The sequence below is a fragment of the Pedobacter yulinensis genome (genome assembly GCF_003029735.1).
GTDB lineage: Bacteria > Bacteroidota > Bacteroidia > Sphingobacteriales > Sphingobacteriaceae > Pedobacter > Pedobacter yulinensis.
On record NZ_KZ686273.1, the window covers coordinates 57,672 to 114,894 of the forward strand.

General features: G+C 50.5%; 52 protein-coding genes and 1 tRNA gene (2 of these 53 only partly in view). 32 read left to right on the plus strand and 21 right to left on the minus strand.

Annotated features, from left to right (window positions below):
* The 7 genes from C7T94_RS18670 to C7T94_RS18700 all read left to right on the plus strand — a co-directional run.
* On the plus strand, window positions 1–68 hold the 3' end of the coding sequence (locus tag C7T94_RS18670) for a RagB/SusD family nutrient uptake outer membrane protein (protein ID WP_239495074.1). The gene continues 1,324 nt to the left of window position 1, outside the view; 68 of the gene's 1,392 nt are visible here — the last part of the coding sequence; its start codon lies off the left edge, out of view; its stop codon occupies window positions 66–68.
* A complete protein-coding gene (locus C7T94_RS18675) occupies window positions 69–1,136 on the plus strand; it encodes a cyanophycinase (protein WP_107217534.1) in 1,068 nt (355 codons plus the stop codon).
* Between the two features lie 7 nt (window positions 1,137–1,143).
* Window positions 1,144–2,160, plus strand: coding sequence for an isoaspartyl peptidase/L-asparaginase family protein (locus C7T94_RS18680; protein ID WP_107217535.1), 1,017 nt, complete (start codon window positions 1,144–1,146; stop codon window positions 2,158–2,160).
* Window positions 2,144–3,016 carry a cyanophycinase gene (locus C7T94_RS18685; RefSeq protein ID WP_239495075.1) on the plus strand — a complete coding sequence of 291 codons (873 nt, stop codon included), beginning with the start codon at window positions 2,144–2,146 and terminating at the stop codon, window positions 3,014–3,016. Before C7T94_RS18680 ends, C7T94_RS18685 begins: the two co-directional genes overlap by 17 nt.
* 113 nt (window positions 3,017–3,129) lie before the next feature.
* Window positions 3,130–4,395: a C4-dicarboxylate transporter DctA gene (gene dctA, locus C7T94_RS18690; protein ID WP_107217539.1), complete on the plus strand. Its 1,266-nt coding sequence runs from the start codon at window positions 3,130–3,132 to the stop codon at window positions 4,393–4,395.
* A gap of 96 nt (window positions 4,396–4,491) precedes the next feature.
* Window positions 4,492–5,364, plus strand: a complete 873-nt coding sequence (sucD, locus tag C7T94_RS18695) for a succinate--CoA ligase subunit alpha (protein WP_107217541.1) — start codon at window positions 4,492–4,494, stop codon at window positions 5,362–5,364.
* Between the two features lie 283 nt (window positions 5,365–5,647).
* On the plus strand, window positions 5,648–6,124 hold the full coding sequence (locus tag C7T94_RS18700; protein WP_394341010.1) for a methionine-R-sulfoxide reductase: 477 nt from the start codon (window positions 5,648–5,650) through the stop codon (window positions 6,122–6,124).
* 30 nt (window positions 6,125–6,154) lie between these two features.
* On the opposite strand, the gene C7T94_RS18705 is transcribed toward C7T94_RS18700, so the two are convergent.
* The 7 genes from C7T94_RS18705 to C7T94_RS18735 form a co-directional block, all read right to left on the minus strand.
* Window positions 6,155–8,368, minus strand: a complete 2,214-nt coding sequence (locus tag C7T94_RS18705; protein ID WP_107217543.1) for a monovalent cation:proton antiporter family protein — start codon at window positions 8,366–8,368, stop codon at window positions 6,155–6,157.
* Window positions 8,369–8,592: 224 nt separating this feature from the next.
* A complete protein-coding gene (locus C7T94_RS18710; protein WP_107217545.1) occupies window positions 8,593–9,612 on the minus strand; it encodes a bifunctional riboflavin kinase/FAD synthetase in 1,020 nt (339 codons plus the stop codon).
* 29 nt (window positions 9,613–9,641) lie between these two features.
* Entirely contained in the window at window positions 9,642–10,505 is an 864-nt protein-coding gene (locus tag C7T94_RS18715) for a YitT family protein (RefSeq protein ID WP_107217547.1), read from the minus strand.
* Between the two features lie 24 nt (window positions 10,506–10,529).
* Window positions 10,530–11,213 carry a tRNA pseudouridine(55) synthase TruB gene (truB, locus tag C7T94_RS18720; protein WP_107217657.1) on the minus strand — a complete coding sequence of 228 codons (684 nt, stop codon included), beginning with the start codon at window positions 11,211–11,213 and terminating at the stop codon, window positions 10,530–10,532.
* A gap of 82 nt (window positions 11,214–11,295) precedes the next feature.
* Window positions 11,296–12,090 (minus strand): undecaprenyl-diphosphate phosphatase, encoded by a 795-nt coding sequence (locus tag C7T94_RS18725; RefSeq protein ID WP_107217549.1) that lies wholly within the window; start codon window positions 12,088–12,090, stop codon window positions 11,296–11,298.
* Window positions 12,091–12,098: 8 nt separating this feature from the next.
* Window positions 12,099–12,323: a DUF3098 domain-containing protein gene (locus tag C7T94_RS18730; protein WP_107217550.1), complete on the minus strand. Its 225-nt coding sequence runs from the start codon at window positions 12,321–12,323 to the stop codon at window positions 12,099–12,101.
* Window positions 12,323–13,201 (minus strand): cell division protein FtsX, encoded by an 879-nt coding sequence (locus tag C7T94_RS18735; RefSeq protein WP_107217552.1) that lies wholly within the window; start codon window positions 13,199–13,201, stop codon window positions 12,323–12,325. Before C7T94_RS18735 ends, C7T94_RS18730 begins: the two co-directional genes overlap by 1 nt.
* Before the next feature lie 166 nt (window positions 13,202–13,367).
* Here C7T94_RS18735 and C7T94_RS18740 point away from each other — a divergent pair, with 166 nt between their 5' ends.
* From C7T94_RS18740 to C7T94_RS18750, 3 genes are all read left to right on the plus strand, one after another.
* On the plus strand, window positions 13,368–13,787 hold the full coding sequence (locus C7T94_RS18740; protein WP_162618763.1) for a hypothetical protein: 420 nt from the start codon (window positions 13,368–13,370) through the stop codon (window positions 13,785–13,787).
* 131 nt (window positions 13,788–13,918) lie between these two features.
* Complete coding sequence (gene leuS, locus C7T94_RS18745) at window positions 13,919–16,714, plus strand: leucine--tRNA ligase (RefSeq protein WP_107217556.1); 2,796 nt, start codon at window positions 13,919–13,921, stop codon at window positions 16,712–16,714.
* Window positions 16,715–16,903: 189 nt separating this feature from the next.
* On the plus strand, window positions 16,904–19,342 hold the full coding sequence (locus C7T94_RS18750; protein ID WP_107217558.1) for a TonB-dependent receptor: 2,439 nt from the start codon (window positions 16,904–16,906) through the stop codon (window positions 19,340–19,342).
* A gap of 67 nt (window positions 19,343–19,409) precedes the next feature.
* Here the strand turns inward: C7T94_RS18750 and C7T94_RS18755 are convergent, their stop codons facing one another.
* Window positions 19,410–21,044: an ABC transporter substrate-binding protein gene (locus C7T94_RS18755; RefSeq protein ID WP_107217560.1), complete on the minus strand. Its 1,635-nt coding sequence runs from the start codon at window positions 21,042–21,044 to the stop codon at window positions 19,410–19,412.
* Between the two features lie 45 nt (window positions 21,045–21,089).
* Between C7T94_RS18755 and C7T94_RS18760 the strand changes: the two genes are divergently transcribed.
* Together C7T94_RS18760 and C7T94_RS18765 are read left to right on the plus strand one after the other, a co-directional pair.
* Window positions 21,090–21,545, plus strand: coding sequence for a hypothetical protein (locus tag C7T94_RS18760; protein ID WP_107217561.1), 456 nt, complete (start codon window positions 21,090–21,092; stop codon window positions 21,543–21,545).
* Complete coding sequence (locus tag C7T94_RS18765) at window positions 21,545–22,627, plus strand: DUF2891 domain-containing protein (RefSeq protein WP_204353325.1); 1,083 nt, start codon at window positions 21,545–21,547, stop codon at window positions 22,625–22,627. Before C7T94_RS18760 ends, C7T94_RS18765 begins: the two co-directional genes overlap by 1 nt.
* 3 nt (window positions 22,628–22,630) lie before the next feature.
* Here C7T94_RS18765 and C7T94_RS18770 read toward each other — a convergent pair whose 3' ends face one another.
* Window positions 22,631–23,152 carry an NADPH-dependent FMN reductase gene (locus tag C7T94_RS18770; RefSeq protein WP_107217565.1) on the minus strand — a complete coding sequence of 174 codons (522 nt, stop codon included), beginning with the start codon at window positions 23,150–23,152 and terminating at the stop codon, window positions 22,631–22,633.
* 202 nt (window positions 23,153–23,354) lie between these two features.
* Between C7T94_RS18770 and C7T94_RS18775 the strand changes: the two genes are divergently transcribed.
* The 6 genes from C7T94_RS18775 to lepB (C7T94_RS18800) all read left to right on the plus strand — a co-directional run bounded on the left by C7T94_RS18775 (window position 23,355) and on the right by lepB (C7T94_RS18800) (window position 29,095).
* A complete protein-coding gene (locus tag C7T94_RS18775; RefSeq protein ID WP_107217567.1) occupies window positions 23,355–24,158 on the plus strand; it encodes a ParA family protein in 804 nt (267 codons plus the stop codon).
* Entirely contained in the window at window positions 24,158–25,066 is a 909-nt protein-coding gene (locus C7T94_RS18780; RefSeq protein WP_107217569.1) for a ParB/RepB/Spo0J family partition protein, read from the plus strand. Before C7T94_RS18775 ends, C7T94_RS18780 begins: the two co-directional genes overlap by 1 nt.
* Window positions 25,066–25,749 carry a DUF5683 domain-containing protein gene (locus C7T94_RS18785; RefSeq protein ID WP_107217571.1) on the plus strand — a complete coding sequence of 228 codons (684 nt, stop codon included), beginning with the start codon at window positions 25,066–25,068 and terminating at the stop codon, window positions 25,747–25,749. Before C7T94_RS18780 ends, C7T94_RS18785 begins: the two co-directional genes overlap by 1 nt.
* The gene (gene dapB / locus C7T94_RS18790; protein WP_107217573.1) at window positions 25,746–26,495 is read left to right on the plus strand and encodes a 4-hydroxy-tetrahydrodipicolinate reductase; all 750 of its coding nucleotides are present in this window, start codon (window positions 25,746–25,748) and stop codon (window positions 26,493–26,495) included. The genes C7T94_RS18785 and dapB overlap by 4 nt, the downstream gene beginning before the upstream one ends.
* Before the next feature lie 9 nt (window positions 26,496–26,504).
* Window positions 26,505–27,698, plus strand: a complete 1,194-nt coding sequence (gene lepB / locus C7T94_RS18795; RefSeq protein WP_107217575.1) for a signal peptidase I — start codon at window positions 26,505–26,507, stop codon at window positions 27,696–27,698.
* Between the two features lie 206 nt (window positions 27,699–27,904).
* On the plus strand, window positions 27,905–29,095 hold the full coding sequence (gene lepB, locus C7T94_RS18800) for a signal peptidase I (RefSeq protein WP_107217577.1): 1,191 nt from the start codon (window positions 27,905–27,907) through the stop codon (window positions 29,093–29,095).
* Between the two features lie 180 nt (window positions 29,096–29,275).
* On the opposite strand, the gene C7T94_RS18805 is transcribed toward lepB (C7T94_RS18800), so the two are convergent.
* The 3 genes from C7T94_RS18805 to C7T94_RS18815 form a co-directional block, all read right to left on the minus strand.
* The gene (locus C7T94_RS18805) at window positions 29,276–31,162 is read right to left on the minus strand and encodes a RagB/SusD family nutrient uptake outer membrane protein (RefSeq protein ID WP_107217579.1); all 1,887 of its coding nucleotides are present in this window, start codon (window positions 31,160–31,162) and stop codon (window positions 29,276–29,278) included.
* 27 nt (window positions 31,163–31,189) lie between these two features.
* Window positions 31,190–34,438: a SusC/RagA family TonB-linked outer membrane protein gene (locus C7T94_RS18810; protein ID WP_107217581.1), complete on the minus strand. Its 3,249-nt coding sequence runs from the start codon at window positions 34,436–34,438 to the stop codon at window positions 31,190–31,192.
* A 321-nt stretch (window positions 34,439–34,759) separates the two neighbouring features.
* Window positions 34,760–36,580 carry a DNA polymerase III subunit gamma/tau gene (locus tag C7T94_RS18815; RefSeq protein WP_107217583.1) on the minus strand — a complete coding sequence of 607 codons (1,821 nt, stop codon included), beginning with the start codon at window positions 36,578–36,580 and terminating at the stop codon, window positions 34,760–34,762.
* Window positions 36,581–37,022: 442 nt separating this feature from the next.
* On the opposite strand from C7T94_RS18815, the gene C7T94_RS18820 reads away from it, so the two are divergent.
* The gene (locus C7T94_RS18820) at window positions 37,023–37,595 is read left to right on the plus strand and encodes a GNAT family N-acetyltransferase (protein WP_162618764.1); all 573 of its coding nucleotides are present in this window, start codon (window positions 37,023–37,025) and stop codon (window positions 37,593–37,595) included.
* 93 nt (window positions 37,596–37,688) lie between these two features.
* Here the strand turns inward: C7T94_RS18820 and C7T94_RS18825 are convergent, their stop codons facing one another.
* Genes C7T94_RS18825 through C7T94_RS18835 form a run of 3 tightly spaced genes read right to left on the minus strand, consistent with a single transcriptional unit; the run spans window position 37,689 to window position 40,643 of the window.
* Entirely contained in the window at window positions 37,689–39,347 is a 1,659-nt protein-coding gene (locus C7T94_RS18825; RefSeq protein WP_107217587.1) for an IPT/TIG domain-containing protein, read from the minus strand.
* Window positions 39,348–39,356: 9 nt separating this feature from the next.
* Window positions 39,357–40,106 (minus strand): hypothetical protein, encoded by a 750-nt coding sequence (locus tag C7T94_RS18830; protein WP_107217589.1) that lies wholly within the window; start codon window positions 40,104–40,106, stop codon window positions 39,357–39,359.
* Between the two features lie 57 nt (window positions 40,107–40,163).
* Window positions 40,164–40,643 carry a hypothetical protein gene (locus C7T94_RS18835; protein ID WP_107217591.1) on the minus strand — a complete coding sequence of 160 codons (480 nt, stop codon included), beginning with the start codon at window positions 40,641–40,643 and terminating at the stop codon, window positions 40,164–40,166.
* Window positions 40,644–40,694: 51 nt separating this feature from the next.
* On the opposite strand from C7T94_RS18835, the gene C7T94_RS18840 reads away from it, so the two are divergent.
* On the plus strand, window positions 40,695–41,171 hold the full coding sequence (locus tag C7T94_RS18840) for an ABC transporter ATPase (RefSeq protein WP_107217593.1): 477 nt from the start codon (window positions 40,695–40,697) through the stop codon (window positions 41,169–41,171).
* A gap of 101 nt (window positions 41,172–41,272) precedes the next feature.
* The gene (locus tag C7T94_RS18845; protein ID WP_107217595.1) at window positions 41,273–43,705 is read left to right on the plus strand and encodes an AsmA family protein; all 2,433 of its coding nucleotides are present in this window, start codon (window positions 41,273–41,275) and stop codon (window positions 43,703–43,705) included.
* Window positions 43,706–43,713: 8 nt separating this feature from the next.
* Here the strand turns inward: C7T94_RS18845 and mtgA are convergent, their stop codons facing one another.
* Together mtgA and C7T94_RS18855 are read right to left on the minus strand one after the other, a co-directional pair.
* A complete protein-coding gene (gene mtgA, locus C7T94_RS18850) occupies window positions 43,714–44,442 on the minus strand; it encodes a monofunctional biosynthetic peptidoglycan transglycosylase (RefSeq protein WP_107217597.1) in 729 nt (242 codons plus the stop codon).
* Window positions 44,443–44,795: 353 nt separating this feature from the next.
* On the minus strand, window positions 44,796–46,289 hold the full coding sequence (locus C7T94_RS18855; RefSeq protein ID WP_239495076.1) for a hypothetical protein: 1,494 nt from the start codon (window positions 46,287–46,289) through the stop codon (window positions 44,796–44,798).
* Window positions 46,290–46,437: 148 nt separating this feature from the next.
* On the opposite strand from C7T94_RS18855, the gene yiaA reads away from it, so the two are divergent.
* Window positions 46,438–46,902, plus strand: a complete 465-nt coding sequence (yiaA, locus tag C7T94_RS18860) for an inner membrane protein YiaA (protein ID WP_107217600.1) — start codon at window positions 46,438–46,440, stop codon at window positions 46,900–46,902.
* A 192-nt stretch (window positions 46,903–47,094) separates the two neighbouring features.
* Here yiaA and C7T94_RS18865 read toward each other — a convergent pair.
* Window positions 47,095–47,167 (minus strand) — tRNA-Phe (locus C7T94_RS18865).
* A gap of 177 nt (window positions 47,168–47,344) precedes the next feature.
* Here C7T94_RS18865 and C7T94_RS18870 point away from each other — a divergent pair.
* The 7 genes from C7T94_RS18870 to rplI all read left to right on the plus strand — a co-directional run bounded on the left by C7T94_RS18870 (window position 47,345) and on the right by rplI (window position 52,387).
* The gene (locus C7T94_RS18870) at window positions 47,345–48,637 is read left to right on the plus strand and encodes a 4Fe-4S dicluster domain-containing protein (RefSeq protein WP_107217602.1); all 1,293 of its coding nucleotides are present in this window, start codon (window positions 47,345–47,347) and stop codon (window positions 48,635–48,637) included.
* A 21-nt stretch (window positions 48,638–48,658) separates the two neighbouring features.
* Window positions 48,659–49,447 (plus strand): (Fe-S)-binding protein, encoded by a 789-nt coding sequence (locus C7T94_RS18875; protein ID WP_107217604.1) that lies wholly within the window; start codon window positions 48,659–48,661, stop codon window positions 49,445–49,447.
* Window positions 49,448–49,628: 181 nt separating this feature from the next.
* Complete coding sequence (locus C7T94_RS18880) at window positions 49,629–50,351, plus strand: sensor histidine kinase (RefSeq protein WP_107217606.1); 723 nt, start codon at window positions 49,629–49,631, stop codon at window positions 50,349–50,351.
* Between the two features lie 19 nt (window positions 50,352–50,370).
* Window positions 50,371–51,210 (plus strand): aminoglycoside phosphotransferase family protein, encoded by an 840-nt coding sequence (locus C7T94_RS18885; protein WP_162618765.1) that lies wholly within the window; start codon window positions 50,371–50,373, stop codon window positions 51,208–51,210.
* A 105-nt stretch (window positions 51,211–51,315) separates the two neighbouring features.
* Entirely contained in the window at window positions 51,316–51,669 is a 354-nt protein-coding gene (rpsF, locus tag C7T94_RS18890) for a 30S ribosomal protein S6 (protein ID WP_107217610.1), read from the plus strand.
* Window positions 51,669–51,932: a 30S ribosomal protein S18 gene (gene rpsR / locus C7T94_RS18895; RefSeq protein ID WP_107217612.1), complete on the plus strand. Its 264-nt coding sequence runs from the start codon at window positions 51,669–51,671 to the stop codon at window positions 51,930–51,932. The genes rpsF and rpsR overlap by 1 nt, the downstream gene beginning before the upstream one ends.
* 11 nt (window positions 51,933–51,943) lie before the next feature.
* Complete coding sequence (gene rplI, locus C7T94_RS18900) at window positions 51,944–52,387, plus strand: 50S ribosomal protein L9 (protein WP_107217614.1); 444 nt, start codon at window positions 51,944–51,946, stop codon at window positions 52,385–52,387.
* 123 nt (window positions 52,388–52,510) lie between these two features.
* Here the strand turns inward: rplI and C7T94_RS18905 are convergent, their stop codons facing one another.
* Entirely contained in the window at window positions 52,511–52,933 is a 423-nt protein-coding gene (locus C7T94_RS18905) for a VOC family protein (RefSeq protein WP_107217616.1), read from the minus strand.
* Between the two features lie 242 nt (window positions 52,934–53,175).
* On the opposite strand from C7T94_RS18905, the gene C7T94_RS18910 reads away from it, so the two are divergent.
* A complete protein-coding gene (locus tag C7T94_RS18910) occupies window positions 53,176–54,693 on the plus strand; it encodes a glycoside hydrolase family 32 protein (protein WP_107217618.1) in 1,518 nt (505 codons plus the stop codon).
* Here C7T94_RS18910 and C7T94_RS18915 read toward each other — a convergent pair.
* Window positions 54,690–54,998, minus strand: coding sequence for a PadR family transcriptional regulator (locus C7T94_RS18915; RefSeq protein ID WP_107217620.1), 309 nt, complete (start codon window positions 54,996–54,998; stop codon window positions 54,690–54,692). The two genes, C7T94_RS18910 and C7T94_RS18915, sit on opposite strands and share 4 nt — an antisense overlap.
* Window positions 54,999–55,210: 212 nt before the next feature.
* On the opposite strand from C7T94_RS18915, the gene xth reads away from it, so the two are divergent.
* The gene (xth, locus tag C7T94_RS18920; RefSeq protein ID WP_107217622.1) at window positions 55,211–55,984 is read left to right on the plus strand and encodes an exodeoxyribonuclease III; all 774 of its coding nucleotides are present in this window, start codon (window positions 55,211–55,213) and stop codon (window positions 55,982–55,984) included.
* A gap of 70 nt (window positions 55,985–56,054) precedes the next feature.
* Window positions 56,055–56,258: a hypothetical protein gene (locus tag C7T94_RS18925; protein ID WP_107217624.1), complete on the plus strand. Its 204-nt coding sequence runs from the start codon at window positions 56,055–56,057 to the stop codon at window positions 56,256–56,258.
* On the opposite strand, the gene C7T94_RS18930 is transcribed toward C7T94_RS18925, so the two are convergent.
* Window positions 56,255–57,223 carry the 3' portion of a mechanosensitive ion channel family protein gene (locus C7T94_RS18930; RefSeq protein WP_107217626.1) on the minus strand. 150 nt of this gene lie beyond the right edge of the window, so the window shows 969 of its 1,119 coding nt (coding positions 151–1,119); the start codon falls outside the window, past its right edge; the stop codon is at window positions 56,255–56,257. The two genes, C7T94_RS18925 and C7T94_RS18930, sit on opposite strands and share 4 nt — an antisense overlap.

Below are 57,223 nucleotides of genomic sequence, written 5' to 3' on the forward strand. Positions count from 1 at the left end.
ATGCCTTGCCGATCCCCTTGCAGGAAACACAGATCAATAAAAACACCAAACAAAACCCAAACTATTAGATGAGAAAGCTCCTGACCTTTTTATGCTGTATCGCCTTCTCTGCATCGGTTTGCGGCTGCAGTAAGACGGCGACAAACGCGCCGGACGGGCCACCGCCGGGAGCCGGGCAGGTAAACAGACGGCCCGCATCTCTAGGTGTGGCCGGCGATACAGCTAATGTAAACGCGCCGGTACAGGGAGGCCTGGTACTCATGGGCGGGGGAGCCGATGTGGCAGCGGCATTTAAATGGATGATTGCACGGAGCGGGGGCGGAGATGTGGTCATAATCCGGGCAAGCGGCACCGACGCATACAACTCTTATGTAAACGACCTGGGTCAGGTAAACTCAGTGGAGACATTGAAAATAGACAGCCGGCAGCTTGCCGATAATGACAGTGTCGCCTACATCATCAGGAATGCGGAGATGTTGTTCATTGCCGGTGGAGACCAGTCCAATTACATGGATTACTGGAAGAACACCAAAACAGCTGCAGCCATCAATTACCTGCTGAATGTGAAAAAGGCACCTGTTGGTGGCACCAGTGCCGGATGCGCCATTCTCGGCGCCGCTTATTTCAGCGGTGAAAAAGGCAGCGCTGTCTCTGCCGATGTTTTGAAAAATCCGTATGATGAGACCGTTGCGCTTTGGCGCAACGACTTTCTTGAGGCGCCTTTTCTGCATCAGGTGATCACCGACCAGCATTTCCTGGCCCGCAGCAGGGAGGGCCGGCTGCTTACCTTCCTGGCACGCGCCAGTAAAGACTGGGCCATGCTGGCCAAAGGAATTGCCGCAGACGAACGGACGGCCGTATGCATCGACCAGGCCGGCCTCGCCCGGGTGTATGGCAGCAGCAAGGCTTACTTTGTGCTGCCGGAAGCATCGAAACTCCCCGAGCAGGTTGTGCCCGGATTGCCGCTGAAATGGGACCACAACGGAAAGGCAGTGCGGGTTTACGAGATCGCGGGCACGACCGAAGGAAATGGTATATTTGATGTAGCCACATTCAATATAGAAAAAGCCGCCGGCGGGGCCTGGTATTGGTGGAGCGTCTCAGACGCAGAACTTCATAAACAACAACAACAATAACCTTTCAATGAAAAAGATGAGTTTAATGTTCCTGCTGCTGGCCCTGGGCTCTGCAGCACTTGCGCAGGAAAAATACGCTATGGTTATTCACGGCGGTGCAGGAACAATTTTGAAAAAAAATATGACCGCCGAAAAGGAGGCTGCCTACAAGGCGGTCCTGACGCAGGCACTTCAGACGGGGTATAACCTGTTAAAGTCTGGTAGATCCAGCCTGGACGCCGTTGAGGCGACTATCCATGTCATGGAAGATTCGCCGTTGTTTAATGCCGGCAAAGGTGCCGTTTTTACGCATGACGGGCGCAATGAGATGGACGCGGCCATCATGGACGGCAAAACGCAGGCGGCCGGTTCGGTGGCCGGTGTTACCGTGATCCGCAACCCGATCAGTGCGGCCCGCGCAGTCATGGAGAAATCGGAACATGTCATGATGGTTGGGCCGGGAGCCGAAAAATTTGCTAAAGCAGCCGGCCTGCAGATCGTGAATCCAAAATATTTCTGGACAAAAGAGCGCTGGGAGGGCCTTCAAAAGGCGATCAGGGAAGATGCACAAAAAAGCGTGCTCGACCATGGCAGCAAAAAGTCGATGAAAATGGGTACCGTGAACAAAGACTACAAATTCGGAACCGTGGGGGCGGTGGCGCTTGATCTGGCCGGCAACCTGGCTGCAGGCACCTCTACCGGCGGCATGACCAATAAAAAATACGGCAGGGTAGGCGATGCGCCGATCATTGGCGCCGGTACGTATGCCAATAATGCCACTGTTGGCATTTCCTGCACGGGCTGGGGCGAGTTTTATATTCGTAATGTCGTTGCGCACGACATTTCGGCCATGATGGAGTACAAAGGCATGACGGTCGATGCGGCTGCCAAAGCAGCGATCGAAAAGGTTGGAAAAATGGGTGGCGACGGCGGTCTAATCGCACTGGACCGGGAAGGGAACGTGAGTATGCCTTTCAACACCGAAGGAATGTACCGTGGCACAGTTGCAAGAGATGGAAAGATACAAGTTGAAATTTATAAATAGGCTGCGGCCGGCGGCGCTATTGGTGGCGCTCCTACTGGTTGCTGCCTTGCCGGCAGCTTCCAGGCAAGGCAAAACGCCTTCGGGTAAGGGGAAGTTGTTTATTATTGGCGGGGGTGAGCGTTCAGACGCATTGATGGCGCGCATGGTCAAGGCTGCAAACCTCGGGCCAGCCGACTATGTCATCGTGCTGCCCATGGCGAGCGAACAGCCCGATACCGGCTTTAAGTATGTAGGGGCGCAGCTGGCCCGGCAAGTTAGCCAGAAGATCAGAATGTTTGATTTTTCCAAACATGATGTGAACGATTCCCGCTGGATCGATTCGCTTGCCGGGGCGCGGCTGATCTACATTCTCGGTGGCGACCAAAACCGCTTCATGAAGGTCGTTTCCGGAACACCGGTGTTCAAAGCCATTCATCGGGCATTTGCCAATGGCGCCATGGTAGCCGGCACGAGTGCCGGCGCTGCGGTGATGAGCCGGTACATGATTACAGGGCAACAACTGCTTGAAAAGAATTACAGGGAAACTTTTGATCGCCTTCACAAGGACAATGTGGCTTTTGCCGAAGGGCTTGGCCTCTTGCAGCACACGATTATCGACCAGCATTTTATCCGGCGCAGCCGCTACAACCGGCTCATCTCGGCCCTTGCCGAACATCCCGGCTACATTGCCGTGGGCATAGATGAAAGTACGGCCATCCTGGTACAGGGCGACCGGGCAGAGGTGGTTGGCGAGAGCCAGGTGCTGCGCTTTGCACGACCCGCTAACCTGAAAGTCCGGGCCGGGAAACTGTTATCATTCAGCGACCTGCAATTTGGTCTTTACACAGATGGTGATGTCTTCAAGTTAAAACCCTGAGGTCCTGTTCCAATACCTGAAATTCCTGAATACGCCTCAATAAACCCTGAAGCGGGACTGCACCTGAGGTGCGTCTCGCTTTAATTTTTCGGGTTATTTGTTTATCATCGCAGATGAAATCTATTTTGTCCAACCTTACCTTTCAGGTGCTGACGGCTATCGTGATAGGTATTGCTGTTGGCGCGTTTTTCCCGGGCTTCTCTGCGCATGCCCGGCTCATCAGCCAGAGTTTCATCAACATGATCACCATGCTGATCGCACCCATTATTTTCCTGACCATTGTGCTCGGTATTGCACACATGGGCGACATGAGAAAGGTGGGCAGGGTCGGGGGCAAGGCGCTGCTCTACTTCGAGATCGTGACTACGCTGGCCATTGCCATCGGACTTGTCGTAGCCAATCTGCTTCAGCCAGGCAAGGGCATAAAGGCCGCAGGCGGCGATGTGGGCAAGGTACGGGAATACGCCAAACAGGCAGCGGGAATAGATTGGGCCGAGTTTTTTGCACACATTATTCCGCATAATATCTTCGAATCGTTCACAAAGGGTGATATTCTGCAGATCCTGTTTTTTGCCATTCTTTTTGGCTACGGGCTGAACAAGGTGGGCGAGCCGGGGCAGTCGCTGATCTCGACCTTTGAAAAGATATCAAAGGTGCTGTTCAACATCATGAAAGTAGTGATGCGGTTTGCACCCATTGGCGCATTCGGCGGCATGGCTTACAGCGTGAGCACCTATGGTTTATCGACCCTGCTGCCTATGGCAAAACTGATGGGCGCGGTTTACCTGACCTGCCTGTTGTTTATTTTTGTGGTTCTGGGCCTGATCTGCCGCATGTACAAATTCAGTTTGTGGAAATACCTCCGGTATATTCGTCAGGAAATACTCATCGTGCTGGGTACCTCGTCTTCAGAATCAGTGTTGCCGAACATGATGCAGAAAATGGAACAGATCGGCTGCAGCAAATCGGTTGTTGGGCTGGTCATCCCGACAGGGTATTCATTCAACCTGGATGGCACGGCCATTTACCTGTCTATGGCAGTAATTTTCCTGACGCAGGTTTTTAACATTGAGCTGAGCACAGGGCAACAGCTTTCCATTATGGCGGTGCTGATGATCACCTCAAAGGGAGCTGCGGGTGTTACCGGAAGCGGTTTTATTGTCCTCACTTCGACCATTGTGGCACTGAAGATCATGCCGGTCGAGCACATCGCCATCCTGCTCGGCGTAGATCGCTTTATGTCTGAAGCCCGCGCCATTACCAACATGATCGGTAACGGAATTGCGACAATCGTTATTGCCAAGAGCGAAAAGGAGTTTGACCAGGAAAAGTACCTGGCGGCTACAGCAAAGGCGCAAATTGCGACCATAGACGGCTAAGCAGCAGCAGCCCCGCCCGACCCGGCTATTCAGCCTTTTTTAGTTTGACATTATTACCAATAATAGTAGCTTTGCAGCAAATAAAAAACAAGATACATGAGCGTTTTAGTAAATAAAGATTCTAAAGTCATAGTTCAGGGCTTTACCGGTAATGAAGGTACCTACCATGCTACCCAGATGATTGAATACGGAACCAATGTTGTAGGCGGTGTTACTCCGGGTAAAGGCGGACAAAGCCACCTCGATAAGCCGGTATTCAACACGGTGAAAGATGCTGTCTCGAAAACTGGCGCGAATGTGTCGATTATTTTTGTTCCGCCGGCTTTTGCTGCAGATGCCATCATGGAAGCTGCTGAAGGCGGGATCAAAGTGATTGTTTGTATTACCGAAGGGATCCCGACAAAAGATATGATCCTCGTTAAAGAATACCTTGCCGACAAGGATGTTCGCCTGATTGGTCCGAACTGTCCGGGTATCATCACTGCAGATGAAGCGAAAATCGGTATCATGCCGGGTTTCATCTTTAAAAAAGGCAATGTAGGTGTGGTTTCAAAATCAGGAACGCTGACCTACGAGGCGGTTGACCAGGTGGTTAAAGCCGGGCTTGGCATTACAACGGCCATTGGCATAGGCGGCGACCCGATTATCGGCACCACGACCAAACAGGCTGTAGAACTCCTGATGAACGATCCTGAAACAGAAGGCATCATCATGATCGGTGAAATTGGCGGCGGCATGGAAGCAGAAGCCGCGCACTGGATCAAGGCGCACGGTACCAAACCGGTTGTCGGGTTCATTGCCGGACAAACGGCGCCTCCGGGACGCCGTATGGGCCATGCGGGTGCGATTGTTGGCGGCGCGGACGATACGGCAGCGGCGAAGATGAAAATTATGGCGGAGTGCGGAATCCGTGTAGTGGAAAGCCCTGCAGAAATTGGCCAGGCCATGGCAGAGGAACTGAAAAAGTAATCTCAGATCACAATATTAAGAGCCGGTGCCAAAACACCGGCTTTTTTTGTGGCCCGCTGAGTTTTTCTGCCTGTAGCGATGCGGTGCCTTCTCCGCGAGGTATGTGTTGCCGCGAACATTACATTTGACTGATCATCTGCGGCGGCCGGTATTACGTATATCCTGATGCCGGCAAAAAAATGGCTTTCGCTTTACCTGCTAATCCGCAGGGCATGCGTAGATTTGACATAGTTGCCAGATGCTGGGCGAAACAGATTTGACACCAAAACGTTATCAAATGAAGATGAATTATTTTCTTGCCCTGCTCCTGGTCGGCTCGGCAAGTGTGTTCACAGCCTGCGCACAGAAAAAGCAGAAAGAAGAGACAACAAGAAAGGAAACCAATAAAATGGGATGGAACGAACTCAGCCCGGAAGAAGCCCGGGTCATTGTAAACAAAGGTACAGAATACCCGGGAACCGGTACATTACTGAACAACAAAGAAAAAGGTACCTACACCTGTAAGCGCTGTAATGCAGCATTGTACCGATCAGAATCAAAATTTGATTCCCATTGTGGCTGGCCAAGCTTTGATGATGAGATCAAAGGAGCAGTGAAACGCCTGCCCGATCCTGACGGCAGCCGTACAGAGATTGTCTGTGCAAATTGCGGCGGCCACCTGGGGCACGTATTTTTAGGCGAGGGCTTTACTTCTAAAGACACCAGGCACTGTGTCAATTCGATCTCAATGAACTTTGTGCCCGATAAAAAGCAACAATAAAACCAGGCCTCCTCTCAGGGAGGCCTTTTTTTACAGGGTTTCCCTGATTTTTTTCGAGTTCCCGACTACCCAGACGATATCGCCGTTGTCAAATACAAAATCAGACTGGGGGTTCAGGATGCGCTGGTCGCCGCGCTCGATACCCACAACCAGCGCATTTGCTTTTTCCCGGATACCGGCATTGCGAATGGACTGGCCGTAAACCGCCGACTGGCTGCTTATAACGATCTTTTGAAGTGTCATGTCTGACTTCGGATATTCCGCATCGCCGGTTGTTTCATTTTCAAGGTACTGCTGAAAAGCGGCCAGCTGTTCGTCTGTACCAATTACTGAAAGTTTATCTGCGGGAAAAAGCCGCTCGTCTTTACCTGGCGTCGGGATCATCGTATTGCCTCTTTCGATCAGCGCGATATTGATACCGAATTTTTCTCTGATTGACAGTTCGATCAGCGTTTTTCCCAGCATGGGGGAGGCAGAGGGAACGGTCATCTCGGCCAGGTGCATGTCCCAGGGTAAAATTTCCGGCTTGTTGCGCTGGTTATCCCGGGCATTCAGGTTGTGCAGAAAACGCGATTCAAGCTTGTCATAAAAAGCCTGTAGCCGGCGTTGAAACACCACGATGACCAGAACGGTAAGCAGCAGCGCGATCATGGCAGCAACCCAGGTGCTGAAAAATTCATACATCAGGAAGCCGACAAAAAACACTGCCAGCAGCACGCGGAAAACTTCGAGCGCCACGAGGGGCCCCCGTGTATATTTTTTGTTCAACCACAGGTGCGAATACGCATTTTTCTGAATGCGCCTGATGGCCAGAGCCCAGAGAAATGGTGCCAGGAGCATCAGCGCAAGCACCACGCTCAGGATATTTCCATTCAGTCCGTTTACAATATTTTTTGTTACGAAAGGCTGCAGGTACCGGGCTGAAGCCAGGATAATGGCGATAGACAGCACAGAGTGGATAACCGTGTTAAAGGCATACGCCCGGAGCAGCACCTTCCAGTCGCTCAGGCGTGTTATCCCTTCGGTTCCGGTGCTGTACCGGCTTATGGCGGCGGTCCAGCGGGTGGGCAGGATGCGGTTCAGAAAATGATAAAACGGCTCTGAAAGTTTGATCAGGTAGGGGGTGGTGAAAGTGGTAATGGCCGATGCAGCAACGGCTATGGGGTAAAGGAAGTCGCTTGTTACTTTCAGCGAAACTCCCAGCGTGGCAATAATAAAAGAAAATTCGCCAATCTGGGCCAGGCTCATGCCCGTTTGTATGGAGGTCTTAAGCGGCTGGCCAGACAAAAGGGCGCCAAGCGACGAACTGATAAATTTACCGGAAACGGTGACAAGCGTGACAACCAGGATAGGCATGGCGTAGTCGACCAGGATGCTGGGGTTGATCATCATGCCCACAGAAACGAAAAAAATGGCAGCAAAAAGGTCTTTAACCGATTTGGTCAGGTGTTCAATCTTCTCGGCCTGTGTGGTCTCGGCCAGGATCGAGCCCATAATGAAGGCGCCCAGCGCGGGCGAAAAGCCAACTTTTACGGCCAGTAACACCATGATCAGGCAAAGTGCAAGCGAAACCACGAGCATCGTCTCGTCGTTCATGAGTTTGCGTGTGGCACGCAGAAAAGTGGGCACAAGGAAGATGCCGCCTAAGAACCACAACACCAGGAAAAAACCCAGTTTTAAGATCGAAACCAGCATTTCAGTACCAGCGGCCTGCTGGCTTAAGGCAAGGGTAGAAAGCAAGACCAGCAGCAGGATTGCCACCAGGTCCTCGACAATGAGAACGCCGAAGACGAGTCCGGCGAACTTTTTATGCTTAACGCCCAGTTCCTCAAATGCCCTGATGATGATCGTCGTAGAAGAAACCGACAGGATTCCGCCCAGGAAAATGCTGTCCATGGTAGACCAGCCCATCGCCTGCCCTGCCAGGTAACCGGCAAGAAGCATAAAAACGACCTCGACAATGGCTGTTACAGAGGCTGTGCCACCAACTTTGACGAGTTTCTTAAAACTAAATTCGAGGCCCAGGCTGAACAGCAGAAAGATGACACCGATCTCGGCCCAGATGGTAATGCTTTTCTGATCGGTAACGGTCGGGATAAATTTGAAATGCGGGCCTACCAGCATTCCTGCCAGGATATAACCAAGTACCAGGGGTTGCCGGATGCGTTTAAAGACAAGTGTCGTGACACCCGCCGCGGCGAGAATCAGTCCAAGATCGGCAATCAGTTCTGGTAAGTGAATCATAGCGTAACAGGAAGTTTCGTGTGCAAAAAAGAACCGTGCAAGCGACGGCCGTGTGTCCCGACAGAACCGGGTTTTGCCGTAAATATAACGAAAATGACCGAACTGCCGCCGTGTCGCCGGTGTTTTAAGGGCTGGAACAGCCCACTCCGGCGCAGGTCTGACATTGAAATGAGCAAAACAACCGCAGGGAAAGCGGGTGGATTGATATCCTTCCTCGCGGCATTTTAGAGGTTTCCCGAGCGGAAAAAATCGAGCGTTGCGGCTTTGTCTGCATGCAGCTGCAGCGTTAGTGCTTCAAGGCCGGTGAATTTAACGTCGTGGCGCAGAAATTTGAGAAAGTTCATGCGGATGCGCTGTCCGTAGATCTCCCGCTCAAAATCGAAGATGTTTACTTCGATATTTCTGGTCATGCCGTTAATGGTGGGCCGCTGACCAATGTAGGCCATTCCCTTGTACACTGCCCCGGGTGTTTCGGCTTGTTCTGCCGCTGCACGCGGGATGTGGATCACAGCTTCCGGGTTGCCCGTATCGAACGGGCCGCTCACGTCCATCTCGACCGTCACGGCATAAATCCCGTCGGAAGGAATCAGTTTATAGGTTTCTTCGACGAAAATGTTGGCTGTGGGAAAACCAATGGTACGACCAATTTTGTCGCCTTTTACAACCGGGCCCTCGATCGAAAATGGGTATCCCAGATAGGTGGCCGCCAGCGAAACGTTTCCTTCCAGCACTGCGTTCCTGATCTTGGTAGAGCTGACAGCCACATCGTTAATGTCCTGTTCGCCGATCTCCTCGACCGTAAAGCCATAGGTCTGCGCACAAGCCTGCAATTCGGGCAGACTGCCTTGCCGGTCTTTACCAAACCGGTGGTCATAGCCGATAATGATGTGACGGGTACCGATGGTGTTGACCAGGATATGCTCGATGTATTGCTGTGGGCTCAGGTTCGAAAAATCGCGGGTAAAAGGGGTAATGATCAGGTGGTCTACGCCAAGTTCTGCAAGCATCCTGGCTTTTTCGGCCAGCGTGTTGATCATTTTCAGGTCCTGGTTTTCGGGATCAATGATCATCCGCGGATGCGGAAAAAAGGTAAGCAGTACGCTTTCCCCGCCTTGCGCGGCTGCCCGTTCGCAAAGCTGCCGGATGATCTTCTGGTGGCCGAAGTGTACGCCGTCAAAAGTGCCAATTGTGACTACCGCATGCGGGAGTTTCTGGAACTGGGAAAGCTGGTTATATATTTTCATGGTTAAAATGCTGAGGCAGGATGCCCGGTTTAATGGAACACATGGCGTTTGACCACACCGCCCTTCAGGTCGGCGATCTGCTGCTGTACCACAAAAGCTTCGGGATCGATCTGCCGGATCTCGGACTGAAGTTTACCCATTTCGAGTTTGGTGACCACAGTAAAAACAATATCGATCTCCTTCTGTTCGCCGTAACCGCCCTCACCCTTGTAAATCGTTACGCCGCGTTTCATATCGTTGATAATAAAAGATTTGATCTCTTCCTTATGCTCAGAAATGATGGTGACACCGGTATATTGCTCCAGGCCATTTACGATAAAGTCTACCGTGTTTGAAGCCGACAGGTATGTTAAAATGGCGTATAGCGCGGTCTCGATGTTGAGAAAGATGGCCGCAAATCCGAAGATAACGATGTTCAGCCCCAGGATGATATTGCCCACGGTGAGCATGCTGTTTTTGCTGATGTACAGCGCCAGCACCTCGGTACCGTCAATAACGCAGCCGCCACGCATGGCCAGGCCAATGCCGCCTCCCAAAAAAAAGCCACCAAAAAAGGCGATCAGCAAGGGATCATGCGTAATTGACCTGAAAGGCACAACCAGCAGCGAAACGGCAAGCGCAGCAATCGCAATGCTGGTCTTGATGGCAAAGCCTTTTCCAATTTGCCGGTAGCCCAGAATAACAAAAGGAATATTGATGATAATGATCAGGTAAGACAGCTTCATCTGCGTCAGGGTACTGATGAGCAGCGAAATGCCGGTAACGCCGCCGTCTATGAACTCATTGGGAATAAGAAAGCTTTTCAGGCCGAAGCTGGCCGATGCAATGCCGGCCATGATGAGCAGCAGCTCTTTCAGGTAGCGGGTCTTCTTGTTTTTTATATGGCTATGCATAAATTAATCGCATGTTTCATGGCCTTATTGAATTGCCGGAGGCTGTTCTGCAGCTTCGCGCTGCGCACGCAGGTGCTGAACCAGGTCCATCACCTCGATGGCGTTTTCCAGCAGAAAGTCGCCGCTCCGCGTACGGGTCAGGGCAGAAAGATAAGCCCCGTTGTTAAGTGCCCTGCCAAAATCAGAGACCAGCGACCGGATATAGGTGCCCTTGCTGCACACCACCCTGAAATCAACTTCAGGCAGGGCGGTTCTCGTAATTTCGAAGACGGAAACCGTTACATGGCGTGGCCGCAATTCGGTTTCTTCGCCGCGCCTGGCCCGCATGTAGAGCCGTTCGCCATTGACTTTTACGGCAGAATGGGCCGGCGGGTACTGGACAATGGCTCCGGTAAAAGGTGCCACCGCTGCACGGATGTCTGCTTCCGTGAGCCCCTCTAAAGAAAATTCCTGGTCTATGGCCGTTTCCAGATCAAAAGAAGGGGTTGTAGCGCCGAGCACCATTGTTCCGGTATATTCTTTTTCCTGGGCCTGGAAGGTATCGATCTGTTTGGTCAGTTTTCCTGTACAGATCAAAAGCAGGCCGGTAGCGAGCGGGTCGAGTGTGCCTGCATGGCCAACCTTAAGTTTTGCGGGCTTCATGGCCGCACGGATCTTGTTCACCACATCAAAAGAGGTCCACCGGTACGGTTTGTTGATCAGGAGCATTTCGCCCGCGGCAAAATCAAAGTCTGGAAAGGTAAGGGGTTTCTCTTCGCTCAAAATCCTTTTTTTTGCGCAAAGGTAGGTATTAATTTACATCTATCTTATAACCCGACAGAAACAGCGCCAGGATGACAATACCCAGGATGATGCGGTACCAGCCAAACACCCTGAAACCATGTTTCGTCAGAAAACTGATAAATGATTTGATGGCGATGATGGCAACGATGAATGCAACGACGTTCCCCACCAGCAAGAGTTTAACGTTTTCAGCATTGAGCAGGTGATAACCTTTAAGCAGTTTATAGCCCGTTGCCGCGCACATAGTGGGCACGGCAAGGAAAAACGAAAATTCGGCTGCTGCGGCTTTGCTGAGTTTCTGGCTCATGCCCCCAATAATGGTGGCGGCGCTGCGGCTCAGGCCCGGAAAAACAACGGCAAGTACCTGGAAAAAACCGATCTTTAAGGCCATGCCATTGCTGATGGCGCGCTCGTCCGTAATCTCGGGCTTTTTAAACCAGCGGTCTATAAACAAAAGCAGGACCCCGCCTGCAAACAATACACTTGCAATAAACACCGGGTTGCCAAGCGTGCTGTCAATAAAATCGTTCAGAAGAAAACCGAACACAAGTGCAGGGATCACAGCGATCAGGAGTTTCAGGTAAAATTTCCAGTCGCTGAAGTTGAAGAATTTTTTCCAGTAGATGACCACCACAGCCAGGATGGCGCCGAGTTGAATGGCTACCTCGAACAGTTTTACAAATTCATCGTTGCCGATACCCATCAGTGCCGAGGCGATGGCCATATGGCCAGTTGACGAAACAGGCAAAAACTCGGTCAGACCCTCGATAACAGCGAGGATGAACGCTTCAAAATAATTCATGCCGGTGCCTATTTTTTAAGCACTGCGTAAACGCCAAAACCAAAACCCAGCAGGACAACCAGCGGTGCAATCAACGTTTTCCGGGTGTCGTAAATATCGGTCGTGCCCATCATCAGCACAAAGCCGAGTGCAACGATAGCGATGCTGATCAGCAGCAGCTGGTAGTTTTTCTTTGTAAACACCAGTTCGTTGCCGGTTTCCTGGTTTGCGGATGGTTGTTTTTTATCTGCCATTATCTGTAAAGGTCATAGATTTTTAAGCGCAGGTATCTGCTCACTGCAAAATACGTACTGATGCCGGTTATAAAAATTCCGATGCAGATCAGTGCAAGGAAAACGATGCCGAACTCAGTATAATTGCGCAGGATAACAATTTCAGGTATTTCTTTCTGGGCGTAAAACAGCACGGCCATCAGGATAATGATGGCAATGAAGGCCGACAGCAAGCCATGCAGCGATGCATAAAGCATGAATGGTTTGCGGATGAAATTTTTTGTCGCACCGACCAGCTGCATGCTTTTGATCAGGAAACGCTGTGAATAGATGGCAAGCCGGATCGTGTTGTTGATCAGCGCCACGGCTATGACAAGCAGGATGACAGCAAAGCCAAGTATGACCAGCCCGATCGCATTGACGTTTTTGTTGACCATATCGATCAGTGAACTCTGGTAAATGACCTCTTTAACGATCGGGTTGTTGGCAATGTTTTTCTTTAGCTTTTCAATGCCCTGGGTATTGGCATATTCGGCTTTCATGTAAACATCTACGGTTGAAAGCAGGGGGTTATAGCCCAGGAAATTCACGAAATCTTCGCCAAGATCCTGTGTCAGGTTCCGGGCAGCGAGCTCTTTATTTACGTATTGCGTTTGCTTGACCGCGGGGTTGGCATTCAGCTCTTTTTGAAACTGCAGCACGTCGGCTTCTTTGGCACCCTCGTCTACGATGATGTTGAGCACAATATTCTCTTTCACATAATTTGAAAGATTTTTAGCATGCACCAGGATCAGTCCCAGCGCGCCAAGCATCAACAGGACTAGTGCTATACTGAAAATGGTGGAAATGTAGATCGTCTTCGTTTTCTTCGATGCGTCACTTACTTCAAATTCTTCCATTTACGTGTCTTCTTTTTGCGAAATTATAAATTATAACCATTAAAGCGCAAAATTAGCGGGTTTATTTGCCCATTGCCGGCACCCGCCCTGGCAGACAGCCCCTATGGGCGCAAGGCTGTACGATTTTGGTATTAAATTCGTTTTAGTAGGAAAAAACTCACCTACCATGAAACAAAAACTTACGCTGATCGCATTTTTTGCACTTTTTCTAACTGGTTTTTCTGCTTGCAAAAAAGAAGAATTTTCAGAAAAACCGCTTAAATACAAAATGTTCGGAAAGTGGCAGGTCGAAAAAATTACGCGGGCTGTAACCGGGCAAGCGCCTGTCACAGAAAACTATAACGCCCCCGGCGACTACATCGACTTTCGTGAAAATGACGATGACGATTTCGAACAGAGCCTGGACGGTGACCGCGCCATCGGCACCTGGACGGTTAATATAGATGATAGTTTTGTGTTGCGTTATTCATTCGGGTCGCTGTCTGCAAAGCTGGACAACATTTCAGAAAGCCGGTTCCAGTTTACCGGCACCACCAGAAACGCACAGGGCCAGACCGAAACGCATACCTATTACTTAAAACGCTAACTTCTAATTCCCTCTATTTGCAGGCGCTGCCGGTGGTTTTCCGGCAGCGCTTTTTTTATTGAACAGCGCCGCGTTTCCCAAAGCAGCGTAATTTCGTTATTTTCGCCACCTGAAAAACGAAAAAATTGTACATGGATTACCAATTTAAAGATATCGAACAAAGGTGGCAGCAATTCTGGGCAGAGAAACAGACCTTCCGCGTAACTGAAGATGCTTCAAAACCCAAGTATTATGTACTCGACATGTTTCCTTACCCTTCAGGTGCAGGCCTGCATGTCGGCCACCCGCTGGGGTACATTGCCTCTGATATCTTTTCCAGGTACAAGCGGTTAAAGGGCTTTAATGTTCTGCACCCGATGGGATACGATTCTTTTGGCCTTCCGGCAGAGCAGTATGCCATACAAACCGGCCAGCACCCTGCCATTACAACAGAGTCAAACATAGCAACCTACAGGCGACAGCTGGACCGGCTCGGCTTTTCCTTTGACTGGAGCCGTGAGGTGCGCACAAGTGATCCGGGTTATTATAAATGGACGCAATGGATTTTCATGCAGCTGTTCAACTCCTGGTACAACCTGGAAACAGACCGGGCAGAGGATATCACTACACTGATTGAGAAATTCAATGCAGCCGGCTCTGCCGGCGTGAAGGCCGTCTGCGATGATGATGTCAGGAATTTCCTGCCCACAGACTGGGCAGCTTTTAGCCAGGATGAGAAACAGGAAGAGCTGCTTAAATACCGGCTTACTTATCTTCGCGAGAGCACGGTGAACTGGTGCGCGGCGCTGGGAACGGTTCTGGCCAATGATGAAGTGAAAGACGGTTTTTCTGAGCGCGGCGGCTACCCGGTCGAACAGAAGAAAATGATGCAATGGAGCATGCGGATCACCGCTTATGCCGAGCGTTTGCTGAAGGGGCTCGACATGATCGACTGGCCGGAACCTGTAAAGGAAATGCAGCGCAATTGGATCGGAAAAAGTACCGGCGCCAGTGTGCGCTTCATGCTTGAAATTCCTGTTGGCGGGCAGTCTTTTATAGAGGTGTTTACCACACGCGTAGATACGATCTATGGCGTGTCTTACCTGGTGCTTGCACCCGAACATGAGCTGGTACCTGCGCTCACGACCGTTGCACAGCGGGAAGAAGTGGAAGCTTATATCGCGCGCACCAGGAAAAAATCAGAACTTGACCGCATGGCCGATACGAAAACCGTATCAGGAGCTTTTACCGGAAGTTATGTGGTAAACCCGGTTAACGGCGAAAAGGTGCCGGTCTGGATTGCAGATTACGTACTGGCAGGTTACGGCACCGGCGCAGTTATGGGCGTGCCAAGCGGCGATCAGCGCGACTGGCTGTTTGCTACGCATTTTAACCTGCCGATTGTGCAGGTCCTGGACGCCCAGGTAAATATCAGGGAACAGGCAGATGCAACAAAAGAGGGGACCTACATCAACTCGGGTATGATCAACGGCATGGTTTACAAAGATGCGGTTTCGTACCTGAACAGCTGGCTTGAGGAAAAAGGACTCGGCAAGGCTAAAATCAATTACCGCATGCGCGACGCTATTTTCGGGCGCCAGCGGTATTGGGGTGAGCCCATTCCTGTCTATTTTAAAGAAGGCCTTCCTTACCTCCTGGCCGAACCAGAGCTCCCGCTTGTATTGCCGGAGATCGATAAATATTTGCCTACCGAAACGGGCGAACCGCCCCTGGGCCGGGCTACCGGGTGGAAACATCAGGGCGGGCATGAATACGAGTTGAGTACCATGCCCGGCTGGGCAGGCTCAAGCTGGTACTGGTACCGCTATATGGACGCCCGCAACCCGGATGCCTTTGCCTCGAAAGCCGCGATAGAGTACTGGCAGGCAGTAGACCTGTACATTGGCGGGTCGGAACACGCCACCGGGCACCTGCTTTACAGCCGGTTCTGGAACAAGTTTCTGAAAGACCTTGGTTATGTGCAGGAAGAGGAGCCGTTCAAAAAACTGATTAACCAGGGTATGATCCAGGGACGCAGCAATTTCGTGTACCGCGTGGTCGATGCCGATGGGCGGGGCACCAATACTTTCGTTTCTGCCGGACTGAGAAACGGGTACCAGACATCGGCCATTCATGTCGATGTAAACATTGTAAACAACGATGTGCTCGACCTGGAGCGTTTTAAAGCCTGGCGGGAAGATTTCCGCGATGCGGAATTTGTTCTCGAAGAGGGTAAATACGTTTGCGGCGTCGAGATCGAAAAGATGTCGAAGTCAAAATACAATGTTGTTAACCCCGACGATCTTATCGAACGTTACGGTGCAGACACGCTGCGCATGTATGAGATGTTCCTCGGTCCGCTCGAGCAAAGCAAACCCTGGAACACCAATGGCATTGAAGGCGTGTTTAAATTTTTGCGGAAATTCTGGCGGTTGTTCCACGACGAAAACTGGAATTTCCAGGTTTCAGACGCACAGCCATCGCCGGCCGAGCTAAAGTCGCTGCACAAGATCATTAAAAAGGTACAGGATGACATTGACCGTTTTTCTTTCAATACGTCGGTTTCCAGTTTTATGATCGCGGTCAATGAGCTGACTGAACTTAAATGCAACAAACGCGCCGTACTGCAGGAGCTTGTGGTCATCCTGTCTCCTTATGCTCCGCATATCTGCGAAGAACTCTGGAGCCTGCTTGGCCATGAAGAAGGCAGCCTGACCCAGGTCAGTTATCCAGAATTCAATCCCGCCTATTTACAGGAGGCCTCGTTCAGTTACCCGATCTCGGTAAACGGCAAGATGAAAATGAACCTGGATATTGCACTTGACCTGAGCCAGCAACAGGTGGAAGAAACCGTTCTGGCAAATGAACAGGTGCAAAAATACCTCGAAGGCCGGCCACACAAGAAGATCATTTTTGTAAAAGGCAAGATCGTTAACATCGTTGTCTGACTGCGGAACAGCTGATAAATAGCGAGGCTGCCTGTTCACCGGGCAGCCTCTGTTGTTCTGAAAGATTTCGCCGGTTAAATTCCGCCTTTCACCGCCCGGGGAGCAAGCTCACTGTAAAACCATTCCCGGAACCTGTAACAAAACGCAATTTGCGCAGACTAATACACCAAAAACTAATTTACTTTTATAATGAAACAATTTTTACTCTCGGTCTTTCTGTTAACCGCATGCTTTTCTGCCAGCGCACAATTCCCCGTTGGCGGCACACTGGGGGGAGGGGCCAGGAAATCTACCGTAACGGGCCGGATTGTTGCTACCATCCTGGATTCCGTTAGCCGGAAGCCGATTGATTACGCAACTGTTACCCTGCTGAAAACCTCAGACAACAAGTCTGTAAACGGCGGAGTAACCGACGACAAAGGCCGCATCGTGCTGCAAAATATTGCACCAGACAGCTACAAGCTGGCCATCGGCTTTATGGGTTACAACACCAAAACCGTGCTCGTTAAAACCACACCCGAGAAACCAGACAACAACCTGGGTACCATTTACATTGCACCATCGGCAAACAGCCTGAAAGACGTTACCGTAGTTGGGCAGCGTGCCATGATCGAAAATAAGGTAGACCGCCTGGTTTACAATGCCGAAGCCGACATCACCAATGCCGGCGGCGATGCAACTGATGTGATGCGCAAAGTGCCGATGCTGTCTGTCGATGCCAGCGGCAATGTGCAGCTGCGGGGTGGTGCTGTGCGCGTGCTGATTAACGGCAAACCATCAGGCACCATGGCCAACAGCGTGGCCGATGCATTAAAAATGATCCCTGCAGAACAAATTAAAAGCGTGGAAGTGATTACAAGCCCTTCAGCTAAATACGATGCAGAGGGCTCTGGAGGCATCATCAATATCATTACCAAAAAGAACAACGCGCAGGGCATCAGCGGCAGCGTTAACGCCAGCGCCGGCACCCGTCAGAACAATGGCAACGTAAGCCTGAACGCGAAAAGCGGCCGTCTTGGTTTTACAAGCAACGTTGGCGGCATTTATGCTTACCCCCAGGAGTCGAAAGTCTTATCTCTTACCCAAACGCAGACACCTGACGGTTTCTACACCATTCAGTCTACTGGCTTGTCAAACTGGACGCGCAAAGGTCTGAATGGTACTGCTGGTCTTGATTACGACATCAACAGTTACCACAACGTGAGCACGAATGTCAAGCTCAGCACATTCAGCAATGGCGGCCCGGGTAGTTCAGACGTTTTACTGAACCAGGTGCTGTCACGCAACACGAGCAATATGGACATGGGCTTTAACAACGTGGACTGGACGGCTGACTACCGCAAGACCAGCAAAAAAGAAGGTGAAGAGCTTGTCGTTTCTGGCCAGGCAACGTACGGCCGCAATCCAACAAATTTCGCCAACACGCTCGTTGTTCCAAATGCACCTGTGGTCATCACGACCGGCAGCAACCGCGGAAAAAACAACGAATATACGGGCCAGGTCGATTATACGTATCCGTTCAGCAAAAAAGTGATCCTTGAAACCGGCCTAAAAGGGATTTTCAGAACCATTATCAGTGATATCCTGGACGACCCAAGCAGAAACTTTGATTACAGCCAGGATGTAGCTTCGGCATACGGCGTAATGACATTCCCGATCGGCAAAAAACTAACGGCTAAGGCCGGGCTCCGCGCAGAGTATACACAGATCGGAGCAACCTCTGGTACCAGTGCTACCTTCGAGAACGATTACTTTAATCTGTTTCCAAGCGTTGTCCTTTCTCAGACACTGAAAGGAATGAGCACGGTGAAGGTCAGTTACAACCGCAGGCTGCAGCGCCCAAGCCTGTTTTATCTGAATCCCTTCGAAAACAGGAGCGATCAGTTTAACATTATGCGTGGTAACCCTATGCTGAGCCCCGAGCTCAGCGATAACTTCGAAATCGGCTACAGCACCTTTATCAAGGGTTCGGTAATCAATGCCTCCCTGTTTTATCGCACTACCGGCGACATCATCGAGAGCATCATTGCGCCGATCACTGAAAACGGAATCACCAGGAACCTCACAACTTACCAGAACATTGGCCGCAGTCCATCTTACGGGCTTAACTTATTCGGCTCCTACAACCCGAAGCCAAAATGGACGTTAATGTCAAATCTTTCGTTTAATACTTATGAAGTGAACAACCAGACCACAGGCGTTAATACCGGGACATTTCTGAATTACAGCGTCTTTGGCCGTTCGGCTTATGCCTTGAACAAAGGTTGGAGCACAGAAGTCTGGGGAGTGATCAATTCGCCGCGCCGGACGTTCCAGGGTAAAACAGACGCGATGTATTTCTATGGGGCGGCAGTGAAAAAAGAGATCTTCAACAAAAAGGCATCTATCGGTGTGAACGTACTTAATCCGTTCAACCGGGACCTGAACATCAAGACCGTGAACACGACTCCGGTTTCTGTTCAGAGCCAGGATATTTATTACCCGCTTCGTTCATTCGGCATCAACTTCAGCTACAGTTTTGGTAAACTGAAATTTACGCAAAAGAAAACGATCAAAAATGACGACCTGAAGCAGGGCGACCAGGGCGCCGGTCAGGTTGGCGGCATGGGCGGCGGCACAAACCGGTAAACGGGCTGCCCAGTAAGTAAAAAGACCACAGGCCTCCGGGTTTGTGGTCTTTTTTTTAACTGAAAATCTATTGCTTCTTTTTTACGGTTTTAAGTGTCATCAGGCTCAGGCCATTCATGGGGTAACCGCTGATGTTGTTCTGCAGCATGACAACGCTTTCCTCGTAAAATACAGGTACGACCGGTGCGTGTTCAATGATCATGCGGTCCATTTTGCGGTAAAGCGCATATCTCCTTTCGTTGTCGGTCTCGTAATAACTTTGCTCAAAAAGCCGGTCAAAGTCCTTGTTGTAAAAAGCCGTATAGTTCGGGCCGTTCGGTACTTTATTTTTCGAATAGAACATGGACAGGTAGTTTTCGCCATCCGGATAGTCACAGATCCAGGATGCGCGGAAGAATGCAACGCCGTTTTTTGACATCAGGTCGCGCAGGCTGGTCGGCGGACTTACATCTACACGCGCTTTGATGCCGACCGCAGCCAGCTCCCCCTGTACAAACTCACTCACGTCTTTGTAACTGGTAGCCGTACTCAACGTAATTTCAGGAAGGTTTTTACCATTGGGAAAACCGGCCTCGGCCAGCAGCTGCGCTGCAAGTTCGGGGTTATATGAATAGCCTTTTACGCTGAGGCTGTCAAAACCGGGCATGCCTTTGGGAATAAAGCCAGACGTAGCCGGGATACCCACACTGTTGCGCAGGTATTTGATCAGTTTGCGCCGGTCAATGGCATAATTAATAGCCTGCCTGATTTTTTTTAACCTGAGGGGCGAATTTTTGACAAGCGGCAGATTTTCATCGACCAGGATGCCCATGTATTCGGTGCAGAGGTAGGGACCTTTTCTAAGACTAAACTTGCCTGTGTATTTGCTGGTCATTTCGCCGTTTTTTGTGAGGATGTCGTCACGATAGCTCCCGTCTACACTGTAAAAAAAGTCAAGGTTCTTTTTCAGGAAATTCATGAAGGCGCTTTGTTTGTCGCTGATAAAGGTTGCTTTTACTGCATCCAGGTAAGGAAGCCGATCCCTGCCTTTTTTCTCCCAGTAATGCTCGTTCTTCAGCAGGACCAGGATCTCATCTTCTTTCCAATATTTGAATTTGAACGGGCCGGTACCAATGGGGTGGCTGCGGAAATTTTTGCCGTAATGTTCCACCACCTCGTGTGGAACGACCGAACAGTATTGGGCCGTGAGCAAGCTCATGAAGGGCGGAAAGGGTTTCTGGAGCCGGATCTGAAACGTACTGTCGTTAACGGCAATAAAGCCTGAACGGTCCTTGACCTTGTCGTTAAAGATCCAGCCGCCAGATGAAGCCACTTTCGGATCGATCAGCCTGTAAAAACTGTACACAAAATCTGATGCCACCACCCGGCGGCCTTTGCCGCCACTGAACAGCGGATCGTCATGAAAGTAGACGTCATTGCGCAGGTGAAAAGTATAAAGCAGGCCATCGGGCGATATTTCCCAGCTCCTGGCAATGCAGGGAACGGTCTGCAGCGCACTGTCTACCTGTACCAGGCCGTTAAACACCTGGTTGGTCATCCAGATGGCATTTTGGTTTCGGGCAAAAGCGGGGTCGAGCGAAGTTAGATTTTGGTCAAGATTGATGCTGAATACGGTACGTTTATCTGTTTCATCCCGTTTTGTACAGGAAAGAAAGGTAAGAACCGCAAAAAGCCAAAATATATTCAGGAGAAAACTGCGCATGATGGTGGGGAATACTAATTTTGCACAAAATAACGAAAATTTGGTATGTCTTTTTTAGCAACGGCGCTCAGCGGGGTAAAAGACCCGCAATTACAGGAAGAACTGCAGGAACGTGCCGACCTGGTTGCCCATAAAATTAAGTTTATGGACCTGGTCCCGGTTTGTTTGCTTGACACGTCAAATTCGCCGGCCTATCAATTGTCTGAAGTGCTGCAGTTCTCAGGCGCGTTCCTGGAGCCGAATCCTGATGGCGCTGTTTTCCTGATCTACCACCAGGAGAACCGTGACCTGACAGCGCTGATGCGCGAGGTACCGGCCATGCTGCTGCCCGGCTGGGGGGCTGTACAGAATAATCGCGTTATTCTGATGGATATTGACGCATACCGCTGGGATAATGCCGAGGGAATGCTGGAGCTGATTGAAGACCTGGCTGAAATGACACACCCAGGCCATTTTATTTTTGGAAAAGAAGGAGATAAATGGATCAGGTTCGAATTGTAATGCAACGCTTTGTAAAAATATGGCTGCTGCTTCTGCTGCCAGCAGGAGGCGTTCTGGCACAATCGCCTGCGCTTACACCAGACGTAGCCATGCAGCTTACACGCAAACCTTTGGAATGCCTGGCACGGGAATATCCGAACAAAACTTCGCATGTTGCTTCTGCCGAGGCCGATGCACGGTTGTCGCCCAGTCAGCTTCATCCCGTTTTCTACGGTTGCTTTGACTGGCACAGCTCTGTTCATGGTCATTGGATGCTTGTCAGGCTGCTCAAAACGGTCCCTGAACTGGTTAACCGCGAAGAGGTAATCCAGGCACTGAACAGAAGTTTTGACCTGGAAAAAATGAAGGCCGAGGCCGAGTACTTCGGTAAATATGAAGCCTCGGGCACCTTTGAGCGCACTTACGGCTGGGCCTGGCTGCTGAAGCTGGATGAAGAGCTCTATACCTGGAACAATCCGCAAGCCAGGCGCTGGCGCGCTGCCCTGCTACCGCTTACGGCGAAAATCGTGTCGCTGTGGAAAGCCTACCTGCCAAAACAAACCTACCCGAACCGCAGTGGCGTACACCCCAATACGGCATTCGGCCTGGTGTTTGCGCTCGACTGGGCCCGCGCCACCGGCGACGCAGGGTTCGAGCAGGCTATCCTGTCAAAAGCCAGGGAATTTTATGCCGATAATACCTTAATTCCTGCGCACCTTGAGCCCGATGGCTCAGATTTTTTTTCGCCCAGTCTGCAGGTAGCCGACCTGATGAGGCGGGTGCTCCCGGGCCAGGCGTTTGTCAGCTGGCTGGACAAATACTATGACCAGAAGGCCCTTGCGCGCATTACAAGTATGCCGGTGATCAGCGATATAAACGATTACCAGATCGTTCACCTTGTTGGCCTGTCTTTTACCCGGGCCTGGTGCATGAAAGGCATTGCCACCAGGTTACCGGCTGGCCACCCTTTGAAGGCCCGGTTCAACCGCGCGGCTACTGTTTTTTTGCAAAATGCCCTGCCGCTGGTATTTAAAGGCAATTATGGTGGCGACCACTGGCTGGCCTCTTTTGCCGTATATGCCCTTGATCAGGTCAGGAACTGAGGCTTAAAAAACGATAAAGCGCGCGATCTGCTGCGCCGTGAATTTCAGCGTATCTTCCTTGAAGAAAGCGCCGTCCTCATTCATTTCTTCGCGGATATAGGGAATATGGATGCGCAGTGGAAGGGTATGAAGGTGCAGGTAACTGCAGATACCTGCGAAATGTTCAATGCCGCGTATGTTTCCGTATTTTCCAGACGAAAGCCCGACAAGTGCGGCCTTTTTGTCAAAAAAGCTTGCCGGAAAGGAGCAGGCATCGATGAAGGTTTTCAGCACGCCCGGAAAACTGCCATTGTATTCAGGAATAACAAACAGGAATTTTGACGATGCAGACACCAGGTCCTGGATAGGCTGAAAGGCGGCTGACCGGTTTCCGTAGAGGTCTGCGGCAATGAGGTCGGCCGGCAGCGACTCCAGGCTGAGCAGCGTGGTCTCGGTGTCTGAAAGGGCCAGTTGTTGCTGGTAATACTGGGCAACTTTTAGGCTGTTGCTGCCTGGCCGGTTTGTGCCCGATATGATGGTGATCATGCTTCGATTGTTAGTAACATGTTCAAAAGACTGGGGTGTTGAGTAGGGTTATTGTCCATAAGTTCGTATCTTAGCTGATTGAAAAAAGGACCAAAAAAACGCTCTCGAAAGCCTTTAAACGGTGTAAAAATAGAACTTTTTAACGAGTTTGAGGTCGGTGGGCCCGGCGCCCGGTAATTGTAAAGTAAATTTAAGGAGATAGATGAGTAAAATCATTGCACTGGCAAACCAGAAAGGCGGCGTGGGAAAGACCACTTCGTCCATCAATTTAGCTGCGAGCCTTGCCGTACTGGAATATAAAACCCTGCTGGTTGATGCTGATCCGCAGGCCAACTCCACTTCCGGAATTGGTTTTGATCCGAGGAGCATCAAAAACAGCATATATGAGTGCATCATCAATGACATCGATCCGCGCGAGGCCATTCAGAAGACGGATACGCCGAACCTGGACTTGTTGCCTGCGCACATTGACCTGGTTGGTGCCGAAATAGAGATGATCAACCTGAGCGGCCGGGAGTATAAAATGAAAGCGGTGCTGGAAAAGGTGAAGGGTGACTATGATTTCATCATCATCGATTGTTCACCCTCATTGGGTCTGATCACGATCAACGCGTTGACTGCCGCCGATTCGGTCATTATCCCGGTACAGTGCGAATATTTTGCGCTTGAAGGCCTGGGCAAGCTGCTTAACACGATTAAAATTGTCCAAAACCGGCTTAACCCGGAACTGCAGATCGAAGGGATCTTGTTAACGATGTACGACGTGCGGCTGCGGCTGTCAAACCAGGTGGTGGAAGAAGTGAGAACGCATTTCCAGGATCTCGTTTTTGAAACCATTATTCAGCGCAATACGCGGTTGAGCGAGGCGCCGAGTTATGGCGTGTCGGTCATCATGCACGATGCCAATTGCAAGGGTGCCATTAACTACCTGAACCTGGCGCGTGAAATCGTGAAAAAGAATGGATTAATTGCCGAAACGCAGGACGCTAAAACCGCAACTATATAATGACATCTTTCCAGCGAAAAACAGGACTAGGGAAGGGGCTGAGTGCGCTTCTGGATGATTCTGAAAGTGTGCATCCGCAGAAACAGCAGATGAACCCGGTAAGTGAGACTGCCCAGGCCGGCAGCATCAGCCAGGTTAAACTGACCGATATTGAAACGAACCCGTTTCAGCCGCGTACCGAATTTGACCAGGTTGCGTTGAACGAACTCGCAGACTCTATACGCGTACAGGGACTGATTCAGCCCATCACGGTACGAAAGGGCGCATCAGGCAAATACCAGCTCATTTCTGGCGAAAGGCGTTTTCGCGCCTCAAAGATGGCTGGCTTTACCGAGATCCCGGCTTATATACGCGGGGCCAACGACCAGCAGATGCTGGAAATGGCGTTGATTGAAAATATTCAGCGCGAAAACCTGAACGCCATCGAGGTTGCACTCAGCTTTCAGCGCATGATCGATGAATGTAACCTGAAACAAGAGCAGCTGGGCGACCGGGTGGGCAAAAACCGCAGTACGGTGACCAATTACCTCCGCCTGCTGAAGCTGCCGCCGGCAATCCAGGCTTCCATTCGCGATCAGCGCATTTCCATGGGGCACGCGCGGGCGCTTATCAATGTAAATGGCGTAGACAAACAGCTATACCTGCATCAGGAGATCCTGGATAAAGGACTTTCTGTAAGACGCGTGGAAGAGCTCGTCAGAGATATCAACCACATGCCAGTAAGGGCTGCTGAACAAAAAGGCAGACCGGCCCCTTCGTTTCAGTATCAGAAACTGCAGGATGATCTGGCCTCCAAGTTTGCGACCAAGGTTAAACTGAAGGTAACGGACAAAGGCAAAGGGTCAATTGAGATTCCGTTCATGTCTGACGACGACCTGAACCGCATCCTTGAATTATTAGATTGGTAATGTTTAAGACGCTGACCGCACTTGCGCTTTTTTTCTGCTGCTTTTCTGCCATTGCGCAGGAAACAACTGCCGACAGCAGTCGCCGGGCCGCTGTGCCCGAACGGCGAAGTACACGGAAAAGCGATACATTAAAGTCTACATACATTAATCCCGGCAAGGTTGCAGCCAGGCAGGCGGTTTTGCGGTCGGCCATTATACCGGGCTGGGGGCAATTGAGGAACTATAATTACCTGGTTAACAAGACCGATTCTAATGGACGTAAAACCGCTCAGTTCTGGGAGAAGAGTCTTACGCTTGGTAAAGCGGCCGGTATCTATGTGGCCGGAACCTTGTTAACCGTAGCCCTGGTAGATAATACAAAAAAATACAGGGCAGTGGTCGAGGAATTGCGATATCGCGCAGCGAATAATGACCAGGCTAACCCCAATGGCCCATATTTCAGGTACACCAATGCAGGACTGATCGAGGGAAAGAATGTTTTTGAGCGGAACCGGGAAATTATATTTTTCTCTTACGTGATCGCTTACGCAGCCAACCTGATCGACACGTATGTTTCTGCCCGGATGAATTATTTTGACGTAGACCAAAACCTGAAAATCAGTTTCCGGCCTACGGTTATCCCTGCAAACCAACTGTACGGGTACAACTTTGCGCCCGGATTAAAAGTTACGCTTAAACTATGAAGATAGCGCTATTGGGCTACGGAAAAATGGGGCAGATCATTGAAAAGTTTGCCCTCGAAAGAGGCCATGAAGTGGTCCTGAAGATTCACGATCAGAATGGATCTGAACTGAACAAACGCAACCTGCAGCAGGCCGATGTAGCCATTGATTTTAGCACACCCGATGCGGTAATGCACAACATTTACCAGTGTTTTGAGGCAAATGTGCCGGTCGTGGTGGGTACCACCGGCTGGTATGGCAACCTGCAGGCTGTTAAAAACGACTGCATGTCGGGTAACCACACCTTGTTGTGGGGTTCCAATTTCAGCATCGGTGTCAACCTTTTTTTCCATGTCAATAAGGTGCTTGCCCGGCTCATGAATCGGTACCCGGTATATGACGTGCAGGTAGAAGAGATTCACCATACACAGAAACTGGATTCACCAAGCGGTACTGCCATTACCATCGCAGAAGGTATCATTGAAAACCTTGACCGAAAATCAGAATGGGTAAACATCCAGGCAGCGTCTGAGGATGAGCCGGTACCGCAGGCCGGTCAGCTCCTCATTGAGTCCCTGCGCATTGAGCAGGTCCCGGGTACGCATACCGTACTTTACAGTTCTGAGGTAGACGACATCGAATTCAAACACACGGCGCACAGCCGCGCAGGTTTTGCGCTCGGTGCCGTCATCGCAGCAGAATGGCTGCAGAATAAACAAGGTTTTTACAGCGTCTCGGACGTATTTGAGTTCAATAAAAACAGCTAAACAAATAAAATGAAGCTTACATTCTGGCAGAAAGATACGTCTGGCAAGCCTAAGAAAAAGAAAACCAAGACCCGGGAATGGGTCGACGCCATCATCTTCGCCGTTGTGGCCGCCACAATTATCCGGGTATTTTTCATTGAAGCGTATACCATTCCCACTGGCTCCATGGAGCGTTCGCTGCTGGTGGGCGATTTTCTTTTTGTAAGTAAGGTGAACTACGGGGCGCGAATCCCGATGACACCCGTGGCATTTCCTTTTGCGCATCATACCATGCCGCTTACAGGTACCAAGGCATACTGGGATGGGGTGCAGTGGAAATACCGGCGTCTACCCGGATTGTCTGAAATAAAAAATAACGATGTGGTGGTTTTCAACTTCCCGGAAGGTGATACGGTGCTAAAAGAGCAGCAGGATGCCGATTACTACCAGATGCTGTTGTTTTCTTCCCGCGAGGAGCTGCGCAGCCGGTATACCATTCTGGATCGGCCGGTTGACAAGCGGGAGAATTACATAAAACGCTGTATCGCCATTGCGGGCGACTCGATCAGCATGCGCAACGGGATTGCTTATGTAAACGGCAAGGCTGAACCGCTAAAGAACACCGGGCAGATGACCTATACGGTCACGTTTACCACACCCGATGTTAACTTCGAACTTATTCGTAAACTCGGTGTACGCACAGATGATATTACCCAGCAAACCGAGCTGGCCTTCCAGATCAAGACCAGTGCAGAGATCCTGGCCGAAATAAAAAAACTCGATTTTGTACGTTCAGCGGTGGTTTATACTGAAAAACCCGGGGTGTTTGACCGGGCCATTTTTCCGCACGACCCCAACCGCAAATGGAATCTAGATAATTTTGGGCCAATTGTGGTGCCGAAGAAAGGCTGGACCGTTCATCTTGATACGGCGTCCATGCCGCTGTACAGGCGAGCCATTGAGATTTACGAGGGTAACAAACTGGAGCAAAAAGGAAAGGACTGGTTTGTAAACGGGACAAAGACCGAGACCTACACTTTTAAAATGAATTATTACTGGATGATGGGTGATAACCGTCATGCATCACTCGATTCCCGCTACTGGGGTTTTGTGCCTGAAGACCATGTGGTTGGAAAAGCGCTGTTTATCTGGATGAGTTTTGACAGTGATGGCAGCTTCCTGAACAAGATCAGGTGGAACAGGCTTCTAAAAGGCATTCATTAATTTTAAGTTTGTTTTTTTAACTTAAAGTTGGTAACTTTACAAAAGTTACCAACTTTGCAGGACTCGTATTGGGTTGCGGGCATTGCACCACCATAAACAGGTTTCCGGCTCGGCAATCAGCCTGCCCTTTCGTAACAAATGTTTCCGGTCCAGGTCTAACCTGGCGGGACCTCTGCGGCAACCCCTTTTACGTTACGAGACCTCTTATGAACTTGAGATTCCGAAAACACAGCAATACGCCGAAGACAAAGAAAAAGAAGAGCAAGGCCAGAGAATGGACAGACGCGATTTTATTTGCTGTGGTGGCGGCTACATTGATCCGTATATTTTTTATAGAAGCCTACACCATTCCCAGTGGTTCGATGGAACGCTCCCTGCTCGTTGGTGATTTTCTTTTCGTAAGCAAGGTAAACTACGGAGCCAGATTGCCCATGACACCAGTTGCGTTTCCCTTTGCGCACCATACCATGCCGGTAACGGGAACAAAAGCCTATTGGGATGGCGTGCAATGGAAATACCGGCGCTTGCCGGGGTTTGGCAGGATTAAAAATAACGACGTTGTGGTGTTCAATCTCCCGGAAGGTGATACAGTGCTGAAGGAAGCAGAAGAACTGAACTATTATCAGCAACTTTTGTTCAGATCGCGCGAAGAACTGCGCCGTGAATATACCATCATTACCCGCCCGGTCGATAAGCGGGAGAACATCATCAAAAGATGTATCGCTATTCCTGGCGATACAGTCAGCATGCGTCTGGGTACAGTCTTCGTGAATGGTAAGTCAGTTCCTTTGGCCGGGACAGGGAAAGAACAATATGCCGTTCGGTTCAACACAGCCGAGATCAATTTTGGGTCATTCAAAAAATTTGGTATCAAGAGTGACGACATTGAGGGTCGCGACAGTACTTATTATATCAAGATGGGCGATGATCAGGTGGCCGGAATGCGGCGGCTTCCGTTTGTAAAATCCGTCAGGCGGTATATCGAGGCGCCCGGAAAATTTGACCTCACCATTTTTCCGCATGACATGCATCGCAGCTGGAACGTAGACAACTTCGGGCCAGTCGTTGTTCCCAGGCGTGGCTGGACCGTTAAACTGGACAGCACAACCATGCCACTTTACAAGCGTGCTATAGAAATTTATGAGGGTAATGAACTGAAGCAGCAGGGCGGATCCTGGCACATCAACGGTAAGATGGCAACGACCTATACATTCAAGATGGATTATTACTGGATGATGGGCGATAACCGGCACGCTTCGCTTGATTCCCGGTTCTGGGGTTTTGTCCCGGAAGACCACATTGTAGGCAAAGCCCTTTTTATCTGGCTAAGTGTCGATAAAAATGAAAGCTTTTTCAACAAAATCAGGTGGCGGCGCCTGTTCCATGGAATCAACTAATTTCTTTTTTGTTGTTTTTTTTAACTTAAAGTTGGTAACTTTACAAAAGTTACCAACTTTGCAGGACTCGAACTATATCCATACGTAACCGTTAAAATCGTTCATAATGGAAAGCCCGGCCGCTCTCTTTGAACAACCGGGCCATTCACTTTGGGTTTTACTGTAATTTGGTGCTGATAATTAGTAGCCGGGATTTTGCTTCAACTGGTTATTCCGGTTCAGCTCGTCACGTGTCATCGGGCGGAAGTACATTTTATCCAGCCAGGTACGGTTCTCATGCGTCATGTCGGTAATGGGTGTATACGTATAGTCATAAACCGTTTCATCATGCCGGTAAGGCGCAGACATGCTCTTTCCGGGTTTAAACTTGCCACGCACACTCACAAAGGTAAGCTTACGGCCCAGCGTTTCAGGAGCGATCATCCAGCGCCGCGTGTCGTGGTAGCGGTGTTCTTCATACACCAGTTCTATTCTGCGCTCCTGTCTGTAAGCTGCGCGCATCTGCGCCTGCGAAACAACGGCGATCGCCGGCATACCCGCTCTGAACCTGATGCGGTTCAGCCATAATGATGCACTGCTCAGGTCGTTCAGTTCAATGCTGGCTTCAATGTAATTCAAGACAACTTCCGTGTACCTGAAAAATGGCCAGGGTACAAATTGTTTCATTGTCGCATCGGCAAGGTCACTGTTCGGATCAATGAATTTGCGCATGTAATAACCTGTCCGGCTGCCATTCCAGTCTTCGATGCTGCTGCTGCGCGTGTCAAGGCCATTGAAGTTAACAAGGCTTCCGCCGCTTAACAGATCGTACTGGCCGGTCTGGATCTGGTTGGCGGGATCCACATTGCCCGATACTTTATCCCGGGGCTTCCACGGCGCTCCGTCATACAGAACTGTTGCATAAAACCGCGGGTCACGGTTGCTGTAAGGCGCAGCCTTGTGTGCCGGGTTGGCCCAGCTAAACGCTGTCCCGTCAGACATTTGGTAATCGTCTACCAGCAAGCCAATGGGTGTGTTGCCTGCCCAGTTGTGGTAGCCGTTCGGCCCGTTGTTGCGGCCTACAAAGTTGCCATCTTCCTGTTTCTGTGCGATAAAATACCGGCCAAAAATGATCTCGGAGCCGGCGGTGACATCCACGCCTGCTGCGGTGCTTCCGCCGCCCATCGACATGCTCAAATAGTTCCTGCGCCCGTCTTCCGCACTTGCCGGGCTGGCCAGATCCATTTTATAGCCGGTACCCAGGTCCATGATCGCTTTTGCCGCATCGCGCGCAGCGGTCCATCGGGCAACCCGGTCTCCGGCAGTGTAACCCAGGTATTCCGGATTGGCATAACCTGCAATCACCGCAGATCTGCCCGAAGCGGTAGGAATGTGGTGAAGATCACTGGCCGCATAAAGCAAAACGCGCGATTTCAGTGCCATGGCCGCGAGGCTGGAACTGCGACCCTTTACAGGCGCCATGTCTTTTAGCAGCGTTATCGCCTTTTCACAGTCTGCAATGATGAAGTTTACACATTCCTCGAAAGTGTTTCTTTTTACGGCATAATTGTCGTCAAGGTTGTAGGTTCTGGAAACCAGGGGCACGGCGCCGTAGTAGCGCAGCAGCTGCTGGTAAAAATAGGCGCGCAGGAAATAGGCCTGGCCCATCAGGCGGTCCTTTACAGTCTGGCTGGTAATGGGCGACGATGCACTGCCCAGCCGCTCGAGCGTCATGTTGCAGGAGCGAATGCGGTTATACATGTCGTTATATCCCCAGGTGCCGTCTACCCAGCCGCTCGAGGTCGCGCTCAAACTTCCTTCGTTTACGACATTGATGTTTCTGCCGGTATGCGTAAAGGTGGCTTCATCACTGACAGAGGCCAGCATCTGCTCTGAAAAGCCGCCGTTGTTGAGACCATTGTAGATTTCGTTTACAAATGCTTCGGCCAGGGCCGGATCTTTCCATACCTCTTCCGCATCGACCTGGTCTGGGGGTGAGACGTCGAGAATTTCTTTCCGGCAGGCTAGCTGGAGGCTGGTCATGATCAAAAAGAACAGACCAAGACTATAGTTTATCGTTGTTTTCATGTTATTCCTTTTACTGGTAGGGATTAGTTAAAAGCCAAGGCTCAGGCCTGTGTTGATGATTCTAGCCTGCGGGTAATACTGCCCATTGGAACTGGTCGACTCAGGGTCCCAGATCTTCATCTTGTCAAAGGTGATCAGGTTAAGGCCGCTAACGAAGATTCGCAGGTTGTTGATGCCGATTTTTTCACCAAATTTTCCCGGCAGCGTATAGCCGATCTCGACATTTTTTAGGCGCAGGTAGTTGTTGCTTCGTGCCCAATAGGTGTTGTTGCCGGCAATACTCATGTTTGTATAATAGGTATTGCCGCGGTTGGCCAGCCTGGGCTCTGTGGCGCTCGGATTGTCGATGGTCCACCGGTTGTCGTACGACCACCGCAGAAAATTGCCGATATCGCCAGATTCTGTAAGTCCCATATATTGCAGTCCGCCGGCTGCACCCTGCAGCAGAAGGGTTGCATCAAAACCTTTCCAGCCCAGGTTGATGTTCAGGCCGCCGGTTAAAGTGGGTATGTTCGATTTGTCAAGCCTGATCTGGTCATCGCCATTGATCTTGCCATCGCCATTTACGTCTCTGAACCGCATATCGCCGGGTCTGAGGGTGGCTGTGATGGCGCTGTAATCGAGTCTGTTTGCGTCCACATCGGCCTGCGAAACAAACACGCCATCGTAGTCATAGACCAGGAAAGTATTAATCGGCATGCCTGTAGATTGCTGCCACACCGGGGCGCCGGGTGTTTCATCCCAAAAAAGGATCTTATTGCGTGAATAACCTCCGTTCAGGCTCACGTTGAAGCTGAGTTCGCCGATCTTATCTGCGTAACTGACTTTAAAATCGAATCCTTTGTTGTTTACCCGGCCAAGGTTAACGGGAGGCAGTTTGTTGGTAATGCCTGAGCTGCCCGGTATGGAACCACTTCTGGGGATGAGGATATTGTCCCGCTGGTTGTAGAAGTAATCAAATTCCATGCTCAGTTTGTTGTCAAACAGGCCCGCGTCGAACCCAACGTTGGTATTGCTGGCCCGCTCCCAGGTAAATTCGCCGTTGGCCAAACGGCTTTCAAACAGGCTTTGTGTCTGCTGATCGCCGAAAATATAACTGCCAAAACCAAGCGTGCTCAGGAACTGGTATTCGGCAAGTGTTGTCCCTCCGGGGAGGTAGGCTTCCGCGCCCATCTGCCCGAAAGAGGCACGGATCTTCAGGTTGCTGACCCATTTGATGTTGTCTTTGAAGAAAGGTTCTTCTGAGATGCGCCAACCGGCCGATACGCCGGGAAAGAACCCGAACCGGCTCTTTGGCGGGAAAATATAGGAACCGTCTACCCGCCACAGAAACTCGGCCAGGTATTTTTCTTTGTAATTATAACCGGCGCGGCCATAATAACTCAGGCGGGCCCGCTTAAAAAGCAGTGCATTCGGATCGCCGTTGTTGTTGATCGTATTCAGGTCCACATTGCCGATGTTTTGTTCGAGCGGCCCGCCGGCAAGGAATTGGTCAATGGCCGAGGAAACGAAATAACGTCTGAAAGCGGCAAAGCCCGATCCGGTAACGCGTTCGCTTTGTACGCCGGCCATGAGGTTAAGTGTGTGGTCCTTGAATGTCCGATCATAATTGACCATTCCCGTCAGGTTAATGTCCAGCTGGTCTGAAGAACGTTCGGTAAGCCGCGAATCAACGAAAGGCGAGCGGACAGTTCCCGTTAATACAGGCGTTACGCCGTCTGCCTCAAAAGACTGTTTGTCCCAGCTGTAAAGTGTCCATGGAGTCTGCCAGGTCTTGTTCTTGCCAAAGAACTTATCCAGCGCGGCCATACCGGTAAACTTCAATCCTTCTACTCCGGGAATCCTCAACTCGACGGTGCCGTTGGTCTGCAGGTAATCGCGGGTGTCGCGGTCATACCCCGTTAGCCCGGTTGTAATGACATATGGATTTTGACCGTATTCAATATCGGGCCCGGGCCGGCCATCAGGCCAAACCTCAATTTCGGTTGGTTTGCCACGCATCAGCATGCGAAAGATATCGCTGGCGGCAACTGTAGGGAAATCCCGGCCTTCTTCCCGGCCGGTAAGTCCCAGCCTGGCGGTAATGTATTCGTTTACCTTCGCTTCCAGGTTTATGCGCAGGTCGTACTGTTTATAACCTGTTGCCGAGTTTCTGTAATAGCCGTCCTGGTCCAGGTAACCCAGCGATGCCAGGTACTTGACATTTTCACTGCCCCCGTTTACCTGCAGCACGTGGCGTTGCTGGGGGGACCAGTTTTTTAGCGTGGTGGCAAACCAGTCGGTGTTAGGATAGCGAAGGGGGTCAGACCCGTTACTGAATTTGTTTAGTGCCTCTGCATTGAAAACGGCGCTGACCGTACTGCCGTTGTCGGGCCGGGTGTAACTGCCGCTGGTTTTGAAAGCCTGGTTTGCTGCAGACCACAGGCTGGAAGGCAGGTTGTCGAAAATGGCCAGTTCATTGCGAATTTCGGCATACTGCCGGGCATCAGACATCTCAGGCGTACGGGTGGGTTGCTGCCAGCCATAATTGTAATCGTACGATACACGTGGCTTGCCTGTCTTACCTTGTCTGGTCGTGATCAGGATTACGCCGTTTGCCGCGCGCGAACCATAAATGGCCGCAGACGCATCTTTGAGTACAGACACACTTTCCACATCGGCAGGGTTCAGGCGCTGCAAGCCGCCGGCACGGTTCGGCACGCCGTCTATCACGATAAGCGCATCGCTGTTGCCCAGCGAATTCACCCCCCGTATGCGAATGGCCGAACCGTCATAACCCGGTTGGCCGCTCGATTGGACCGCTGTGATCCCGGCCATGCGGCCGCCGAGACTGTTTGACAGGTTCATGGTAGGCGATTTGGTCAGTTCTTCGCCCTTAACGGAGGCGATCGCGCCTGATACGACCGCTTTTTTTTGCGTGCCATACCCGACAACCACGACGTCCTGAAGGTTGCCTGTTTCTTCATCGAGTGTTACGGTTAATCCGCTTTCAGAACCTACAGGTACTTCTTTGGTTTTAAAGCCAACAAACGTAAAGACCAGCACTTCGCCCGGCGAAGCGTTGATCTTAAAATTACCGCCTGCGTCGGTAACAGTTCCGTTTTGTTTGTTCGATTTTGACAGGACAGTTACCCCGGGCAGGGCCTCGTTCCTGCCATTGGTTACTTTCCCGCTGATGCTCTTTTGCTGGCCGAAAACAGCCGGCTGTAAACCGACAAGGCAAAGCAGCAGCAGGAACAGGGGGATTCCCCATCCTGTAGCGTTGGTGTTTCTCATGTTGTATAGGTTTTAGGTGAAGGTGTTCTCGCTGGCGTGCCCGCTAATCAGAGACAGGGGCAGAAGGGGGGTGGAGTTCCGGAAAAATATAGGTCGACAAAAAAATGCGCAGGGCGCGCCGGTTGGCAGTTTGTTGTTTCATAGGTCAGATTAGTTGGTGCCGCTGTCTTCGGCCTGAGAGCTGACAGTTGTTGCGCCTTCGGATGAAGAAGGTATATGCGCCGGCCGGGCCGGTATTTATAATAGCAACTTTGCGAATAATTGTCAAAAAGACAAATATTTTACAATAAAAATTTTTAACGGTTGTTGAAAAGCAGCCTTTTAAGGAATAACGTCCAGGTTGAACCGGCGGCGCATTTCCTCCAGTTTTGGGTTTTTCGCGGCTAGATAAGCATATTTTTCGGTGTTGGTATACAGGCGTTTCACCTGCTTGCGCTCGGTCTGCTCGTGCGAGATCTCAATGCCGAAATTCTGAAGCCCGTTCCGGAGATAATTAAGCAATTCTACCGATTCGTCTTGCAAGAGGTGTTCCTGGATCTTATTCTCGGTAAGCACGACAATGTGTTCAGGCGTCTTCAGTACCGGCGCATTGGTCGTCATCAGGGTAAACACATTGATTTTTCCGTCAGCTTTGAGCCGCTCGGCATACTTGTTCCAGAGCTCAAGCAGCGTTTCGTAGGTGAAAGGCTGCCGGGCGTCTCCTGTTACTTTCTTCGGGCCATCTTCCTCGCCGTTTGCCACGCGTTCCAGGTCGGTGAGCGACGGAATAAGACTGGGAATAACCTGGTCTTTTACCGGGAGACCAATGCGGATGCTGCCTTGGGGGCTGGCTGGCTCTGCGGGGGCCTGGCGGGGTGGCTCATCGCGGGGCGCAGGCATGTGCGGTATGGCCGGGGGTTCCTGTGCAACAGGAGCTGCAGTGGCCGCGGGCTCCTTGTAAGGAGCTGCAGGCGCCTGGTTAACCGCACTTAGTTCAGTTTTTTTTTTATCCTGAGCTGCGTCAGTTGCTGGTTGAAGGGCCGAAGAAGGATGCTGCGCCAGGTGAACGACATTCCTGATGTGACACATTTTGATGAGTGCCAGTTCGACCTGTAACCGCTGGTTCTTGCTGCTCTTGTAGTTCAGGTCACACTGATTGGCCAGATTAAGTGCAGTAAGCAGAAAGGAGAGTTCGGTTTGCCGGGCCTGTTCCATGTATTTTTGCCTGATGTTGTTGCTTACTTCAAGCAGCCGCAGCGTTGCGGGGTCTTTGCCAACAAGCAAATTTCTGAAATGGGAGGCCAGGCCGTTTATAAAATTATTTCCGTCAAAACCATTGTTCAGCACCTCGTCGAACAACAGCAGGGTTTCACTTACCCTCCCCGCCGTCAGGTTGTCTGTCAGTTTGAAGAAATAATCGTAATCAAGAATATTCAGGTTATCAATGACCGCCTTATAGGTAATGTTCTTTCCTGAATAGCTGGCAATCTGGTCAAACATGGAGAGGGCATCGCGCAGACCGCCATCGGCTTTTTGGGCAATGATGTGCAGGCCATCCGGCTCATAAGCAATAGATTCCCTGCCGGCAATTTTGGCAAGGTGCCCGGAAATGTCTTCTACCTGTATGCGGTTAAAATCGAAGATCTGGCAACGCGACAGGATGGTGGGCAGAATTTTGTGTTTTTCGGTCGTGGCCAGGATAAAAATGGCATAAGCCGGCGGCTCTTCGAGCGTCTTCAGGAAAGCGTTGAAGGCACTCTGCGAAAGCATGTGCACCTCATCGATAATGTAAATTTTGAATTTGCCCGACTGTGGCGGGATACGTACCTGTTCAATCAGGCTCCTGATGTCTTCTACCGAGTTATTCGATGCCGCATCCAGTTCATGGATGTTGAACGAATGACCATTCTGAAAAGAAAGACAGTTGTCACAGCTTGCGCAGGCTTCCATATCGGCGCCCGGATTGCTGCAATTGATGGTCTTTGCCAGGATCCGTGCGCAGGTTGTTTTTCCCACGCCCCTTGGTCCACAGAAAAGAAACGCCTGGGCCAATTGGTTGTTCCTGATGGCGTTTTTCAGCGTCCCGGTAATGTGCTGCTGACCGACAACCGTTTCAAAGGTTGCGGGGCGGTATTTCCTGGCCGAGACAATGAAATTTTCCATTGTGCGAAAATAGGCAATTTCTGCCAGCCTTTGAAGTGTTTTTTTGCACGCCACCTGCCGGTTCCCAGGTTTAGAACAGCCGCTTCCTCAAGCAGTACCGCAGACGGAACCCTGCTGGTCGGTTCAGGCGGCGGCCATTCTGAGACTAACTGAGGGTCAGTTTGTTCCGGTCTACCCAGTATGGGGTATTTTTACTTTTTACACAGGTAGAATACGTAATTGTAAAAGGATATTCCGATTTTTGTATGGGCCGGAAGGAAATAGAATAAACCAAAATCCGGTCCCTTAAATCAGGTTAAACAAATCAGCATATCTAAATAACGTCTCAAGTTTCAATAGGTGTGTAGAATGCGGTCCGGGTCTCAGATTTTGGCCGCTTCTCTTTTTTAATGACTTTCTGAATTTCGTATATTCAGGTCAAAAGCGAGCCTTCGACATGTCCATGCCCGGTTCTCCAGTTTCGCTATCCGCCAGTCTCATTTCTGTTTTATGCAGCTCATTTGCAGATAACCAGAGCGTACGCGCAGCTATGGGCGATGGTGCCGGTAAAACCCAGCGCCTGCAGGCACTCATGGAGTATGCCCTGCACATGACACAGCTTACCGGACGTACATATGCTGATGCCACACAGCAGGCCTGTGCACTGGTTACCCTGTCCGGTCAGACTGTGCTGTTTTTGCAGCGCGCGAGGCTGGACCTGGCTTTCATCCGACAGGTCTGTGGCTGGAAAGGGCTGTTGCCCCTGCTGTACCGGAACCGGAAGATCGCTTCCGCCCGCCTGCAGGTTCCGCATCATTATCTTTGGTTTTTAGGCGTCCGGCCGGAATGCCAGAACCAGGGGCGTGGCACGTGGCTTTTGCAACAAATCCTGGCTGATGCCAGCGCCAGTGCTACAGAAGTGCTGCTGGAAACCTCGCTGCCGGCAAACCTGCCTTTTTATGAGCGTTCTGGGTTCCAGGTTTACCGGGAGATCGATGTGGGTTATCGCCTGTTCTTCCCGCGCAGCGGGCAGTGACTTCTGCATGGCCAGCGCGGCGTTTTGCCGGGTTTACAACCAAAAAAATAGCCGGCTACACAGGGCAGCCGGCTATTATGCTGTTTCATTTTTTTATCTGATGGTAAAAGTCTCGTCGCTCGAAACAGCCATGCCGTTCACCACGCTGATCTTCACCTGCCCAGGGCTTATTCCTGATGGCACCTGAACCTGAAGGGTATTAGGACTGGCCGCATAGACCACGCTCTGTACCCCGCCGAAGCGGACCAGGTTGTTGTACGTGACGGGACTGAACCCGGTGCCATAAATGGTTACGACCGTACCGGGGAGCCCAGAGGTTGGCGAAAACGATGTTATAGTCGGGCTCAGCACAGTAAACTGCTCATCGACTGGTATGAGCTGTGAGCCGTAGTGGACAGCCAGCTTGACTTTCCCGGCAAGCAAGCCTGATGGCACATAGACACGCATGCGGTTGTTATCTATCATTTGGCCGTATGCAGATATAGCGCCGAAAGATACCTGATACGAAGTGCCATTGTTGGGGAAATTGCAGTTCAGCAGAACTTCATCGCCAATGTAGCCCGAAGTTTTATTAAGTCCGCTGATGGTGGGAAGTACGACCCGGACCTTGCCTGAAGACACGGTATTGGGCCCGGCGGTGATGGAAAACACATATTCACCGGCAGGCAAAGCAGGCACCTGGAAGCTGAGCGATGTGCCTGATACCGAAGAAGGGTACACGGTTACGTCGCCAAATGCCGCCCTCGGATTTCTGTCTGAATAGCTGTACATGATCGGAAAATCGCTGCCGGTTACAGTCAGGGTCGTGCCAAGCATGGCTGTTGCCGGCGAAATGGAACTGACAACCGGCGGCTTAACCGTGAATTCGCCCGGAAGGATAGTGGTAACATTGTTTAAAACAACGCTTATTTTCGATGTGACTGTTGTAAGCTCTGCCGGTACAGTGGCAGTCAGGCGACCGGTTTGCGAGCTGAGGTTAGCCGCGAGACTTCCGAAAAGCACGCGCAGGCCGCTGCTCCAGTAGTCGGGCAGGTTGTCGCCAAGGAATGTGACCGCAGATCCGATTGCAGCGTTTTTGGGCGAGTAATCCTTGATGTTGGCTTGTATGCTAAAAATGTAATTAAGTGAGCGCTGGCCATCTAGTATCAGCCTGATCGATATCTGGGTGCCATGAGACGCACTGATGCCGGTGGGTACCTCGACCACAATCTTGCTGTCTGAAGCTTCGACAACCCTGGCAGGGACCTCTGAAAATGTAACTTGGACCTGTTTCGGGTCGCTAATGTAAAACTTGCCCGAAAGGGTGATCAGGTCACCGCTTTTTCCTGACGAAGGCCTTATTTCGCCGGTGCTTGGCTGGGGCATTAGCAGGGACACAACGCTGCCGTAAGCAGTGCCTTCTGAATTGGTCAGGTAGGAACGTACAAAAACCTGCGGATAGCCGCCAAGCTGTAATACGCCTGATTCCTTTTCAAAGGGCCCCTCAGCCGGGTCGCTGCCCAGCGATATCCTGGTGCCCTGCCCGTCGCCGATATTCGAACTGGTGCCGTAAACAAAACCATAGTCAGAGATGGCCGGACCCCCCTTGCTGACTATATTTCCACGGAAGACCGCCCTGGAAGGCGATACCGCATGTGCCTCGAGCGTCTGGATTTCGGGATAGCGGGTCTCTTTTTTACAACCGGGTAAACCAACCAGGACCAAGAGCGTCAATACCGCCGCAGCGGCAACTGTGAGAAGTGTATTTTTCATGGCCTGTGCTTAAAAATTGTATCCCAGCCTGATGCCATTGAAAAGCGTCGGACCTATTTTGAATGACTCGCTTTTACCAAGATTTTGGGTAGTGACCGCCCCTGACTGATTCACAGTGCGGAGCGATGCGTTCTTGTAGTTTGTCTGGTACGCGCCCAGGTTAAATTCGTAGCCGAAGAAGAAGGCCCTTGACATGTAGAAGTCAAAACCTGCTACCAGGTTAACGCCCCAGCGGCTGTAAGCCTGGCGGCTAAGGTAGAACGCCGTTGGGTTTACAACGCTTTGGAAATTGTACCAGCCGTTTTCAGTATCGACAGTCGTTGTCGGGTTCGCAAACGTTTGACTCGCTGACCTGCCCGCGATTGATGCGTCCAGTCCTACATAAGGAGAGAGCCTACGCGAACCTGGAAAGTGATGTTCAATACCGAAGTTAAGGGCCCAGTCGATACCCTTCCTTTCATCTTTTGTAAAAGAACTTGCATTGCCGTAAGGATTGTTTACATTGAAACTGGAATCCTGGCTGCTAACGTGTGCGCCCAGGCGCAGCGCTGTTTGTGCCTTCAGGAAATATCTGAACTTGATCTGGTTTAAGGCATTGTTGAAATTCAGTTTGCTGCTGAACAGGTTAATGTTGAGTTCGGTAGACACGGTTCCCCGTACCGGCTTCAGGTTTTCATTTGCATGGCGTTCGGACTTTTCCTGCGCATGGCTTCCCAGCACGGCAAGCGCCAATGCCAGGGATGAGAGCATTTTTTTCATTTAGTTTGATTTGGTGCGGCAAAAATAGAAAAAGAAGCGATAGTCTCGCGTTTCACCTTATTTTTTCATGGCGAGGTGCTGGCAGGTCATGGTGAGCCGTGCGCGCAGTTCGTTTAACTGCTCGGCCTCGATGTTCTTAATCGGCAGGATCATGAAGTTGGCCATCGAGTCCACATCGCCTGAGCGGTCATTGTGCGTCTGAACAATTACATCGTCTCCGCGGGTTCGCAGGTACAGGACCCCGCTGCTGGTCGAGCCATAATAATCGAGGTCAGTGAACTTAGATAAATTAAACGCAAAATACTCCGTTTTTCCATTGTGAAAATACCGTTTGTAGCGGCAGAAACCAGTGTTGGTAAAATTCAGCTCATATTTCCGGATCAGTCGGTTTTCAGCATTGCCGTCGTAATATGAAGCCAGGTTCCGGCGTACGAAGGTGATGCTTTCTTCTAAGGGATCAGCTTGTCTGAATGCCGAGAAAATCAGCCCTGAAGCTGCTAAAACAAAGATCGATAACAATAATGTAATGTTTCGCATTGCCTGAACCGGTTTGGTCCATGAAATTAAATAAATTGTTAAATTTGTAATATGCCATTTTCTCCACAATCCCGCGTTTGGGTTTACCAGAGTAACCGCAGGCTGAACGATCAGGAAGCCCGCGATATTCAGGATAAACTGAACGAATTTGCCGCCACATGGAAAGCGCACGAACGCCAGTTGCTGGCACGTGCAGAAGTACGGTACAATTTTTTTATTATTCTGGTCGCAGATGAAAATCAGGCGCCTGTAACCGGCTGTTCCATTGATACATCGGTCAGGCTGATCAAAGAAATTGAACAGCAATATGGCATTGACCTGTTTGATCGCTTTAACATTGCCTACAAACATGAAGGACAGGTTATTGTAAATTCGAAAGAAGACTTTGAAACCCTGGTCAACATAGGCCAGGTTTCTGAAGATACCGTCGTTTTTAACAACATGGTGCAGACCCTCGAAGAGCTCGAAACCAAATGGGAACTTCCTTTTTCTGAAAGCTGGCACGCGGTGGTATTTTCAAAAAAGTAGGCCCGCGATATAGCCGGCAGGCAGATACCTGCTATTCTTAACCGCTGCGGGTCAAACAAAAGACGCCGTTAAAGCATTATATTGCTTTATACCAATTCAATATGGCGCGCTGGCTTCAATTATCGCTCAAAATTATTGGGGGCATCGTGTTGCTCCTGCTCATTATTTCGGTTTGCGCAGGCGTCTACATCAGCAGCAACAGGGAGAAGGTTCTAAATTCGCTCGTCGAAAAAATAAACGCCGGTATCAACGGCAAATTTTCTGCCCGCAGGATAGATCCGTCCTTTTTTAAAGGATTCCCGAACGCGTCCCTGTCGGTGCGCGATGTGGTTCTGACAGACAGCCTCTTCAACAGGCACCGCCACGAATTGCTTAAAGCCGCAGATATCGATGTCTCGCTCGACTTGCTCTCGCTGCTGGCAGGCAATTTCAAGATTAGCAGCGTGTCCATTAACAATGCCTCGGTTTATTTGTATACCGACAGCACCGGCTACAGCAATACGAGTATTTTCAAAAGCAAACAGCAAAAAGCCACTGAGAGTGACGGCGGCAGGCCTGATGGCATCCAGGTGCGGCGTATTGACCTGAACAAAGTCCGGTTTGTGATTGACAATCAGGCGCGCTTTAAAAAATTCGACTTTGATGTGGCCTTCATGAATGGCCGTGTTAGTTATCCATCAGAGGGTTTTAAGGGAAGGATCAGGCTGCGTACGCTGGTCAGGGACTTCTCGTTCAACACACGGCGCGGCAGTTTTATGCACAATAAAACCATAGATGGCCATCTTTCCTTTCACTATGACAAAGAACAAGAGCTGCTCGTTGCCGATCCCGACCGGCTGAATATTGGCGGCGATGACTTTACGGTAGGGGCAAGCGTTCAGTTTGGCCGTAAACCTGCGCCTTTTTCTGTGCGCATCAAGGCCGACAAGATCCTGTATGCCAATGTGGCCAGGCTGCTGGCACCCAATATTTCCAGCAAACTGCTGCGCTTCAAAATTGCCAGGCCGATAGACGTTCAGGCGACCATCATAGACGATGGCAAATCGGCAGGTAAGGATCCGCTGATTAACGTAGGCATCAACGTGAGAAACAATGCAGTCACCATTCCTTCCGGATCCCTCGAAGACTGCAGTTTCGATGGCAGCTTTACCAACAAAGATTCTGCCAACAGGCCGATTGGCGATGCAAATTCATCCATCCGGTTCAGGCAGCTGAAGGCAAATTACTACCAGGCACCAATCCGGGTCGATACGCTGCTGATCAACAACCTGGAACGGCCGGTTGCCATGGGAAGGGTGCGGTCAGAATTTGACCTGGACAAACTGAACGGCTCATTCGGCGACAATACATTTCGCTTCAAATCCGGCCATGCTGATCTGGAACTATATGGGAAAGCAGATATTGAAAATTTTCGCTTTACAAAACCCACTGTATCCGGCAGGGTTATCATTCGCGATGCTGATATGACTTATATCCCCCGTAATATCCACCTCGTGAGAAGTGCGCTTGCCCTTCAGTTTACTGAGAATGATCTAAGTGTCAATGAAGGCAGGTTGCAGCTGGGAAAGAGCATCGTGACAATGAACCTGAGGATCAGGAACCTGCTTAATTTTTACTACACGGCACCAGAGAAAACGCTGATCGAGCTTACACTAAACAGTCCTCAGCTGTACCTGAGCGAACTGCTGCCGCTTCTGGGTCAGCGAAAAAAAGCAGTGCGCAAACGCAAAACAGGCAACTCAATCAACCAGATGTCAGAACAGCTGGAAACAGTTCTGGAGTCGGCGCGAATGAAAATGCAGGTGCATGTAGACAAGGCCATTTATAACCGCTTTGTTGCCCGGGACCTTGATGCCAGCATTGACTTGCTGCGCGATGGGGTTTACCTGCGTAAAATCCGGGTCAGCCATGCCGGCGGCAGCCTGAACCTGACCGGCAATGTTAAGCCTTTCGGAGCTACGAACCGGTTTTCCGTACGCGCGCAGATCAGCAATGTGAATGTACGTGAGTTCTTTTATGGCTTTGATAATTTCGGTCAGAACACCATCACCAATAAGAACCTGCGCGGCTACCTCTCGTCAGTTGTCGACGTGAACGGTGCATTGACCGACCAGGGACGGCTTGTTTCCCGGTCGACCAGCGGACGCGTGAAATTCAATTTGAGAAAAGGTGCGCTGCTTAATTTCGAGCCACTTCAGAAAGTCGAGAAGTTTGCCTTCAAGAACCGGGATTTCTCAAACATTCAGCTGGAACCACTGAGCGGTGTGCTTGATATCAGGGGTGATAAAATTCATATCAGCCCGCTCATGGTCAATTCAAGCGTGCTGAATTTCAACATCAAGGGCGTGTATGCTTTGGGAAAAGGCACAAATATTGCCATGGACATCCCTTTGCGAAACCCCAAGAAAGATGAGTTCCTGACAGATCCGAAAGACAAACGCGCGGCACGCATGAAAGGTATTGTTCTGCACCTGAAAGCTTCTGACGGGGAAGACGGCAAGATCCGGGTAGGGTGGAACCGCAACCATGACTAATTCACTTGTCAGAAATCAAGCGGACCCAGGCGGCGCATGTTTCTCATAATAAGGTACTGCCTGTGGCGGATATAAGTGGTCGGTTTGGAAGGTGCCCACCGGCGCGGGTTGGGGAAACAGGCGGCAATGAGGGCAGCCTGCGACCGTGTCAGACTTTTACAGGATTTGCCATAATAGGTCTGTGCAGCCGCTTCAGCGCCATAAATGCCGTTGCCCATTTCAATGACATTCAGGTAAACTTCAAGAATACGCTCCTTACTCCAAAGAATTTCGATAAGCAAAGTAAAATACGCTTCGAAGCCTTTCCTGACCCATGATCTTCCTGGCCAGAGAAAAACATTTTTGGCTGTTTGCTGCGAGATGGTACTGCCGCCCTTGACCTTTTTTTTACTTTTGCTGTTGCTTTGATAGGCCTTTTCAATGGCTTTGATGTCGAAACCAGCATGTTTCAGGAACAACTGGTCTTCGGCCGCCACGGCGGCACGTTTCATGTTGTCAGATATGTCTTTGAATTTGACCCATTTTTTGTCGATTCCCGGCGATTTCCCTTCGGTACTTTCCATACTGCGTAAGATCATGAGTAAGGTAACCGGAGGATTAATGAAACGGTAGGCGATAACCCAAAAGAAAGAAGTGAGTACGAACCAGACAAGAATCCTGGCAGCAATGCCGCTGAGCCGCTTAAGCCAGCTACTTTTCTGTCTGCTCTTTGTCTTTTTTCCTGTCTTTGCTGCCATGGCGCAAATGTAAGAAAATGGGCGCTGCGGCGGAAGTTTTTAAAACCAGCCAGCCAGCTTACACCAGAACCGCACGCAGCTGCTGAAAGGGGCGATTAAAATAGCTGCAGGTTTTCGGGGGTTTTCAAACCGGGAGACAGGAACTGAATTAGCCCATTGAAGCCGGGATATAGTTCGAGTCCTGCAAAGTTGGTAACTTTTGTAAAGTTACCAACTTTAAGTTAAAAAATTTACGGAATATACGGATAAATTAAATTTTTAGCAATAAACACTTGCGGCCGCAGCTTACGCCATCGTACGGTGCATATCCGTTTTCATGTGCCGCGTATCACGCCGGCTGCTCGCCCCAGGCACTAAGCGCTATCGTGTATATCGCAACCATCCTGAATCAGCTGCAGCACCACTTGGTAAGCCGGTTTTTTCTCCCATCGCGCGACCAGCCAACCAATAAAACAGGAAATGAAAATGTCGCTATTCCCGGTGCCACTTTGCAAGTTCAAAACTTTTTTTTGATAAGCTGCTTCGTAAACCACATCGGGCTTTAGTAAGTATCGTTTAACCAAGTTTAAGAATAATAGCACGCGTGTTTCAGAAGTTTTGATCAGGTATGCCCTGTATCTGCGGCGAAAGCCGCTCAGCCTGGACATAGCGAGCTCAATGTTAGCGAACTGTGCCTGGACCACAATTTCCATCAGGTTTTTGCGAATGGTCCAAAGCATACCCATTTTTTTCTCATACCAGGTGTCGGTGCGTGCCAGTAATGTTAAATGTTTTAAGCTTTCCCGGTTACCGCAAAGGGCTAAAAACATGGCGAGACATTGCCGTATATCCTCCAGATCCTCGGGTTTAGACGAAGGTTTGGAAACGGCCAGCGCTTCATGCAACAGCGCGGTCGCCTGATCTGCATAGCCGGTAAAAAACCGGTTGAGCGCGGACAGTAAATAATAACGCAACTGAAACACGGTATGATAACGGCTGTCTGACATCATCAAATTCATCATCTCTTCCAGCAAAGACGCGCTTTTGGCAAAGTCCTTTTGCCGTAAGTGAAAATTAGCCAGGAAGTATAAAATGGAAATATGGTAAAAAAGGTAATTTTTCTTTTGGGTAGCCTGCTGTTGTATAAACTGTTTCGTCCGGTCGATGTAGTGTTCGATCAAGCCATGATCATGTTGTATTGCTGCATATTCATTGGCAATAAAGAGGATTTGGTAAATCGACTTGTACGTCATCAGGTCCCGTTCTGAAATCCCATATTTCCGAATCGTAGTCAGCATCAACGTGTTCAGCTTGACAACCTTTCCTTTCAGGTGTATCTGCTGCAATTCTTGTCTCAGATAGGCATAGGCCATATTGAGCCTCGCTTCACATTGCATATCAGCCTGGTTACGCAGGAAGCGTTCGGTTAAGGCTTCAAAGTCTTCGGCTTCTGGCAAATGGGCATAGTGCAGCTTCAACAGCAAGAGCTCATTGAGCAGGTTGAATTGCTCCAGATCTTTGGCCAGGCGTTCCGCCTTATCCAGACATTTGAAACCGACCTTGGCAACATCATTCTCTAACAGAAAACGTCCTGCCACCACGAGTCGAAGCGCGTCATACGTCTCTGAATGGCTGCTCTCAAATGCTTTCTGCGACAAGAAAAGCAGCAGGCTATCCTGCAGTCTTTTACGCAGCGCGTGGTAAGCATCCTTATTTTTTTTAGGTGGATAGAGTGTATCTAAGCCAGTGATATCGTCAGTTTCTATTAAATTTAGTAACTGCAAATTCTTTACATCATTTCTTTTGTTTTTCCGCTGTACAAACTGTCTGAATAGCTTTTTGTCGTTCGTGTCCAGCAGGCAGATCAATTCCGATAATGTATCCATGGGTAGATCGTCATACCTGTAAAGGTAATGTTATGATAAACTATATCGTCAGTAATTATTTAAATATAGATTTTTTACTGCTGCCCTGTGGTGCACATTTGCTTCGTATTAACCATTAAAGCAAAATAATATGGAACCGCTACAACACAACACAGACGATTTACTCGTCAAAAATCAGGGTGAGAAGGGCAGACATCCTTTTAAACCCACGGCTGCATTTACAGGAGCGTCCTGGTTTGCCTTACTGACCGGAACAGTCGCCTACTGCATCGGCTTGTGGAATGCAAGTATGCAGTTGAACGAAAAAGGCTATTATTTCACCATTTTATTATTTGGTCTGTTTGCCGTGATTTCTGTGCAAAAGAGTGTAAGGGATCGCGCTGAAGGGCTCGCCGTTACGGACCTCTATTACGGCCTGAGCTGGTTTGCCACGATCGCGTCGATGATCCTGCTAACAATTGGCCTTTGGAATGCCGACATTTCCAGAAGTGAAAAAGGCTTCTATGCCATGGCATTCTGCTTAAGCATGTTTTCAGCCATTGCTGTACAAAAGAATACCCGCGACGCAAAGTTGATTGGAGATAAAGCGCTGTAACGTAGCGGTTGCTTCCCCGCGGTGCCTTGTTCCGCAAGCCTGCGGGGTTTTTCACCTACTTATTTCCTGCAATTCCAGAACATCGGCGGGTTCGGCTAAAGAGAACTTTGATAGGTTCTGAACTGGCCTGAAACAAAAAAACCTGTAATCAGCGATTACAGGTTTTTGATCTGAGTTCATACTCATTTTTTGTGGTACCAGCTGGATTCGAACCAGCGACACAAGGATTTTCAGTCCTTTGCTCTACCAACTGAGCTATGGTACCGCCCGTTTGGGACTGCAAATGTAGCGTCTTTTTTTAAACAAAGAAATTTTTTTTAAAAAAACCATGAAATCGCGCCGAAGCTCGGCAGACGCCCGAATTTTTCATGAAAAATTATGCATGCATAATAATTCGGTTTGCTAAAAATGTGCTATTTTTAGCCACCGTAATCCTGTAAGCATGATCTCACAACTCATTTTTATATTCATTACGCTGGCGGCAGTAGCGCTGTTTAGTTTGAATGCACGCAAAATATGGCGCAACATCAACCTGGGCCATGCAAGAGACCGCAGCGACAGGCCGGCAGCGCGCTGGCTTACGATGCTGCGGGTAGCCTTCGGCCAGTCGAAAATGGCAACCAAACCCATACCGGCCCTGCTGCATTTTTTTGTGTATGCAGGCTTTGTGATCATCAACATCGAGGTGCTGGAAATTGTGATCGATGGTATCTCCGGTTCGCACCGGGCCTTTCACGGCTTGGGCGGGTTCTACAGTTTTCTCATCGGTAGTTTCGAAATCCTGGCCCTTACGGTTTGGCTGTCGTGTGTTATTTTTCTGATTCGCCGCAATGTGATCCGTGTGCGGCGCTTCAAAGGCGTGGAAATGACTGCCTGGCCAAAATCTGACGCGAACCTGATCCTGGTCACCGAGATCCTGTTGATGTCTGCCTTCCTGATCATGAACGCCGCAGATGCCAAATTGCAGGCACTTGGCGCCGGACATTACATCAGCGCCGGTTCATTCCCTGTAAGCAGCTGGTTGCAGGGAATACTTCCAGCCACCGAAACCAGTCTCGTCTTTATTGAGCGTTTTTGCTGGTGGTTCCACATTATCGGCATCCTGGCCTTCCTGAATTACCTCCCTTATTCCAAGCATTTTCATATCCTGCTTGCGTTTCCAAATACTTACTTTAGCAAGCTCAGGCCGAAAGGCGAATTTACCAATATGGAATCGGTTAAAAATGAAGTAAAAGCCATGCTGGACCCTTCATTTACCCCGCCCGAAACCGCTCCCGGCAAGTTCGGTGCAAAAGATGTAACAGACCTGACCTGGGTCAACCTGCTTAACGCGTATACCTGTACAGAGTGCGGGCGGTGTACAGCAGCCTGCCCGGCCAACATTACCGGAAAACTGCTTTCGCCAAGAAAAATCATGATGGACACCCGCGACCGCCTCGAAGAGGTTGGCCGCAACATTGATAAACATGGCGCCGGCTATGAAGATGGCAAAGCACTGCTTGACGATTACATCTCGCGCGAGGAAATATGGGCATGCACCACCTGCAATGCCTGTACCCAGGCCTGTCCGGTCAACATCGACCCGCTCGAGATCATTGTCGAACTGCGCCGCTACGCTGTCATGGAAGAATCGAAATCACCGGCCAGCATCAATGCCATGTTTGGAAACGTGGAGAACAACGGCGCTCCATGGAAATATTCACCGGCAGACCGCCTCAACTGGCGCGACGCTTAACTGAACGATACCGCAGAAATTATGGAATTTAAAGTACCAACTATGGCCGAAATGGTGGCCGCCGGCGAAGAACCTGAAATCCTGTTTTGGGTTGGCTGCGCCGGAAGTTATGACGAACGTGCCCAGAAAATAACCCGCGATATCTGTAAGATCCTACACCATGTGGGCATCAAATACGCAGTACTCGGTACCGAAGAAAGCTGCACGGGCGATCCTGCCAAACGCGCCGGCAACGAGTTTCTTTTCCAGATGCAGGCCATGGCCAATATTGAAGTGCTCAATGCGTACCAGGTAAAAAAGATTGTGACCGGTTGTCCGCATTGTTTCAATACCATCAAAAATGAATACCCCGGTTTGGGGGGCAGCTATGAGGTGATTCATCACAGCCAGCTGATCCAGCAACTCATTAATGAGGGAAAACTGCGCGCCGAAGGTGGAGAGAGTTTTAAAGGCAGGAAAATCACCTTCCATGATCCCTGTTACCTCGGCAGGGCAAACGGCGTGTACGAAGCGCCCCGGGCTGCGCTCGAAATACTCGATGCAGAACTGGTCGAAATGAAACGCTGTAAATCGAACGGACTGTGCTGCGGTGCCGGCGGTGCGCAGATGTTTAAGGAACCTGAAAGGGGTAAAAAAGATATCAATATCGAACGCATCGAAGAAGCACTGTTAACCGCGCCTCAGATCGTTGCTGCGGGCTGCCCCTTTTGCATGACCATGCTCAAAGATGGCGTGAAATTAAAAGACAGGGAGCAGGATGTCGAGGTGCTCGACATTGCGGAGATCACTGCCCGGGCAAACGGCCTTTAACAGCTCCGTGCAGCCATGGATGTCGTTAACAGCGCCGCCAGGCCTTTATGATCTTTTTGTTCACTTTTCAGCCCGGCAAAGGGGCCTGAATAAAAAATAAGATCGTTTCAAAGATTCTGCGTAAATTAGGGCAATTAATCGTCCCCAGGTTCCCGCCTGACAACTGAAATTAACGCCGGTCATGAATTTTGATCATCTATCTCGCTTCCGTGAAGCAGGAACCGATCCGGAGGAACGGATGCAGCTCGCTATGCACGAACTGAAAACGCCGCTTACCGTGATCAAAGCCTACCTGCAGCTCATGGCGGTAAGGGCAGACCGGGAGCAGCTGACCGAGTTCCAGTCCATGATCGATAAAACCGAAGAGCAGGTACGCAAAGTTGTAGACATCATCTATGCCATCCAGGAAGCTGCAGAAGCAGAAAATGCCGACCTGAACTGCGTACTGATCCCGTTTGATCTGGCAGAGGCTGTAGCCGGCTGTGCCGAAGCCTTTAAAAGCACGCAGCCCGACCGTAGCATTGAACTGGATATCCAGCCCGGCAGATACCTGGTTAACGGCGACCGCGACAGGCTGGAACAGGTGTTGTCCAACCTGCTGACCAATGCAGTAAAATACACCAATCAACATTGCGTGATCCGCATCGGCCTGAAATTCGGCGACGACTGCGTGGTTGCATCAGTGAGCGATAATGGTCCGGGAATTCCCGAAGAAAATCAATACCGCCTTTTTGATCGCCACTACCGTGTAGAAGGTACAGCCGAAAATGCAGAAGGCAAGGGACTGGGGCTTTATGTGTGCGCAGAGGTCATCAGGCGCCACCATGGCCGCATCGGCATCGACAGCGTTCCCGGACAGGGCGCCAGTTTCTGGTTCAGCCTTCCACTTATTAACCGGCCATAAAGTTTATCCGCAGGATCTGATGAGATTTGATGCCCAAACACTTGCCGGCGCCCGTCACTTGCTTCAAACGTACACAGAACGCTGGGGCCTGCTCCCCGACGGTAACCCGATCCAGACCCATGTCTGCCTGTTGCAGCCCGTCAGGTATGGGCTGAAAAAGGCCATGCTGAAAGTTTCAATCGAAGAAGAAGAAGTCAGGGGCGGAAAGCTCATGTCAGTCTGGAAGGGGCGGGGCATGGCATCTGTTTATGAACAGGATGGGGCTGCGGTTCTGATGGAATGGGGAGAACGTCAAAAAGAACTGGACAGGATGGCATATGCCGGCCAGGACACTGAAGCCAACCTGGTCATGTGTTCCGTGCTCGAAAAGATTCACGCAGCTACGCCTCAGGCTGGTTCGGGTTTCACATTGCTTGATCAGTGGTTTCGGGAGCTCCGCACGGCAGCCCTTCAACACGGCGGGACGCTGCAGGCATGCCTTGAGCTGGCCGAAATTCGCCTTGCAGATCAGCGCGAAATAACCTGCCTGCATGGCGACATACACCATGACAATGTGCTTTGGTTTCCTGATTCAGGCTGGAAAGCCATTGATCCCAAGTGTTTGACCGGCGAAAGGTATTTTGATTACGCCAATCTGCTGACCAACCCTGAGGGCTGTTTACCCAGGCTGCCCGGCCGGCTTGAAAAACAGCTGGAGGTAATCTGCAATGCAGGCAGATTAGACAGACGCCGCATGCTGGAATGGACTGCTGCCTGGTCGGGTCTCTCGGCCGCCTGGTTCATCAACGGAGATGAAGACGGCAGCCATGAGCTGGAGGTGGCCGCAGAGGCGCTTCGTTTGCTGGGCTACAACTTTTAACAATCATTTGATTTTAAGAATTATATTGCTAAATTTGCAGCCCGTTTGCACTTGAGCGCAGCAGTGTTCTGGTGGGCGGAAAACAAAAAAAACTTTTAAATAACAATGAATCAGTACGAAACTGTTATCGTTCTAACCCCGTTGTTGTCAGAAGAAGTTGCGAAAGAGGCCATTGCCAAATTCAAAAAAATCTTAACTGACGGCGGAGCCGAAATTGTCCAGGAGGATAATTGGGGTTTGAGAAAATTAGCGTATCCGATTGACAAAAAAACAACCGGATTCTATCACCTCACCGAATTTAAATCATCGGGCGAGCTGATCAGCAAGCTAGAATTAGAGTACAAACGCGATGAGCGTGTACTGCGTTTTATGACCATTAAGCTGGACAAACATGCCTTTGCTTACAATGAGAAAAAACGCAGCGGCGCTTTCAACAAGAAAAAGGAGGTAGCTGAGTAATGGCAAGAGATCAGATCCAATACGTTACCGCTCCTAAAGTGGAGGATAACCGCAAAAAGTATTGCCGCTTCAAAAAGAACGGCATCAAGTACATCGATTATAAAGACGCAAACTTCCTGCTGAAGTTCGTTAACGACCAGGGTAAATTGTTGCCCCGCCGCCTTACTGGTACCTCGTTAAAGTTTCAGCGTAAAGTGGCTCAGGCTGTTAAACGTGCCCGCCACATCGGTTTGTTGCCTTTCGTTACAGATCAATTAAAATAGGAGGCTGCAAGATGGAAATTATATTAAAACAAGATATCAAAGGCCTGGGTGAAAAAGACGATGTCGTAGTAGTTAAGCCAGGATATGGCCGTAACTATTTGATCCCTAAGGGTTTCGCTGCGCTTGCTACAGCTTCTGCAAAGAAGGTGCTTGCTGAAAACCTGAAACAGGCTGCATTTAAGCAAGATAAAATCAAGAAAGATGCACAGGATATCGCCACCCGTCTGGCTGACGTGAAACTGAGCATCGGCGCGAAAGCGGGCGAATCAGGAAAAATCTTTGGTGCAGTAAACACCATCATGATTGCTGATGCGTTGAAACAACAGGGATTTGATGTAGACCGTCGTCGCATCACGTTCGAAACTGAACCAAAAGAGCTTGGCGCTTATGTTGCCAATCTGAACCTTCATAAAGAGGTTAAAGTTCAGGTTCCTTTCGAGGTTGTTGCTGAATAAGAAAGTTCTTATGTATAGAAAAACCCACGCAACATGTGTGGGTTTTTTTGTTTTCAGGCATTTCTTCCTGCTTTCTTTGGCATTGGAGCACCGGCCTGAAGGGCTGCCGCCTTGTTGCCGGCCTTACGAATCCGTATTTTTGTAGTTGATCATCCATTGAATGCCAAACCGGTCTTTCAGTGAGCCGAAGTAATCCCCCCAAAACATATCCTCGAGGGGCATTTCAATGGTGCCGCCTTCAGCAAGCGCCTGGAAGATCCGGTCTGCCTCGTCGCGACTGTCAGGGCTAAGCGATATGTAGTAGTTATTGCCCTCTGTGGCCCGATGACCCATTGACTCTAGGCAATCGGATGCCATCAGCACATTGTTGCCGACCGGCAGGGCAACATGCATGACGCGCTCCTGCTCCGCTGCACTCAGGGTCTCAGTGCCTGGCGCCCCTTTCATCTTTTGTATAAAAAGCTCACCACCCAAAATAGACTGGTAGTACTTGAACGCCTCTTCGGCCTTGCCGTTGAAGTTCAGATAAGGGTTAATTGTTGCCATATTGTTTTTTTGATCCGCACAAATGTAGTATTCAGACCGTGCTGCTCAAGGGTGCACAAGCGACTTGTTTCGGGGCTTTTAAGACAAAGTCAGCTGTGCACATAACAATAGTTGCACGCGGCCTGGCGGTAAAATTTGCAGCCACCTCCAGCAGGTTTGAGCCCACAACCATGTAGATTGTACCTGCGATATCGTATATTTATTTTAGACCGCAGGGGCAACCGCCTCCTGACTAACCTGAAATGAAAAAGAAAGCAGTTATCTTCCTATCCGCAATGCTATGTGCGCTTTGCAGTCTTGCGCAACCGACCACCGAGCAATGGCGGCCGGCGTATCACTTTACGGCGCCCAGAAACTGGCTCAATGATCCCAATGGCCCTATTTTAATTGACGGGGTCTACCACCTGTATTACCAGCACAATCCTTTCGAGAACAAATGGGGGCACATGAGCTGGGGGCACGCCACCAGTAAAGACCTTTTGCGCTGGAAACACCTGCCGGTGGCCATGCCGGAAGAAGTGAGCGCCGACACGACCACCTGGATGTTTTCAGGATCGGTCGTGTCAGACAGCAAAAATACCAGCGGCTTTGGCCGGAATGGCAAAGCACCGCTTGTTGCCATTTATACCGCAGATCAGCCAAAGCAGCAGAAGGAAACCCAGGCGCTTGCCTACAGCAATGATGGCGGCCTGTCATTCGAGCAGTTTAAGGGCAACCCGGTTATCGATCTCAACCTCAAAGATTTTAGAGATCCAAATGTGTTCTGGCATGAACAAAGCGGCCGTTGGGTTATGGCGGTAGCGCTGCCAGCTGTCCACAAGGTCCGGTTTTATGGTTCGGCCGATTTAAAAAAATGGGAACTGCTGAGCGATTTTGGTCCGACAGGCTACACAAAACATGTTTGGGAATGCCCCTTTATTGTTCCCTTGCCGGTAGATGGCGACCCGAAGAGAATCAAATGGCTGATGATGGTGTCTTCCGGCGGCGACCGGGGGCCGGCCTTTATGCAGTATTTTGTGGGCGACTTTGATGGAAAGACCTTCAAAAGTGACCAGCCGGAAGGCGGGGTGCTCACCGTTGATCATGGAGATACTTTTTACGCCGCCATTCCGTATCGCCTGCCCGGCAGGCAAACGCTGATCGGCTGGCTGATGCCGGGAAAAACCGAAACATTTCCCTGGCGCGGACAAATGTCCATACCGCGCGACCTCGGTCTGGTCAGTACTGCCGAAGGCACCAGGCTTGTGCAGCGGCCATCGCAGGTCGTATCTGCTGTGGTTGACCGCCTGGGCAAAGGGAACATGCTGTTGTACAGATCCCTGTCTATTGGAAAACGAAAAGTACTTAGTGCGCCGGGCCGGTTTGACCAGAACTGCTGGTGGCTGGATCTGGAACTCGACATAAAACGTTTTGGCAAACAGGGCATCAGGCTTGCCGCCGATACCATTAAGGGCAGTTTTGTCGAGGTTGGTTATGATCCGGTCAGTCAACAGCTGTATGTAGATTGCACATCATCAGAAAAAGGCCGCAGAGAAGAGCGAAACCTGCTGCAAACCGCACCGCTCGCGGCGCCAGACGGCAAGGTGAAGATTTCTGTCCTTTTTGACCGGTCGTCGCTCGAGGTTTTTGGCAATGATGGCCGGGCGGTGATCTCTACACTGGTTTTCCCCGCAACCGGCGCCAATGCCCTTTCTGTTTTTTCAGCGCATGCAGCCGGGGTTGTGCCGCGGCTGCGGCTGGTGAACATGACCGGTCTTTAACGCCGTGCCGCCGGAAACATAAACAGGGCCAGTTCTCTCACGCCTGCCGGCGTAATGCTGTACGTGGGCGCTGTTGGCCCGCCCGTAAGGGGCTGTTCATGTACCCGGATCAGGCGCGCTTCTTCCAGGCGGCCCAAACAGAGGCCAAGGTCGGTTTCAGTATGTTTCTGGAGCCAGCTTTGATCCCGTTTCGGATTTTTCAAGATGATCTTCAGCAGTGCGAACAGTTCGAAGTTTCCGGGTCTGTTTTTTTGTGAAGGCTGCTGATCTGCAAGCAGGGAATGAAATGGATGGGGTAGTCTCATAGGGTTTTTGTTGGTTAATCCTAAAGTTTGAAATTAACCACCGGAACTGCAATAGACTATCGTAAAAAAACCGCGACCGTCCCGCGCTATCCGATCAACAGGCCGTAAAAGGAAGACTTGGCAGGGATTACCGGCGGGAGGACCACGCGCCCGTGGCCCGGCGCTTTGCCGGACGGCCGGGATTCAGTATACTTGTTACCTACACTGTGATCATGAAAATAGCAACATATAATGTGAATGGCGTGAATGGCCGGTTGCCGGTGCTGCTGCGCTGGCTTGAAGAATCTGCCCCCGATGTCGCCTGCCTGCAGGAGCTTAAAGCTCCGCAGGAGAAATTTCCACTCGAAGCGATCGAAGCTGCCGGTTACCAGGCGATCTGGCTTGGTCAGAAAAGCTGGAACGGCGTGGCCATTCTTTCCCGACACGATATTCAGGAAGCAACCCGCGGTTTGCCTGGCGATGATGATGACCTGCAGAGCCGTTACCTGGAGGCTGTGATCAAGGGTATACATATTTGTTGCCTGTACCTGCCAAACGGCAACCCTGCACCGGGGCCAAAGTTCGATTACAAGCTGGCCTGGTTCAAACGGCTGCTTAGCCATGCCCAAACACATGTCAAAACCGATGTGCCAGTCGTAATCACAGGCGATTTTAATGTGATGCCAACTGAACTGGATGTCTATAAACCCGAGCGCTGGGTGGATGATGCGCTGTTCAGGCCGGAGACCCGCCAGGCTTTTCATGAACTTGTAGCGCAGGGCTGGACCGATGCCCTGCGAAAACTCTACCCCGGCGAAACGATCTATACGTTCTGGGATTACTTTCGCAATGCTTACGGGCGAAATGCCGGCCTGCGCATTGATCATTTTCTTTTGAACGCAGCGCTTGAACCGCGCCTGAAGGCAGGCGGCGTGGATAAAAATGTGAGGGGCTGGGAAAAGACAAGCGACCATGCACCCGTCTGGATTGAAATAAGCGAAGACTGACGGCGCCTAAACATCCTGTTCTCCCTGTTGTTATTCTGTAAAATAACTTATACCAGTAAAACGAAAAAACATGGAACGTGAACAAATCTGGAACTTGCTCGAAATCATTGAACAGCAGGTCAGCTCGTCCATCCTGGGCGGTAGGGAAGACGACTATGAGGAATTGGAAAGACTTGGCTATATACATATTGACCGCAGCAGTATTCAGCACGCGGCCAGCCTGACACCTGCCGGCGAAGCTTATCTCAGCGAACTCAGGCACGCCGGTACTTAAACGTCTTGCACGGCCTGCTCAGCGCCCATGCCTGGCGGCAAACGCGAAGAATGTGATGGCAGGGTGATATCGGCCCGGGTCTTGGGCAGGCTTTGCGGGTACTCCTCGCGCAGAAACGCGATCATTTTTTCCCTGACCTCACACCTCAAATCGAAAGCCTGCGAAGAGTTCCGGGCGCTAAGCAGCAACCTGACCTCAATCACGTCCTGTTTTGAATCGGTAACATGGATTACATTTACCCGTTTGTCCCAAAGCGGATGGTCTGTCAGGATCTCCGTGAGTTTATCGCGCATCGCTGCGATGGGCGCGTCATAGTCCAGGTAAAGAAATACCGTGCCAAGCAGCTGGGCCGATACGCGCGTCCAGTTCTGGAAAGGTTTTTCTATAAAATACGTAATAGGCAGGATGAGCCGGCGCTGATCCCAGATGCTCACGACAACGTAGGTGAGGGTAATTTCTTCTACCCGTCCCCATTCTCCTTCTACGACCAGAACATCGTCAATTCGAATGGGTTGCGTAAATGCAATCTGAAACCCTGCGAGCAAGTTCCCCAGCGATTTTTGCGCAGCAAAACCGATAATGATACCACCTATACCAACACCTGTCAGTAACCCTGTGCCTATCTTACGCATGCTCTCGAAACTCAGCAAAACAACCGCTATGGTCAGGATAACGATGAGCGACACCAGGAACTTGCGCACGAACTGCAATTGCGTGCGTACCTTCCGCTCTTTCAGGTTGTCTTCTTTATTAAGGTCGTAGCGGTGGTAAAAGTAGTCTTCCAGAACCTTGATGGTCCGGATGATGATGAGTGCAAAATTGATGGTCAGGGCAATTTCAACCAATTTATTGAGTGCCCGCCCCGCATGGCTTTCCAACCCCATGTAGTCCAGGCTGAAATTAAAAAACAGCAAGGGCACGAACGATGTAACCGGTCCGGCCAGCCGCCTGATGATGGCATCGAT

What these genes read in the sequence shown, in the direction of transcription:
- C7T94_RS18675 (WP_107217534.1), top strand. Translation starts at nt 69, where the DNA reads ATGAGAAAGCTCCTGACCTTTTTATGCTGTATCGCCTTCTCTGCATCG.
- C7T94_RS18680 (WP_107217535.1), top strand. Translation starts at nt 1,144, where the DNA reads ATGAAAAAGATGAGTTTAATGTTCCTGCTGCTGGCCCTGGGCTCTGCA.
- dctA (WP_107217539.1), top strand. Translation starts at nt 3,130, where the DNA reads ATGAAATCTATTTTGTCCAACCTTACCTTTCAGGTGCTGACGGCTATC.
- sucD (WP_107217541.1), top strand. Translation starts at nt 4,492, where the DNA reads ATGAGCGTTTTAGTAAATAAAGATTCTAAAGTCATAGTTCAGGGCTTT.
- C7T94_RS18700 (WP_394341010.1), top strand. Translation starts at nt 5,648, where the DNA reads ATGAATTATTTTCTTGCCCTGCTCCTGGTCGGCTCGGCAAGTGTGTTC.
- C7T94_RS18705 (WP_107217543.1), bottom strand. Translation starts at nt 8,368, where the DNA reads ATGATTCACTTACCAGAACTGATTGCCGATCTTGGACTGATTCTCGCC.
- C7T94_RS18710 (WP_107217545.1), bottom strand. Translation starts at nt 9,612, where the DNA reads ATGAAAATATATAACCAGCTTTCCCAGTTCCAGAAACTCCCGCATGCG.
- C7T94_RS18715 (WP_107217547.1), bottom strand. Translation starts at nt 10,505, where the DNA reads ATGCATAGCCATATAAAAAACAAGAAGACCCGCTACCTGAAAGAGCTG.
- truB (WP_107217657.1), bottom strand. Translation starts at nt 11,213, where the DNA reads ATGCTCCTGATCAACAAACCGTACCGGTGGACCTCTTTTGATGTGGTG.
- C7T94_RS18725 (WP_107217549.1), bottom strand. Translation starts at nt 12,090, where the DNA reads ATGAATTATTTTGAAGCGTTCATCCTCGCTGTTATCGAGGGTCTGACC.
- C7T94_RS18730 (WP_107217550.1), bottom strand. Translation starts at nt 12,323, where the DNA reads ATGGCAGATAAAAAACAACCATCCGCAAACCAGGAAACCGGCAACGAA.
- C7T94_RS18735 (WP_107217552.1), bottom strand. Translation starts at nt 13,201, where the DNA reads ATGGAAGAATTTGAAGTAAGTGACGCATCGAAGAAAACGAAGACGATC.
- C7T94_RS18740 (WP_162618763.1), top strand. Translation starts at nt 13,368, where the DNA reads ATGAAACAAAAACTTACGCTGATCGCATTTTTTGCACTTTTTCTAACT.
- leuS (WP_107217556.1), top strand. Translation starts at nt 13,919, where the DNA reads ATGGATTACCAATTTAAAGATATCGAACAAAGGTGGCAGCAATTCTGG.
- C7T94_RS18750 (WP_107217558.1), top strand. Translation starts at nt 16,904, where the DNA reads ATGAAACAATTTTTACTCTCGGTCTTTCTGTTAACCGCATGCTTTTCT.
- C7T94_RS18755 (WP_107217560.1), bottom strand. Translation starts at nt 21,044, where the DNA reads ATGCGCAGTTTTCTCCTGAATATATTTTGGCTTTTTGCGGTTCTTACC.
- C7T94_RS18760 (WP_107217561.1), top strand. Translation starts at nt 21,090, where the DNA reads ATGTCTTTTTTAGCAACGGCGCTCAGCGGGGTAAAAGACCCGCAATTA.
- C7T94_RS18765 (WP_204353325.1), top strand. Translation starts at nt 21,545, where the DNA reads ATGCAACGCTTTGTAAAAATATGGCTGCTGCTTCTGCTGCCAGCAGGA.
- C7T94_RS18770 (WP_107217565.1), bottom strand. Translation starts at nt 23,152, where the DNA reads ATGATCACCATCATATCGGGCACAAACCGGCCAGGCAGCAACAGCCTA.
- C7T94_RS18775 (WP_107217567.1), top strand. Translation starts at nt 23,355, where the DNA reads ATGAGTAAAATCATTGCACTGGCAAACCAGAAAGGCGGCGTGGGAAAG.
- C7T94_RS18780 (WP_107217569.1), top strand. Translation starts at nt 24,158, where the DNA reads ATGACATCTTTCCAGCGAAAAACAGGACTAGGGAAGGGGCTGAGTGCG.
- C7T94_RS18785 (WP_107217571.1), top strand. Translation starts at nt 25,066, where the DNA reads ATGTTTAAGACGCTGACCGCACTTGCGCTTTTTTTCTGCTGCTTTTCT.
- dapB (WP_107217573.1), top strand. Translation starts at nt 25,746, where the DNA reads ATGAAGATAGCGCTATTGGGCTACGGAAAAATGGGGCAGATCATTGAA.
- lepB (WP_107217575.1), top strand. Translation starts at nt 26,505, where the DNA reads ATGAAGCTTACATTCTGGCAGAAAGATACGTCTGGCAAGCCTAAGAAA.
- lepB (WP_107217577.1), top strand. Translation starts at nt 27,905, where the DNA reads ATGAACTTGAGATTCCGAAAACACAGCAATACGCCGAAGACAAAGAAA.
- C7T94_RS18805 (WP_107217579.1), bottom strand. Translation starts at nt 31,162, where the DNA reads ATGAAAACAACGATAAACTATAGTCTTGGTCTGTTCTTTTTGATCATG.
- C7T94_RS18810 (WP_107217581.1), bottom strand. Translation starts at nt 34,438, where the DNA reads ATGAGAAACACCAACGCTACAGGATGGGGAATCCCCCTGTTCCTGCTG.
- C7T94_RS18815 (WP_107217583.1), bottom strand. Translation starts at nt 36,580, where the DNA reads ATGGAAAATTTCATTGTCTCGGCCAGGAAATACCGCCCCGCAACCTTT.
- C7T94_RS18820 (WP_162618764.1), top strand. Translation starts at nt 37,023, where the DNA reads ATGCCCGGTTCTCCAGTTTCGCTATCCGCCAGTCTCATTTCTGTTTTA.
- C7T94_RS18825 (WP_107217587.1), bottom strand. Translation starts at nt 39,347, where the DNA reads ATGAAAAATACACTTCTCACAGTTGCCGCTGCGGCGGTATTGACGCTC.
- C7T94_RS18830 (WP_107217589.1), bottom strand. Translation starts at nt 40,106, where the DNA reads ATGAAAAAAATGCTCTCATCCCTGGCATTGGCGCTTGCCGTGCTGGGA.
- C7T94_RS18835 (WP_107217591.1), bottom strand. Translation starts at nt 40,643, where the DNA reads ATGCGAAACATTACATTATTGTTATCGATCTTTGTTTTAGCAGCTTCA.
- C7T94_RS18840 (WP_107217593.1), top strand. Translation starts at nt 40,695, where the DNA reads ATGCCATTTTCTCCACAATCCCGCGTTTGGGTTTACCAGAGTAACCGC.
- C7T94_RS18845 (WP_107217595.1), top strand. Translation starts at nt 41,273, where the DNA reads ATGGCGCGCTGGCTTCAATTATCGCTCAAAATTATTGGGGGCATCGTG.
- mtgA (WP_107217597.1), bottom strand. Translation starts at nt 44,442, where the DNA reads ATGGCAGCAAAGACAGGAAAAAAGACAAAGAGCAGACAGAAAAGTAGC.
- yiaA (WP_107217600.1), top strand. Translation starts at nt 46,438, where the DNA reads ATGGAACCGCTACAACACAACACAGACGATTTACTCGTCAAAAATCAG.
- C7T94_RS18870 (WP_107217602.1), top strand. Translation starts at nt 47,345, where the DNA reads ATGATCTCACAACTCATTTTTATATTCATTACGCTGGCGGCAGTAGCG.
- C7T94_RS18875 (WP_107217604.1), top strand. Translation starts at nt 48,659, where the DNA reads ATGGAATTTAAAGTACCAACTATGGCCGAAATGGTGGCCGCCGGCGAA.
- C7T94_RS18880 (WP_107217606.1), top strand. Translation starts at nt 49,629, where the DNA reads ATGAATTTTGATCATCTATCTCGCTTCCGTGAAGCAGGAACCGATCCG.
- C7T94_RS18885 (WP_162618765.1), top strand. Translation starts at nt 50,371, where the DNA reads ATGAGATTTGATGCCCAAACACTTGCCGGCGCCCGTCACTTGCTTCAA.
- rpsF (WP_107217610.1), top strand. Translation starts at nt 51,316, where the DNA reads ATGAATCAGTACGAAACTGTTATCGTTCTAACCCCGTTGTTGTCAGAA.
- rpsR (WP_107217612.1), top strand. Translation starts at nt 51,669, where the DNA reads ATGGCAAGAGATCAGATCCAATACGTTACCGCTCCTAAAGTGGAGGAT.
- rplI (WP_107217614.1), top strand. Translation starts at nt 51,944, where the DNA reads ATGGAAATTATATTAAAACAAGATATCAAAGGCCTGGGTGAAAAAGAC.
- C7T94_RS18905 (WP_107217616.1), bottom strand. Translation starts at nt 52,933, where the DNA reads ATGGCAACAATTAACCCTTATCTGAACTTCAACGGCAAGGCCGAAGAG.
- C7T94_RS18910 (WP_107217618.1), top strand. Translation starts at nt 53,176, where the DNA reads ATGAAAAAGAAAGCAGTTATCTTCCTATCCGCAATGCTATGTGCGCTT.
- C7T94_RS18915 (WP_107217620.1), bottom strand. Translation starts at nt 54,998, where the DNA reads ATGAGACTACCCCATCCATTTCATTCCCTGCTTGCAGATCAGCAGCCT.
- xth (WP_107217622.1), top strand. Translation starts at nt 55,211, where the DNA reads ATGAAAATAGCAACATATAATGTGAATGGCGTGAATGGCCGGTTGCCG.
- C7T94_RS18925 (WP_107217624.1), top strand. Translation starts at nt 56,055, where the DNA reads ATGGAACGTGAACAAATCTGGAACTTGCTCGAAATCATTGAACAGCAG.